The 56,255-nt window shown below is 62.2% G+C and carries 50 protein-coding genes, 1 tRNA gene and 1 pseudogene (1 of these 52 running past the window's edge); 24 read left to right on the top strand and 28 right to left on the bottom strand.

The features are described from left to right. Window positions 1–54: the 3' portion of a TerD family protein gene (locus ACP7B7_RS17530; protein ID WP_426077478.1), read on the top strand. Its footprint begins 1,194 nt before the window's first position; only the last 54 of its 1,248 coding nucleotides appear in the window; its start codon lies beyond the left edge, outside the window; the stop codon is at window positions 52–54. Window positions 55–65: 11 nt separating this feature from the next. Beyond that, window positions 66–1,412 (top strand): VWA domain-containing protein, encoded by a 1,347-nt coding sequence (locus ACP7B7_RS17525; protein WP_426077477.1) that lies wholly within the window; start codon window positions 66–68, stop codon window positions 1,410–1,412. Between the two features lie 174 nt (window positions 1,413–1,586). On the opposite strand, the gene ACP7B7_RS17520 is transcribed toward ACP7B7_RS17525, so the two are convergent. From ACP7B7_RS17520 to ACP7B7_RS17510, 3 genes are read right to left on the bottom strand one after another with little or no spacing between them, the layout of a single operon-like run. Next, on the bottom strand, window positions 1,587–1,910 hold the full coding sequence (locus ACP7B7_RS17520; RefSeq protein ID WP_426077476.1) for an RES family NAD+ phosphorylase: 324 nt from the start codon (window positions 1,908–1,910) through the stop codon (window positions 1,587–1,589). After that, window positions 1,910–2,224: an RES family NAD+ phosphorylase gene (locus ACP7B7_RS17515; RefSeq protein ID WP_426077475.1), complete on the bottom strand. Its 315-nt coding sequence runs from the start codon at window positions 2,222–2,224 to the stop codon at window positions 1,910–1,912. The genes ACP7B7_RS17520 and ACP7B7_RS17515 overlap by 1 nt, the downstream gene beginning before the upstream one ends. Then, on the bottom strand, window positions 2,217–2,897 hold the full coding sequence (locus tag ACP7B7_RS17510; protein WP_426077474.1) for a hypothetical protein: 681 nt from the start codon (window positions 2,895–2,897) through the stop codon (window positions 2,217–2,219). Before ACP7B7_RS17510 ends, ACP7B7_RS17515 begins: the two co-directional genes overlap by 8 nt. A 255-nt stretch (window positions 2,898–3,152) precedes the next feature. On the opposite strand from ACP7B7_RS17510, the gene ACP7B7_RS17505 reads away from it, so the two are divergent. Next, a complete protein-coding gene (locus ACP7B7_RS17505) occupies window positions 3,153–5,501 on the top strand; it encodes a TonB-dependent receptor domain-containing protein (protein WP_426077473.1) in 2,349 nt (782 codons plus the stop codon). Here ACP7B7_RS17505 and ACP7B7_RS17500 read toward each other — a convergent pair. Beyond that, window positions 5,498–6,538 carry an SMI1/KNR4 family protein gene (locus ACP7B7_RS17500; RefSeq protein ID WP_426077472.1) on the bottom strand — a complete coding sequence of 347 codons (1,041 nt, stop codon included), beginning with the start codon at window positions 6,536–6,538 and terminating at the stop codon, window positions 5,498–5,500. The genes ACP7B7_RS17505 and ACP7B7_RS17500 overlap by 4 nt on opposite strands. A gap of 151 nt (window positions 6,539–6,689) precedes the next feature. Here ACP7B7_RS17500 and ACP7B7_RS17495 point away from each other — a divergent pair, with 151 nt between their 5' ends. Continuing rightward, window positions 6,690–7,667 (top strand): ankyrin repeat domain-containing protein, encoded by a 978-nt coding sequence (locus ACP7B7_RS17495; RefSeq protein ID WP_426077471.1) that lies wholly within the window; start codon window positions 6,690–6,692, stop codon window positions 7,665–7,667. 36 nt (window positions 7,668–7,703) lie between these two features. Here the strand turns inward: ACP7B7_RS17495 and ACP7B7_RS17490 are convergent, their stop codons facing one another. Further along, window positions 7,704–8,675 (bottom strand): thymidylate synthase, encoded by a 972-nt coding sequence (locus tag ACP7B7_RS17490; RefSeq protein WP_426077470.1) that lies wholly within the window; start codon window positions 8,673–8,675, stop codon window positions 7,704–7,706. A gap of 156 nt (window positions 8,676–8,831) precedes the next feature. Between ACP7B7_RS17490 and ACP7B7_RS17485 the strand changes: the two genes are divergently transcribed. The 3 genes from ACP7B7_RS17485 to ACP7B7_RS17475 all read left to right on the top strand — a co-directional run bounded on the left by ACP7B7_RS17485 (window position 8,832) and on the right by ACP7B7_RS17475 (window position 13,651). Next, window positions 8,832–11,570 carry a bifunctional diguanylate cyclase/phosphodiesterase gene (locus ACP7B7_RS17485; protein WP_426077469.1) on the top strand — a complete coding sequence of 913 codons (2,739 nt, stop codon included), beginning with the start codon at window positions 8,832–8,834 and terminating at the stop codon, window positions 11,568–11,570. A gap of 116 nt (window positions 11,571–11,686) precedes the next feature. After that, complete coding sequence (locus ACP7B7_RS17480) at window positions 11,687–13,120, top strand: OmpP1/FadL family transporter (RefSeq protein ID WP_426077468.1); 1,434 nt, start codon at window positions 11,687–11,689, stop codon at window positions 13,118–13,120. 213 nt (window positions 13,121–13,333) lie between these two features. Next, entirely contained in the window at window positions 13,334–13,651 is a 318-nt protein-coding gene (locus tag ACP7B7_RS17475; protein ID WP_426077467.1) for a phage tail protein, read from the top strand. Between the two features lie 97 nt (window positions 13,652–13,748). On the opposite strand, the gene ACP7B7_RS17470 is transcribed toward ACP7B7_RS17475, so the two are convergent. The 9 genes from ACP7B7_RS17470 to wrbA are packed head-to-tail and all read right to left on the bottom strand — an operon-like array spanning window position 13,749 to window position 23,935. Beyond that, window positions 13,749–14,843, bottom strand: a complete 1,095-nt coding sequence (locus ACP7B7_RS17470) for a threonine aldolase family protein (RefSeq protein WP_426077466.1) — start codon at window positions 14,841–14,843, stop codon at window positions 13,749–13,751. A 15-nt stretch (window positions 14,844–14,858) separates the two neighbouring features. Continuing rightward, window positions 14,859–15,527 carry a leucine efflux protein LeuE gene (leuE, locus tag ACP7B7_RS17465; protein ID WP_426077465.1) on the bottom strand — a complete coding sequence of 223 codons (669 nt, stop codon included), beginning with the start codon at window positions 15,525–15,527 and terminating at the stop codon, window positions 14,859–14,861. An 8-nt stretch (window positions 15,528–15,535) separates the two neighbouring features. Continuing rightward, window positions 15,536–17,383, bottom strand: coding sequence for an ABC transporter transmembrane domain-containing protein (locus tag ACP7B7_RS17460; RefSeq protein ID WP_426077464.1), 1,848 nt, complete (start codon window positions 17,381–17,383; stop codon window positions 15,536–15,538). Between the two features lie 38 nt (window positions 17,384–17,421). Further along, a complete protein-coding gene (locus ACP7B7_RS17455) occupies window positions 17,422–18,498 on the bottom strand; it encodes a carotenoid 1,2-hydratase (protein ID WP_308921558.1) in 1,077 nt (358 codons plus the stop codon). Beyond that, window positions 18,498–21,101: an FtsX-like permease family protein gene (locus ACP7B7_RS17450; protein WP_308921557.1), complete on the bottom strand. Its 2,604-nt coding sequence runs from the start codon at window positions 21,099–21,101 to the stop codon at window positions 18,498–18,500. The genes ACP7B7_RS17455 and ACP7B7_RS17450 overlap by 1 nt, the downstream gene beginning before the upstream one ends. Continuing rightward, a complete protein-coding gene (locus tag ACP7B7_RS17445; protein ID WP_426077463.1) occupies window positions 21,089–21,508 on the bottom strand; it encodes a DUF4124 domain-containing protein in 420 nt (139 codons plus the stop codon). The genes ACP7B7_RS17450 and ACP7B7_RS17445 overlap by 13 nt, the downstream gene beginning before the upstream one ends. Then, window positions 21,505–22,920, bottom strand: coding sequence for an FAD-binding oxidoreductase (locus tag ACP7B7_RS17440; protein WP_426077462.1), 1,416 nt, complete (start codon window positions 22,918–22,920; stop codon window positions 21,505–21,507). Before ACP7B7_RS17440 ends, ACP7B7_RS17445 begins: the two co-directional genes overlap by 4 nt. Then, window positions 22,917–23,327 (bottom strand): DUF2069 domain-containing protein, encoded by a 411-nt coding sequence (locus ACP7B7_RS17435; RefSeq protein WP_426077461.1) that lies wholly within the window; start codon window positions 23,325–23,327, stop codon window positions 22,917–22,919. Before ACP7B7_RS17435 ends, ACP7B7_RS17440 begins: the two co-directional genes overlap by 4 nt. After that, window positions 23,327–23,935 (bottom strand): NAD(P)H:quinone oxidoreductase, encoded by a 609-nt coding sequence (gene wrbA, locus ACP7B7_RS17430; RefSeq protein WP_308925777.1) that lies wholly within the window; start codon window positions 23,933–23,935, stop codon window positions 23,327–23,329. The genes ACP7B7_RS17435 and wrbA overlap by 1 nt, the downstream gene beginning before the upstream one ends. Before the next feature lie 68 nt (window positions 23,936–24,003). Between wrbA and ACP7B7_RS17425 the strand changes: the two genes are divergently transcribed. Further along, complete coding sequence (locus ACP7B7_RS17425; protein WP_426077460.1) at window positions 24,004–25,380, top strand: YihY family inner membrane protein; 1,377 nt, start codon at window positions 24,004–24,006, stop codon at window positions 25,378–25,380. A 1-nt stretch (window position 25,381) separates the two neighbouring features. On the opposite strand, the gene ACP7B7_RS17420 is transcribed toward ACP7B7_RS17425, so the two are convergent. The 3 genes from ACP7B7_RS17420 to ACP7B7_RS17410 are packed head-to-tail and all read right to left on the bottom strand — an operon-like array spanning window position 25,382 to window position 29,506. Beyond that, window positions 25,382–27,367, bottom strand: coding sequence for a DUF6630 family protein (locus tag ACP7B7_RS17420; RefSeq protein ID WP_426077459.1), 1,986 nt, complete (start codon window positions 27,365–27,367; stop codon window positions 25,382–25,384). Then, on the bottom strand, window positions 27,364–28,194 hold the full coding sequence (locus tag ACP7B7_RS17415) for an alpha/beta fold hydrolase (RefSeq protein WP_426077458.1): 831 nt from the start codon (window positions 28,192–28,194) through the stop codon (window positions 27,364–27,366). The genes ACP7B7_RS17420 and ACP7B7_RS17415 overlap by 4 nt, the downstream gene beginning before the upstream one ends. Window position 28,195: 1 nt before the next feature. Continuing rightward, on the bottom strand, window positions 28,196–29,506 hold the full coding sequence (locus tag ACP7B7_RS17410) for an O-acetylhomoserine aminocarboxypropyltransferase (protein ID WP_426077457.1): 1,311 nt from the start codon (window positions 29,504–29,506) through the stop codon (window positions 28,196–28,198). 243 nt (window positions 29,507–29,749) lie between these two features. On the opposite strand from ACP7B7_RS17410, the gene ACP7B7_RS17405 reads away from it, so the two are divergent. Next, complete coding sequence (locus ACP7B7_RS17405) at window positions 29,750–30,358, top strand: 2OG-Fe(II) oxygenase (protein ID WP_308921549.1); 609 nt, start codon at window positions 29,750–29,752, stop codon at window positions 30,356–30,358. 144 nt (window positions 30,359–30,502) lie between these two features. Next, window positions 30,503–30,949: a CBS domain-containing protein gene (locus ACP7B7_RS17400; RefSeq protein ID WP_065309015.1), complete on the top strand. Its 447-nt coding sequence runs from the start codon at window positions 30,503–30,505 to the stop codon at window positions 30,947–30,949. A gap of 65 nt (window positions 30,950–31,014) precedes the next feature. On the opposite strand, the gene ACP7B7_RS17395 is transcribed toward ACP7B7_RS17400, so the two are convergent. Next, window positions 31,015–33,276 (bottom strand): putative bifunctional diguanylate cyclase/phosphodiesterase, encoded by a 2,262-nt coding sequence (locus tag ACP7B7_RS17395; protein ID WP_426077456.1) that lies wholly within the window; start codon window positions 33,274–33,276, stop codon window positions 31,015–31,017. Between the two features lie 285 nt (window positions 33,277–33,561). On the opposite strand from ACP7B7_RS17395, the gene aroC reads away from it, so the two are divergent. Continuing rightward, window positions 33,562–34,656 carry a chorismate synthase gene (aroC, locus tag ACP7B7_RS17390; RefSeq protein WP_308921547.1) on the top strand — a complete coding sequence of 365 codons (1,095 nt, stop codon included), beginning with the start codon at window positions 33,562–33,564 and terminating at the stop codon, window positions 34,654–34,656. 199 nt (window positions 34,657–34,855) lie between these two features. Here aroC and ACP7B7_RS17385 read toward each other — a convergent pair whose 3' ends face one another. Both ACP7B7_RS17385 and ACP7B7_RS17380 read right to left on the bottom strand, forming a co-directional pair. Then, complete coding sequence (locus ACP7B7_RS17385) at window positions 34,856–36,352, bottom strand: HDOD domain-containing protein (RefSeq protein ID WP_308921546.1); 1,497 nt, start codon at window positions 36,350–36,352, stop codon at window positions 34,856–34,858. Continuing rightward, the gene (locus ACP7B7_RS17380; RefSeq protein WP_426077455.1) at window positions 36,349–38,088 is read right to left on the bottom strand and encodes a putative bifunctional diguanylate cyclase/phosphodiesterase; all 1,740 of its coding nucleotides are present in this window, start codon (window positions 38,086–38,088) and stop codon (window positions 36,349–36,351) included. The genes ACP7B7_RS17385 and ACP7B7_RS17380 overlap by 4 nt, the downstream gene beginning before the upstream one ends. Window positions 38,089–38,471: 383 nt before the next feature. On the opposite strand from ACP7B7_RS17380, the gene ACP7B7_RS17375 reads away from it, so the two are divergent. The 4 genes from ACP7B7_RS17375 (at window position 38,472) to ACP7B7_RS17360 (ending at window position 41,865) form a co-directional block, all read left to right on the top strand. After that, window positions 38,472–40,172, top strand: a complete 1,701-nt coding sequence (locus ACP7B7_RS17375; protein WP_426077454.1) for an isovaleryl-CoA dehydrogenase — start codon at window positions 38,472–38,474, stop codon at window positions 40,170–40,172. Between the two features lie 144 nt (window positions 40,173–40,316). Then, entirely contained in the window at window positions 40,317–40,967 is a 651-nt protein-coding gene (upp, locus tag ACP7B7_RS17370; RefSeq protein WP_308921543.1) for a uracil phosphoribosyltransferase, read from the top strand. A gap of 22 nt (window positions 40,968–40,989) precedes the next feature. Continuing rightward, window positions 40,990–41,352, top strand: coding sequence for an Hpt domain-containing protein (locus ACP7B7_RS17365; protein WP_308921542.1), 363 nt, complete (start codon window positions 40,990–40,992; stop codon window positions 41,350–41,352). A 309-nt stretch (window positions 41,353–41,661) separates the two neighbouring features. Then, entirely contained in the window at window positions 41,662–41,865 is a 204-nt protein-coding gene (locus ACP7B7_RS17360; RefSeq protein WP_010398811.1) for a cold-shock protein, read from the top strand. Window positions 41,866–42,047: 182 nt separating this feature from the next. Here the strand turns inward: ACP7B7_RS17360 and ACP7B7_RS17355 are convergent. Further along, window positions 42,048–42,950, bottom strand: a pseudogene (locus ACP7B7_RS17355) (LysR family transcriptional regulator); the annotation flags it as partial. 172 nt (window positions 42,951–43,122) lie between these two features. On the opposite strand from ACP7B7_RS17355, the gene aceB reads away from it, so the two are divergent. Continuing rightward, complete coding sequence (aceB, locus tag ACP7B7_RS17350) at window positions 43,123–44,721, top strand: malate synthase A (protein ID WP_426077453.1); 1,599 nt, start codon at window positions 43,123–43,125, stop codon at window positions 44,719–44,721. A gap of 71 nt (window positions 44,722–44,792) precedes the next feature. Here aceB and gloB read toward each other — a convergent pair whose 3' ends face one another. Next, the gene (gloB, locus tag ACP7B7_RS17345; RefSeq protein ID WP_308921539.1) at window positions 44,793–45,602 is read right to left on the bottom strand and encodes a hydroxyacylglutathione hydrolase; all 810 of its coding nucleotides are present in this window, start codon (window positions 45,600–45,602) and stop codon (window positions 44,793–44,795) included. Window positions 45,603–45,621: 19 nt separating this feature from the next. Between gloB and ACP7B7_RS17340 the strand changes: the two genes are divergently transcribed. The 5 genes from ACP7B7_RS17340 (at window position 45,622) to ACP7B7_RS17320 (ending at window position 48,320) form a co-directional block, all read left to right on the top strand. After that, on the top strand, window positions 45,622–46,398 hold the full coding sequence (locus ACP7B7_RS17340; protein ID WP_308921538.1) for a class I SAM-dependent methyltransferase: 777 nt from the start codon (window positions 45,622–45,624) through the stop codon (window positions 46,396–46,398). Beyond that, the gene (rnhA, locus tag ACP7B7_RS17335; RefSeq protein ID WP_308921537.1) at window positions 46,391–46,828 is read left to right on the top strand and encodes a ribonuclease HI; all 438 of its coding nucleotides are present in this window, start codon (window positions 46,391–46,393) and stop codon (window positions 46,826–46,828) included. Before ACP7B7_RS17340 ends, rnhA begins: the two co-directional genes overlap by 8 nt. 101 nt (window positions 46,829–46,929) lie before the next feature. Continuing rightward, window positions 46,930–47,643 (top strand): DNA polymerase III subunit epsilon, encoded by a 714-nt coding sequence (dnaQ, locus tag ACP7B7_RS17330; protein ID WP_308921536.1) that lies wholly within the window; start codon window positions 46,930–46,932, stop codon window positions 47,641–47,643. Between the two features lie 83 nt (window positions 47,644–47,726). Next, window positions 47,727–47,801 (top strand) — tRNA-Val (locus ACP7B7_RS17325). Window positions 47,802–48,029: 228 nt separating this feature from the next. After that, window positions 48,030–48,320, top strand: a complete 291-nt coding sequence (locus ACP7B7_RS17320) for a hypothetical protein (RefSeq protein WP_426077452.1) — start codon at window positions 48,030–48,032, stop codon at window positions 48,318–48,320. A gap of 495 nt (window positions 48,321–48,815) precedes the next feature. Here the strand turns inward: ACP7B7_RS17320 and ACP7B7_RS17315 are convergent, their stop codons facing one another. Both ACP7B7_RS17315 and ACP7B7_RS17310 read right to left on the bottom strand, forming a co-directional pair. Further along, entirely contained in the window at window positions 48,816–50,051 is a 1,236-nt protein-coding gene (locus tag ACP7B7_RS17315) for an Arm DNA-binding domain-containing protein (protein WP_426077451.1), read from the bottom strand. Next, window positions 50,021–50,227, bottom strand: coding sequence for a hypothetical protein (locus tag ACP7B7_RS17310; protein WP_426077450.1), 207 nt, complete (start codon window positions 50,225–50,227; stop codon window positions 50,021–50,023). The genes ACP7B7_RS17315 and ACP7B7_RS17310 overlap by 31 nt, the downstream gene beginning before the upstream one ends. A gap of 318 nt (window positions 50,228–50,545) precedes the next feature. Between ACP7B7_RS17310 and kleE the strand changes: the two genes are divergently transcribed. Together kleE and ACP7B7_RS17300 are read left to right on the top strand one after the other, a co-directional pair. Then, the gene (gene kleE / locus ACP7B7_RS17305) at window positions 50,546–50,851 is read left to right on the top strand and encodes a KleE stable inheritance protein (RefSeq protein WP_426077449.1); all 306 of its coding nucleotides are present in this window, start codon (window positions 50,546–50,548) and stop codon (window positions 50,849–50,851) included. Then, complete coding sequence (locus ACP7B7_RS17300; protein ID WP_426077448.1) at window positions 50,848–51,759, top strand: ParB/RepB/Spo0J family partition protein; 912 nt, start codon at window positions 50,848–50,850, stop codon at window positions 51,757–51,759. Before kleE ends, ACP7B7_RS17300 begins: the two co-directional genes overlap by 4 nt. A 68-nt stretch (window positions 51,760–51,827) precedes the next feature. Here ACP7B7_RS17300 and ACP7B7_RS17295 read toward each other — a convergent pair whose 3' ends face one another. Both ACP7B7_RS17295 and ACP7B7_RS17290 read right to left on the bottom strand, forming a co-directional pair. Further along, on the bottom strand, window positions 51,828–52,628 hold the full coding sequence (locus ACP7B7_RS17295; protein ID WP_426077447.1) for a DUF6036 family nucleotidyltransferase: 801 nt from the start codon (window positions 52,626–52,628) through the stop codon (window positions 51,828–51,830). Beyond that, the gene (locus ACP7B7_RS17290) at window positions 52,625–53,236 is read right to left on the bottom strand and encodes a hypothetical protein (protein ID WP_426077446.1); all 612 of its coding nucleotides are present in this window, start codon (window positions 53,234–53,236) and stop codon (window positions 52,625–52,627) included. Before ACP7B7_RS17290 ends, ACP7B7_RS17295 begins: the two co-directional genes overlap by 4 nt. 3 nt (window positions 53,237–53,239) lie before the next feature. Between ACP7B7_RS17290 and ACP7B7_RS17285 the strand changes: the two genes are divergently transcribed. Beyond that, complete coding sequence (locus ACP7B7_RS17285; RefSeq protein ID WP_426077445.1) at window positions 53,240–53,704, top strand: hypothetical protein; 465 nt, start codon at window positions 53,240–53,242, stop codon at window positions 53,702–53,704. Between the two features lie 110 nt (window positions 53,705–53,814). On the opposite strand, the gene ACP7B7_RS17280 is transcribed toward ACP7B7_RS17285, so the two are convergent. Together ACP7B7_RS17280 and ACP7B7_RS17275 are read right to left on the bottom strand one after the other, a co-directional pair. Beyond that, window positions 53,815–55,821: a DUF262 domain-containing protein gene (locus tag ACP7B7_RS17280; protein ID WP_426077444.1), complete on the bottom strand. Its 2,007-nt coding sequence runs from the start codon at window positions 55,819–55,821 to the stop codon at window positions 53,815–53,817. Further along, window positions 55,814–56,255: hypothetical protein (locus ACP7B7_RS17275; RefSeq protein WP_426077443.1), on the bottom strand; the 442-nt coding region annotated here is incomplete at its 5' end. The genes ACP7B7_RS17275 and ACP7B7_RS17280, both read right to left, overlap by 8 nt.

Genomic DNA, 56,255 nt, shown 5'->3' with positions numbered 1-56,255 from the left:
AAGGAAGACGAGGATGATTTCAATGCGGACAATCCGCGCCGCTATATCGTGTGAAGGAGAATGGAATGGAAGCTTTGTCCAAGGGCCAGCGCTTGCCGCTGGCGCAATCGGCGCCGGATGGCGTGCTGGAAATCGGTGCCTCCGCCCAAGGCTTGACGCTCGACTTTGCCTGCTTTGGCCTCGACGCGGCCGGCAAGCTGTCGGACGACCGCTACATGACCTTTTTCAACCAGCCGCGCACGCCGTGCGGCGCGGTGGAAGCGAAAAGCGGCACGCAAGGCGATGGCGCCGCGTTTGCCTTCCAGCTGGCGCGCCTGCCCGCGAGTATAGATCGGCTCGTGCTGACGGCCAGCATCGATGGCGGCGGCGTGATGTCGCAGATGCAAGCGGGTTATCTGCGCCTGCTGGCCGCCGGCCGCGAATTTGCCCGCTTTGCGTTTGCGGGCAAAGACTTTGCGCAGGAAAAAGCCGTCATGCTGGGCGAGCTGTACCGCAAGGATGGCCAGTGGCGCTTCATGGCCGTGGGCCAGGGTTTCAATGGCGGCCTCGATGCGCTGGTGCGCCATTTCGGTGGCGAGGTCGACCAATCGGCGCCCGCCGCTCCCTCTGCCGCGCCCGCCGCCGCCTCCGCCGTGGCGCAAGCCAAGATCAACCTGGAAAAGCGTGTCGAGCGCGAAGCGCCGCAGCTGGTCAACCTGGTCAAGCAGGCCGGCGTCTCGCTGCAAAAAGTGGGGCTGCTTGACCACCGCGCCAAGGTGTGTTTATGCCTCGATATTTCCGGTTCCATGGGCCGTTTGTACCGCGATGGCCTGGTGCAGCAGTTCGCCGAGCGCATCCTGGCGCTGGGCTGCAAGTTCGATGACGATGGCGAGATCGACGTTTTCCTGTTCGGCAAGAACGTCCACCAGCCCGATCCGATGGACCTGCGCAACTGCACCACCTATGTCAGCCGCGCCATCGACCATCATCCGCTGGAAGGCGACACGCGCTATGGCCGGGCGATGGAAGCGATCCGCGCCTTTTACTTCCCCGACGCGCGCGGCGGCGAGCGCAGCCGTCCCCTGCGCGCCGAGCTGCCCGTCTATGTCATGTTCGTGACCGACGGCGGCACCAGCGACCAGGCGACAACGGAAAAGCAATTGCGCTGGTCCAGCAACGAGCCGATCTTCTGGCAGTTCATGGGCATTGGCAAGGGCCGCAAATCGAAAAGCAAATTCCTCGCCGCCTTTGCCGATTCCGATTTCCCCTTCCTGGAAAAGCTCGATGAACTGCAGGGCCGCCTGGTCGACAACGCCAACTACTTTTCCGTCAGCTCGCCCGACGAGCACAGCGACGGCGAGCTGTATGACCTCTTGATGACCGAGTATCCGGGCTGGCTGAAGCTGGCGCGGCAGCATGGGCTGCTGGCGTAAGCTGTTTGCAGGCTTAGAGCCTATCCCAGTAGTGAGCGTCTTCTGCTTGCAGCTCATCAGGAGCGCGGACAAGGCGCGAGGAGGCCGCATGGCGAGCCATGCAACGACGAGCAACGCAGTCCCCGCTTCTGAGGGGCGCCAGCAGGGGGCGTATTCATCTACTGGGATAGGCTCTTAGATGCCGGGAACGATTTCGACACCGATGCGCTCGGCCAGGGTCAAGACATTCTCATAAACAGTCGTGTCATTGACCAGGTCCCTTGGTTCTATCGTTTGCTGCAAGGTGCCGGGCGCGATCCGGTTGCCGAACAGTACCACTGACTTGGCGCTGTCATCCTGGCGCGAGGTCCACAGCAGCCCTTGCGCATCGGGCCGCTGGCTATGGATGGCGACAGCCACCTCGCGCGTCGATGGATACTGGTCTTTTTCCGTGTCGATCAGATGCTTGCGCTCGATGCCGAGTTTGCGCAGTGCGGTGGTGCGCAGATCGACCAGCATCAGTTCGGCGTGGTGTTGATCTCGGAATATGCCTGATCCTTGAGCTTGCTTTTTGCCAGACTTTTGAATCCTGGTGCGAAGGGCACGTCGTGGAAGATGGACTCCATCGCGGCGCAATCAAAGGTTTCTCCCGCATACATGGTTGGGATAGCTATGCCGTCAGGGGTGGCGATGGGAGAGAAACGGGCGTTGCCCTTGGTGCCAGGATTAAACTCCGTGCCACCGTAACAGCTCTGATGTATGCGGTGCAAAAACGTCCCTGCTGGCAACTTATATATTGTCAGGTGCAAGAATGTTTTTGCGATATCAGGCATGCACAATGCCTTCCAGTTCATCCTGCGCTGCGGCAAAGACTTGCTCCGGCGCGGTTTTCAACAGTTCCAGCGGACGCTTGCCGCCCAAGAAGCTGTTGTTGGAGGCAAACCAGTACGCCAGCCCCCAGCCTTCCTTGTGCCCCTTGAACAGGTCAACGATCTTTTTCAGCGATTTCAAGGGGCGATAGCCGTGATCGCGGTCGAGTCCATAGCCCGGGAAATACTCGGTGCCATCCAGGCGCACCGTGAAGATGTTGCTTTCGCGCCGCCATTTGCTGGGCTGGGCGCTCAGGTTCGAGTCGCTGAAACCGGCCAGGGTAGCGACCTGCGCTGCGGTCAGCCAATCGGAAGCGGCAAACACGGCTTTTTGCGCACGCGCCATCATTTCCGCTTCTTTCAGCATGACCGGCGTCGGCGGCTCTTTCGGCGCGAAGGCCCTGGCAAGCAAGGACATCTGTTCGGCCAGTTGCTCGGACGTGGTTTGCTTGAACAGCCTGGCGGCGCCCAGCAGCATGTTTTCCAGGGCATCATTTTCGCGCTGAGAAATATCCTCTATTGCAATGGCTACTACACGTCCATTTTTCAGGCCCTGCAGTTGCTCGCTGACTTCGGACGGCTGTCCGGCAAAGGAAACGACATTGTCTATTGTTGCTTCAACTTCAATATCCATCATGATATGGCTCTCTGCTGGTTCGATTGCTTCGATTAGTTTGATTAGTCAGATGTGAGTATAGTCCAAATAATTTCAATTGCCAGCATGTCTTTCAATTCCGACCTTTCGGCCGGTTCATGCGGCCAGCGTTTGCCGGTCCGCGATCAGCAAATGAGGCAGGATTACCACAACACTGTTTTAAACGTTAAACTGAGTAAATACCAATTGTTCTCATTTGGCTGGCCCCCTAAAATCGTGCCATTGATTCATCCTGGCATGACAGCCGCCCGCGGCGCCATCGCCGCCATCACCTCCATAAAGTCCATGCAAAAAATAGTTTTCTGCTGTATCGCCGGCGGCAGCCTCTTGTACGCCAATACTGCCGTCCAGGCGCAGACCCAATCGCCTGCGGCCGACGCCGTCGTCACCAACGCGTCACCCGCGAAAACCGTTCCGGTCGCCAAGGAAGCTGCCGCCGACACCACGCCCTCCGTCAGCGTCACGGCCGAACGCCCCACCGGCCGCATCGACCGCCAGGTCTACGACGTCAAGTCCGATGTCGGCAGCACCAATGGCACGGCGGCCGATGCGCTGAACAACGTGCCGTCGGTGGCGGTCGATCCCGATGGCACGGTGTCGTTGCGCGGCAGCAGCAATGTGCAGATACTGATCGACGGCAAGCCGTCGGCCATGCTGCAGGGCGATTCGCGCGGCGCGACCCTGAACGCGATGGCGGCCGACGATATCGAATCGGTGGAAGTGATCAACAATCCGGGCGCGCAATTCGGCAACGAAGCCGGTGGCGGCCCGATCCTGAACCTGGTGATGCGGCGCAACCGCAAACCGGGCGGCTTTGCCACCGTCAACGCCAACGCCGGCATTGCCGGGCGCTACAACACGTCCACCTCGGGCACCTACAACGAAGGCCCGTGGGGCTTCCAGGGCGGCATCAATTTCCGCCATGACGGGCGCAATTCCACAGGCGAGACCAGCCGCGAGCGGCTCGACCGCCAGACCGGCGCGTTCGCTCCCAGCAGCCAGAGCTCCGTCAGCAATGGCCTGAACGATTCCCTGGGCGTAAACGGCACCGTCAACTATAACCTGGACGCCAACGACACTCTGGCCGCCAGCGTGTCGTATAACGGCCGCAGCAACGATGCGCGCTCGACCGACCGCTATATCAACGGCGACAGCAGCGGCAACACCATCGGCGACTATGTACGCAGCACCTTGCGCAATGGCGACAGCCGCAACTACAGCTGGGGCGCGCGCTACGATCACAAGGGGGAACTGCCGGGCGAAACGCTGAAGATCGACCTGCGCGTGTCCTCGTCCGATAATGACAACAACAGCGACTACGCCAACGTCTACGTAATCGCCACGGGCAACGCCTTTGACACCCGTGCGCGCCAGCACAGCGACACGGGCAACCGCATCGTCGACTTCAGCGGCGACTACGAGCGGCCGCTGGCCGGCGGCACGGCCAAGCTGGGCTACAAGGTGGCCGACAACAAGAGCAGTTTCGACACGCTCTACACCGACATCAATCCGGTGACGCTCGGTGAAACCGTCAACGCTCTGCGCAGCAACCGTTACGAGCTCGACGAGCGCACCATCGCGCTGTATGGTTCCTACCAGATGCGCCTGTCCGAGCGCTGGGGCGCGCTGGCCGGCCTGCGCGCCGAATACACCGACCTCGACATCCGCCAGATCACGGGTGGCATCGAGGCCGGCAACAGCTATGTGAACTATATTCCCAGCCTGTTCGCCACCTACAAGGTCAATGATGAAAGCAACTTGCGCTTCAGCTATGCGCGCCGCATCCGCCGGCCCAATGCGGGCGACCTGAACCCCTATGTGGTGTACCGCGACGAATTCAATGTGTCGTCCGGCAACCCGCAACTGAAACCGACGCAGACCGATTCCTTCGAAGTCGGCTATGAAACGAAGTTGTTCGGCCTGGAAAGCAGCCTGCGCGGCTATCACCGCCGCGACAAGGACGCCATCGTCGACTACCGCTATTTCATCAGCGACAATGTGCTGTTGACCACGCGTGAAAACGGCGCCGGCAGCCATTCGAGCGGCCTGGAATTCAGCCTGTCGGGCAAGCTGACGCCGTCGCTGACCCTCAATACCAGCGGCAACCTGGCGCGCAGCCAGCAGACCTCGCAGGACGACCTGGGCAACCGCAGCACGCGCACCGCCAATTCCCTGAGCGGCCGGGCGCGCCTGAACTACCAGCTCAATCCCGCCAACCAGGTGCAGCTGGCCTTGCAGATGCAGGGCAAGACCTTGTCGGGCCAGGGCTACCGCTCACCGAACAACACGCTCAACATGAGCTGGCGCCATGTGCTCACGCCGCAGCTGAACCTGGTGATGAATGTGACGGACGTGCTCAGCACCAACAAGATGGAAACCGTCATCAACAGCGCCTCGCTGCGCGAGACGAGCACGCGCCGCTTCGATGGCCGCATGATCTATGTCGGGCTGTCGTACCGGATAGGCGGCGCCACTTCGGCGGCGAAAGAGGGCGAGCGCGAGCCGCGCTTCGGCCCGCCGGGTGGACGCGGCCCGGGAGGGCCAGGTGGCCCTGGGCCGGGAGGACCGGGGGGCGAGCCGGGCTAACCAGCTTTGGCGATTTCCTTGAGGAAGTCGACAAAGCTGTCCGCATGGCGCTCAAAACGCCATGCGCCGGCGCCGTGCTCGGCAGTGTAAATCGGCGCATCGCCGTCGGCAATGGCGGACAGATCCAGGCAATACGGATCGGCGCCCGCATCGGCAATCACCACGTAGTGGACGGGCCAGCCGGCGATAATCTCCTGGTCGACGGGATTGTATGCGTAGCCGTGCTGCTTTTTGATCAGCTCGGCCGCGCCATACAGATTCAGGCCCTGGAAGTAGCGCTTGCTGTCGATATACACGCGCAGCGGCGAATAGCGGGCCAGGAAGCGCCGGTATTGTTCCGGCAAGGTCCAGCGTTCGTCGATGGCGGCCAGGTCGGCCTCGCTGGCGATCACCAGCCAGTTGGACGGACGCGCCAGGTCCTGGTCCTTCTTGCGCTCGGCCGCCAGTTTCTTTTCCAGTTTGGCGGCGGCTTTTTCCAGTGGCGTGCGGGGATCGTCCAGCGACGCGTGCGTGGCCGGCGGTGCAAAGCCCGCGCCATCCGGGTAGCCGGCGCGCTGCCAGGCCAGCACATCAGCTAGCCTCAGACTCTCCGGCTTCCAGTGGCCGGGGTCCTGCGACAGGCCGGCATCAAATGGCTGGCGGCTCACTACAGCCAGGCTTTTCACGGCCTTGGCCCTGACTTGTTGTGGCTGGGAGTCCGACATGGCCAGCGCCACCACGGTGTCGTAAGCGTCTTTTCCCCTGCTTTTCAGCAAGCCGTCGATGCCCCAGTAGGCCAGCTCCGGCATGGTCACGGCCCAGCTGAAAAATTCCTGCAGCTCTTGTGGCTGCATCAGCTGCACCATGGAGTTCACCAGCGAGCTGCGCCAGTGCAGCAGCTGGCCGTCGCGCGCATAGGCGCTCAGGATGTCGAGTACGGCCAATCGGTCGGTCTCGCCGTGCTTTCTTATCAGTCTGTCCTTGAGCGTGGCAAACTTGCTGCCATCGGTCTCGTCGAACAATTTGCGGTGCAGTGCTGCCAGTGGTGTGATCGCCATCGTACTCCTGATTATTTTGTCTGCTGATTTCGCTTAAATGGCTCCTGCCCCGGACGTCAGCCAGCAGAAATTGTAGGGTATGCGGGGCAGGTGAAATAATATTTTTATTGTAATATGTTGCCTGTTTCCATGATGTCAGGCCCGGTAAATAATGAAATCATATTTCAAGATCAGCGTGTTTTTATGCTGTTTGCTGTCTGTCATCTATCTGTTTTTGATGCGCAAGACGTTTCCCATGGCCAGTGATGGAAACGGGCCCAATGGCGATGCCTTAATTGCCTTTTTTATATTCATCATCGCCTGCATATTGCATGTCCATACTTTTATACTGGCGATTTTTCTGTATGGAAATAACAAGAGCGGCACCAGGATCGCATTGGGCATTCTGCTTGCAAGTGCGCTTTTATTGTTCTCGCCTGAAATAAGATCAATCAGCAAAAAGCAGCTATCCGATTATCGATACAACGCCAGTGCGACCACCAAAACTTTCAAGGCGATCAGCTCAGGCACGCCTGCCGAGTTTTTCGGCTATTTCGATCAGATCCCTGACAGGGAAAAAACATGGGCTTATGCGCGTGAGCTGATGGCAGACCTGGCCAAGGCAGGCAGAGTCGATCTGCTGGAACAATTGGAAACAAGAGGTTTTCCTGTCGCAGAGGCTGGTCACGAAAAAGAATGGACTGACGTGGTGTTCGCCCCTGTTTACAGCGAGGCACTGTCACCGGAACAACGCCTGAAGGTGCTGGAATGGCTGTTTGCCAGGGGAGAACCTTTTCAATTTTCCCTGAAGCAGTCCGGACATGCGTTTTTTTCGATTGAAAAGTTTTCCAATGCGTTCAAGGATATCAACAACCCGAGCACCAGGAAAACCTTTGATCTGCTGGTACGCCATGGCGCCGACTTCAAGGCAAGCAAGCCGGAATATATGCTCTGGTATTCGGCCCGTTTCGGCAAGCTTGAGCACGTCAGGTTTCTGCTTGCCCAAAACGTCGATCCCGATTACATCGATGAAAACGGGCATACGACCGCCCTGGACGAAGCCATCGACAACAAGAATCAAGCGATCATTAATGAACTGTTAAAGGCCGGCGCAAGGAAATCGAGCGCGTTGCAAAGCGCGGTGCAATAACAGGAGCTGCCCCGCGCCTTGTGCCAGCTACCGCACTCAGACGGCCATCGCCGCCTTGATCGGCGCGTGGTGTTCATAGCCTTCCAGCGAAAAATCGGACGGTTCGATTTTTTCCAGCCACTCCGGCTCGTACTGGCCGGTTTTGGCATAGTCGGGCACGCGGTCGGAAATGACGAAGCGCGGCGCGGCGAATGGCGCGCGTTTCAATTGCTCCTGAACCATGTCGAGGTGGTTTTCATAGATATGGGCGTCGCCGATAAAATACGTGAACCAGCGCGGCGTATAGCCCGTCAAACGTGCCACCAGGTGCAGCAGGGCCGCGCCTTCGGCGATATTGAAGGGCGTGCCCAGGCCGATGTCGTTGCTGCGCACATACAGGCACAGCGAGATTTCACGCGTATTGGCGTTCGGGATGAACTGGTACAGCAAATGGCAGGCGGGCAGGGCGACGGCGTCGAGCACGGCCGGGTTCCAGCCGTGGAACAGGATGCGGCGGCTGCCCGGGTTGTGCATGATGGTGTCCAGGCACTCGCGCAACTGGTCGACCGCCTTGTACAACAGCACTTTCTGTACGCCATCCTCATTGACGGGCGCGACCAGCGTAAACCCGTTGGCCTGGGCATCGGCGATCTGGGCTGGCGCGCTGGCATCCAGCAATTTGTAGGCCGGCCACTGGCGCCATTGCACGCCGTACACCGGACCCAAGTCGTCCTCGCCTTCGCGGTAGGGGTTGGCCAGCCACTGCGCGTTTTCGTTGGCGTTCTGGTCCCATACCTTGCAACCGAGCGCGCGGAACTCGCCAGCATTGCGCGAAGCACGCAGGAAGGCGCACAATTCGCCGATCACGGATTTGAACGCCAGCTTCTTGGTGGTGACGGCAGGAAAACCGGCGGCCAGGTCGAAACGCATCATGGCGCCCGGCACGCTCAGGGTGCGGATGCCGGTACGGTTGTCTTGCCAACTGCCAGTGTCGAGGACGGTCTTGATCAAATCTTGATATTGCTGCATGGTACGCTCCAACGGTAAGGATGGTGATTGTAACGCAGCGGCCTGTTTCGCTTGGCATCGTGCCTGCAATACTATCTTGAATGCGCGGTAAGCATGACTCTGTGGTAACTTATATGTCCATAAAGAAATAATATAGAAACGGCAGACCCCAGCACCATGTTCCTGCGACAATATTTCAATCGCCATCACACCGCCATGGTGCAAATGGGCAAGGCCGACTTCCTGAAGGCCAACCTGCGCCTGATCCTGGCCTGGCCCTTGCTGGGCCTGGCCCTGTGCGCCGTGCTGTGGGCTGCCACCATGCTGCAGCTGGAAGCGGAAAAGAAGGTGGCGCAGCAGCAGGCGCTCGACAATGTGGCCTCGCTCTCAAAAGCCTACAGCCAGTACCTGCTGCGCACGGTCGAGCAGATGGACCAGCTGACCTTGCAGCTCAAGTATGAATGGGAGCATGCCGACGGCAAGCTGCGCCTGGAGCAGCTGAAAACGCGCGGCATGTACGCCGTGCCGCAGTTCGCGATTGTCGCCATTTTTGACCGCAAGGGGCATGCCGTGACGACCACGGCGCCGGTGCGGCGTTTGCGTACCAGCGAACGCAGCGATTTTTTGCTGCGTCACTGGCGCAGCAATTCCAGCGCCTTGCGCATCGCGCTGGGCAAGATGGGCGAGGGCGAGGCCGGCTCCCTGGTGCATTTCACGCGGCGCCTGGAAGACGCCGATGGCAATTTCGACGGCGTGCTGCTGATCTCCATCCATTCCGCGTATTTTTCCGAGTTCTATGACAGCGTCAATTTTGGCAAGCTGGGCATGTCGGCCATGGTGGGCGAGGAGGGCGAACTGCTGAGCGTGCGCCTGGGCGCCACCGTGCTCGCGCCACAGGGCGCGGCCTTTCTCGACACCAGTTTTCTCGACGGCGACAGCGGCGCCATGCAGTCTCCCGGGCGCACCGCGTTTGCCGATGCGCAAAGCCGCTATGTGGGCTGGCAAGCCCTGAAAGCCTATCCGTTTACCGCCGTGGTCGCGCTGGCCGACACGCAGGTACTGCAGCCCTACCAGGAAACGCGCACGATCTACCTCGGTATCGCGTCGGCCGTCAGCCTGCTGCTGCTGGCGTTTACCTGCATCGCCACCGGGCTGTCGCTGCGCCTGGCCTGGCGCCACCACCAGTCCGAAGGCGTGCGCAACGCCTACCGCATGGCGACCGAAGGCACCAGCGACGGCTTCTACATTATCGCCGCGCTGCGCGACGCCGAGGGCGTGATCATCGATTTCGAGCTGGTCGACTGCAACGAGCCGGGCGCCGACTTTTTCGGCGTGCGCCGTGAGCAACTGCTGGGCATGCGCCTGCAGTCGCGCGCGCACGAGCCATATTTCCGCGACCTGATGCACAACTACCGGGCCGCCATGGTGTCCGGCTTTTCGGAGGAAGAGATCGAACTGGCCGAGGGCAACCCGTTCAAGCTGCGCTGGATACGCCGGCGCCTGGTGCGCAGCGGCGATCGCCTGGCCGTCACCTTGCAGGATATCAGCGCGGCCAAGCTGCACGAGCAGGACCTGCGGCGCCTGGCCAACGAGGACGGCCTGACGGGCCTGCCCAACCGCTACTGGTTGCAGCAATTCCTGCCCGATGCGCTGGACAGGGCGGCGCGCGAGGGCCATATGCTGGCGCTGTTGTTCATCGATTTCGACGGCTTCAAGGATATCAACGACACCCAGGGCCATGCGGAAGGCGACAAGGTGCTGCGCGCTGCCTCGCTGCGCCTGAACGCCGTGCTGCGTCCGGGAGACCATGTGGTGCGCCTGGGCGGCGACGAATTCGTGGTGCTGCTCGATCCGGTCGAGGACGACAGCCGCGCCGAGCAGGTGGCGCAGCGCATCGCGACCGCCTTCGACGAACCGTTTTACCTGGGGCCGGAACGCCACAAGATGGGCGCCTCGATCGGCATCAGCATGTATCCGCGCGACGGCGCCGAGACCGACGTGCTGATGAAGAACGCCGATATCGCCATGTATGCGGTCAAGACGGCCGGCAAGGGCCATCACCGCTTTTTCCAGCCGGCCCTGTTCGAAACCATCCGCCACCGTCGCGAACTGGAACAAAGCCTGGTGACGGCGCTGGAGCAGGATGAATTCCTGGTGGTCTACCAGCCGCGCGTCGACACCATGAGCGGGCAGCTGTGCAGCATGGAGGCGCTGGTGCGCTGGCAGCATCCGCAGCACGGCATGGTGCCGCCGCTGGAATTCATTCCGGTGGCCGAGAGCAGCGGCCTGATTTCGCAGCTGGGCGAAGTGGTGATCGAAAAAGTCTGCCAGCAGCTGGCGCGCTGGAAGACCTATGGCCTGGAGCTGGTACCGGTATCGATCAACGTCTCGGCGCGCCAGTTCGGCCGCGGCGACGTGCACCAGGTGCTGGCGTCCGCGCTGTCGCGCCACGGCATCGACGCGCGCCTGATCGAGGTCGAGATCACCGAGTCGGCCATGATGGATGAACAGAACCGGGCGGTGGAGCAACTGGCGGCGATCCGCGCGCTGGGCGTGCGCCTGCTGGTCGACGACTTCGGCACCGGTTACTCCTCGCTGTCGCAGCTGCAGAAGTTCGCCATGGACGGCCTGAAGATCGACCGCGCCTTCACCATGGAACTGGGCCGTTCGGAGCAGGGCGAAGTGTTCGTGCGGGCGATCGTCTCGATGGCCCACGCGCTGGGCATGAGCGTGGTGGCCGAAGGGGTGGAAACGCGCGAGCAGCTCGACATGCTGCACGCGCTGCAGTGCAACGAGGTGCAGGGCTATTTCATCTCGCGCCCGGTACTCGCCGAACAGATGCTCGAACTGATGCTCAAGCGCTTCCTGATCGACCATCCGGCGCGTGCGCGCACCCCTTACGCTCTTGTTTTGTAAAAAAGAGCGATCGTTCGCTTTTTTTTCAAAACTCGGATATGCTTTGCGCATGTTGACCGTGACCCGCGTCACGGTCAACATGCCCGAGACATGACTAAAAATAAAGAGAGACCCACTTGAAACCATCGTATCTGCCATTGATCATCGCCGCCGCATTGGCCGCCCTGTCCACCACCGCCCAGGCATCGGGCTACCGCTTCGGCTCGCAAAGCGTGTCCGGCCAGGGTAGCGCCGACGCCAATGGCGCCGAAGCGTCCGACGCTTCGACCATTTTCTACAACCCGGCCGGCCTGTCGCGCCTGGAAGGCACGCAGCTGCTGGGCGGCGGCACCCTGGTGCTGCCGCATTCGACGTTCCAGGACACCGGTTCGCGCACCTTCACCAACCGCGTGCCGGGCGGCAGCACCAAGGATTACGCGCCGGACGCCGTGTTCGCGCCGGCCCTGTACGCCAGCAAGAAGATCAACGACCAGTGGACCATCGGCGCCGGCCTGTTCGTGCCGTATGGCGCCAAGCTCGATTACGGCAACGAGTGGAGCGGCCGCTACGCGATCAGCAATATCAAGCTCGAAGCGATCGCGCTGAACCCGTCCGCCTCGTTCAAGCTCAATGAGCACCACTCGTTCGGCTTTGGCGTCACCGCCGAATTCATGAAGGCCGAACTGGGCCAGGCGGTCGACGTGCCCGGCTCCGTGGCCTTCCTGGCGCAGCACGCGCCGGCCGCCTCGACGGCCTTCCTGGCCAATATCGCCCGCACCCAGGGCCTGGCCGCGGCACAGGCGGCCGGTGCGGCACTGCAGGGCGCCAAGGATGGCCACGCCGAGATGGATGGCAAGGACTGGGGCTTCGGCTTCAACCTGGGCTATCTGTACCAGCTGAACGAAGGCACGCGCGTCGGGATTGCCTACCGCTCGTCGATTTCGCACAAGCTCAAGGGCAATACCGTGTGGGACTTCTCGCAAGTGTCGAACAATGCGGCCGTCAACGCCTTTATCGCCGCCGCTTCGCGCAAGGTCAATTCGGGCGCGCTGGTCGAACTGCGCACGCCGGAAACCCTGTCGGTCAACGGCTTTCACCAGCTGGACGACAAATGGGCGCTGATGGGCGACGTCACCTGGACCCGCACCTCGCGCCTGCAAAACCTGGACATCCAGTTCCCGCCGACGGCCGAAGGCGACGAGCGCATCCGCCAGCAGTGGAAAGATACTTATCGTGTCTCGCTGGGCACCAACTACAAGCTCAGCGACAGCGTACTGCTGCGCGCCGGTATCGCCCACGACCAGGCGCCCGTGCGCAGCGCCGAGCTGCGCCATCCGGCGCTGCCGGACAGCGACCGCATGCAATACTCGATCGGCGCCAACTGGAAGCTGAACGCCAATGCCTCGCTGGACCTCGCCTACAGCTTCATCGACTTCAAGGACGCCGCCGTCAACTACACGAATCTGTGCTCGCCAGTGACGACCGGTTGCACCGGCAATGGTGAAACCACCAAAGGCCTGTTCAAAACCCGCATGCAATTGCTGGGTGTCGCTTATAACTACAAGTTTTAAGCGGCTGGCGGCGGCCGACATGGCCGCCGTGATGTGAGAAAGGCGCCCGAGGGCGCCTTTTTTCGTGCCGTACGGCGATGAGCTTGCATTTCGAAAAATGTTGATCCATTATTCTGTCGCATCCGGAAGCATCCCGCGACGGACATGACAAGGAGGAAGGCTGGCTATGCGTATGGACATCGAGGATAGTGGACGCAGCAGGGAGATACTGCCATGAGCGCCATTTTGCCGCAGCCGTTTTTCCCCAGCCCCGCCCGTAACGACACACCTGTCGGCGCGGTAATTGCCTATGCCGGCGGTACCGACGTCACCGTCGAAGCCCTGGGCTGGATGCTGTGTGACGGCCGTACGCTGGAGCCGGCACTTTATCCGGAGTTGTTCGCTGTGCTTGGGTATCGGTATGGCGGTTCGGCTGAACACTTCCAGTTGCCCGATTACCGGAGCGGGAGTGCGCTGGCGCCGGGGGCGGACGCCAAGCCCATCGGCGCCAGTTACCTGATCAAATATACCTGTGGTCCGAGGCCGGTGTAGGTCGGATTGGCGGCGGAACGCCGCGTAATCCGACAACATTGTTGGCGCTGGTGGTGGTGTCGGATTACGCCCTGCGGGCTAATCCGACCTACGCGACCTACGCGACCTGCATTGTAAATCCCGCAACCAGCAAATCGAGCGCCTGACGCACCGTGTCGTCCGCCATCTCCAGCAACTGATCCCCCACATACCACTCCACCACGCTGTGATTCGGCAGCGCCGCGTGGCTGGCGCGGCCGAACAGCCAGATGCCGTGTTCCCCGGCCACCTGGTTGCGGATGGCAATCGCCCGCTCGCGCGACACCGGCAGATGCAGGTGCAGCATATTGGCCTGCGGGCGGGCCGGATTGACGGCGATCGCCGGATAGTCCTTCAGCAGCTGATACAGCCACTCGGTGCGCGCAAAGTAGTGCGGCATGGCGGCGATGCGCGCGTCGAACTGCATCGCGGCGGCCACCACGTAAGGCGTGCGGTGGACGATATTGCCGCCCTGGCGGTGGAACCAGGCGCGCGCCCTGGCGACAAACGCCGGGCTGCCGGCCAGCACGGCGCCGCCCAGGCCCGCAATGCCCTTGTACAGCGACACATAGACGGAATCGAAGCCGTCGCAGATCGACATCAAAGGCTGGCCGAAACCGGCTTGCGCTTCCCACAAGCGCGCGCCATCCATATGCAGATGGATATCGTGCTCGCGGCAGTGGCGCTTGATGGCGTTCAGTTCATCCCATGAAGGGCATTGGCCGCCGATTTCGCGCATCGGCAATTCCACCTGCGCGGCCCCCAGGGCGTCGGGCACGGCGCGCAAATCGTCCACCGTCCAGGGCCGGTGCGCATCGCCGATGAACAGCGCCTTGAAATGATCGAGCAGTTCATGGTTGCCTCGTTCGTGGCGCAGGATATGCGAGGTCGGGTGCAGGGCCACCAGGCGCGAGCCGCGGTCCTGGCAGGCCAGGCGCAGGGCGGTCACCTGCGTCATGGTGCCGGTGATGCAGAACACGGCTGCTTCAAAGCCCAGCAGCGCGGCGATCTTCTGTTCGAACGCTTCGATCAGCGCGCCTTCGCCATAGGTATCGTGCGCAACATCATTCGCCTCGCACCAGGCGGCCATGGCGGCAAAGGTGGCCGCTGGCGTGGGCTGGCGCTGGCCCGGCAGGATGGTATGGCAGCGCTGGCGCAGTTCAAGATCGCTCATGCAAAACTCCGTGACTTACAAGGTGGCGGTGGCCAGTTTCGCGCCAAAGCCGATAAACATGGCGCCCACCCCGCCGCCCATGCCGGCCGACAGGCGGCGACGGCGGCGGAAGGTCTCGGCCAGGCGCGCGCCGAGGAAGATGATGGCGGTCAGGTAGGTAAAGCTGATCACCTGGCAGATCAGGCCCAGGCCGACAAACGACAGCGCCGGCGCGGAGAACTTCGGATCGACAAACTGGATAAAGAAGGAGATAAAGAACAGGATCGCTTTCGGGTTCATCAGGCTGATGATCAGCGCCTTGCGAAACGGATTGCTTTCCTTGAGCGCGACCGGCGCTGCAGCCGTCTGCGCCGATTCCTTCGCGCGCAGCTTGCGCCAGCAGCCCAGCAGCATCTGCACGCCGATCCAGGCCAGGTAGGCCGCACCGATATATTTGACGACATAAAACAGGGCCGGGCTGGCTTTCAGCAGCGAGGCCACGCCGCAGGCCGACAGTACCATCAAAATCAGGTCGCCGAGGAAGATGCCGCCCGCGCCCTGGTAGGCCGGCCGCACGCCGCGCTGCGCCGCCACCGACAGCACATACATCGAGTTGGGACCGGGCAGGATGACGATAAAGATCGTGCCCAGCAAAAAAGTCCAGAAGTCGGTAATGCCAAGGCTGGCGTGGAAAAAAGCGTTCATGTCAAGACTCAGTTGATTTGTACATGGTGGAACTGCAGCGCGGCCAGGTTGGCGTAGATGCCTCCCAACGCCACCAGCGAGGCATGCGTGCCCATCTCGACGATCTTGCCGTCTTCCATCACGATAATGCGGTCGGCGCGCTGCACGGTGGCCAGGCGGTGGGCGATGATGACGGTGGTGCGACCGACCATGGCCGCTTCCAGCGCTTTTTGCACCAGGCGTTCCGATTCCGCGTCCAGCGCGCTGGTTGCCTCGTCGAGCAGCAGCAGCGGCGGATTTTTCAGCAGGGCGCGCGCAATCGCGATGCGCTGGCGCTGGCCGCCGGACAGGCGCACGCCGCGCTCGCCGAGGAACGATTTGTAGCCGTTCGGCAGGCGCTCGATAAATTCGTGGGCGGCCGCCATTTTCGCCGCCGCGATCACCTCCTCGTCGCTGGCGTTGGCGCGGCCATAGCGGATGTTTTCCATCGCATCGTTTGAAAAGATCACGGTATCCTGCGGCACGATGCCGATCGCGTCGCGCAGGGTGTGCAGGTCGAGCTGCTTGATGTCGACGCCATCGAGACGGATGCTGCCGCTTTGCGGATCGTAGAAACGTAAAAACAGCTGGAACAGGGTGGTCTTGCCGGCACCTGACGGGCCCACCACGGCCACCGTCTCGCCGGCGCGGATATCGAGGCTGACATGGTCCAGCGCGGCCGTGTCCGGGCGCGACGGATACGAAAACATCACATCGTCCAGGCTCAGGGCGGCGCCATTCGCGGCGCGCGCGGGCAGGGTTAGTGGCGTGACCGGCGATTCGATTTCCGACTTGACCGCCATCAGTTCCAGCAGGCGTTCGGTGGCGCCGGCCGCGCGCTGGGCTTCGCCCATCACTTCGGACAGGGCACCGATGGCGCCGGCCACGATGGACGCGTACAGGATGAACTGGCCCAGGTCGCCGCCCGTCATCGAGCCGTCGAGCACGGCGCGCGCGCCCAGCCACAGCACGAAGACGATGGCGCCGAACACCAGCAGGATCGCGATCATGGTCAAGAGGGCGCGCGCGCGGATGCGGCGCATGGCCGTCATGAAGGCGCCTTCGACCGAATCGCCGAAGCGCTTCGATTCGATGTTTTCATGCGTAAAAGCCTGCACGGTCGGCATGGCGTTGAGGATTTCGCCCGCCATGGCCGAGGCGTCGGCGATGCGGTCCTGCGAGTCGCGCGACAATTTGCGCACCTTGCGGCCGAACACGATGATGGGCACCACCACCAGCACCAGCAGGCCGATAATGATGCCGGCCAGCTTGGCGCTGGTGACGAACAGCATCACCAGGCCGCCGAGGAACAGCAGCACATTGCGCAGCGCCATCGAGATGCTGGTGCCGACCACGGCCTGGATCAGGGTGGTGTCGGTGGTGATGCGCGACAGCACTTCGCCGGTCTGCGTGGTTTCAAAGAACTCGGGGCTTTGCGTCACCACATGGCGGTAGACGGCGCTGCGGATATCGGCCGTCACGCGCTCGCCGAGCCACGAGACGGTATAGAAACGCGCGGCCGTGGCCAGCGCCAGGATGGAGGCCACGCCGAACAGGGCCAGGAATACCAGGTCGACGTGCTGGATGCTGCTCGATCCGGCCGCGCCGCCGAAACCTAGGTCGATCATCTGCTTGAAGGCGGCCGGTATGGCCAGGGTGGAGGCGGCCGCCACCACCAGCGCGATGCCGGCCAGGACGAATTGCTTGCGGTAGGGCGTCAGGAAGGGCATCAGGCCCTTGAAGGCGGCCAGGCTGCCTTTTTTCAGTTCGCGGCTGCTGCCGGTGTCGGCGGGTGCTGTGCTGATGGTGGTCTTCGTTGCTTCGGTGCTGGTTGTCATTGGTTTTCGCTTTGATTTACTTATCCGGTATTACAGTTTTACAGCTTCATCGGCGCCACATACCCCGTCATTTCCAGGTAGGCGTGGCCGGCGCTCTGGCCATCGCGCTTCACCGTCACCGCGCCTTCCCAGTAGACGGCGCCGGTCGATCTGCGCGAATCGAGTTCCTGGTCCGGCTGCAGCGGCGTCACCTGCCAGCGCGTCGTACCCGTGCGTATCTCGGTGGCGACCGGGTATTCGGCCCTGGTGCGGGGCGAGCGCCACAGCTGCGTGGGCGTGAAATCGACGTCGCCTGGCGCGAACTGCGTCACCTTGCCCGATGCATCGCGCCAGCTGGCGTGGGCCCATAGTTTAGCACCTGTCTTGCTGCGGATCTGGAAGGCCATCAGCGCGCCGCCGTCGTCGAGGTTGGCGCCGATCCAGTTCCAGCCGCTGGCGTTATCGTCCAGCACCTGGCTCGACCACTCATGGTCCAGCCAGGTGGTGCCGGTGACCGCTTCGGCCTTGCCGCCGGCGCGGGCGATGGTGCCGCTGGTGGCGAGCTGCGGCACGCTGTAGTAATAGCTGGCCTGGCTAGCGCGCGGGCCCTTGCGTGAAAAGCCGTTTTCACCCTGCAGCAGCGCGGGCTGGGTCGGCGCCAGGCGCAGCTGCAAGTTGAAGTCGCGCGCCGCCAGTGTCACTTTGTAGCTGCCGTCGGGCTGGCGTTGCATGCGCCAGTCGTCGAGTTTGACGTCGGTGTCGCCCACCTTGGCGTAGGCCAGGCCGAAGCCCTCGCGCGCGCTTTTTTCATCGTGCAGCAGCTTGCCCACTTTCGGGTCGGACAGCGCCGCGTGGCCGATGATCAGCTGCTTCGGCGCAAACGCGCTGGGGTTGTCGGCGTCAAAGGCGGTCGCGCTGCGAAAGAAGGTTACCTGGTAGCCCAGCTGCTCGCCGCCAGCGGTTTTCACCCAGCCGGTGGCGTACCACCATTCCGTCTTGTAGGCGGGGTGGGCGCCGAAGTCGTGCGGCAGTTTCAATGACTGGCCGGCAGGCAGCGGCGTGACGGGAGCGTATGCCGGCGGCGCGGCCAGGGCGGGCAGGGCCAGGGCGATCAACAATACAAACAGATGGCGCATTACCAGTCCTCCCTGACGGCGCGGATGGGGCCACCGGACAGCGCCTGGCGGCCGGAGACCAGCGCCGTGGTGGCGGCGGCCACCAGCAGCGCGCCGGCGACGGTGGCGATCAAGGGCCAGGGCAGGTGCAGCTGCATGGTCCAGTGGAACGATTGCGGGTTGACGATAAACACCAGCACAAAGCTGATCAGGAGGCCCAGCACAAAGCCAGTGGCGATGCCCAGCGCCGTCAGGGCGCCGCCCTCGAACGCCAGGATGCCGAGGATCTGCCCGCGCGTGACGCCCACATGGCGCAGCATGCCGAACTCGCGCGCCCGCGCCAGGGTCTGCGCGGAAAAGGTGGCGGCCACGCCGAACAGGCCGATCACGATGGCGATCGCCTCGAGCAGATAGGTGACGGCAAAGCTGCGGTCAAAGATCTGCAGGCTGAGCGCCCGGATCGCCGACGGTTCCGACACTTCCAGGCTGTCGCCAAACGGCAGGGTTTTCAGGTTTTCCTTCAGCTTCGCAGCGGAGACGCCCTTGTCCAGCCAGATGGCGGCGTCGCTGACGTCCATGTCGCGGGTGATGGCGCGGTAGGTGTCGAGCGGCATCTGGACCGAACCGCTGGAACGCGCATAGTCGCGCCACACGCCGGCGATAAAGAAGCGATGCAGGCCGCCGGCCAGCGGCAGGTCGATCTGCTGGCCGGCCTTGCGGTTGTACAGGTCTGCCGCCGCTTCCGACAGCCATACCGGCCTGGCGCCAGCGGGAATCGGCAGGGTGTCGCCGACCAGCACCAGGCTCTTGCCCGGGTCCTGCAGGTTGACCGGGCGCGCGATCAGCACCACATCGGGCCGGTCGGCGGCCAGCGACATGCTGCGCAGGCGCTGGAAGTCCACCTTGGCCACGCCGGGCAGGGCGGCGATCAGGCTTTGCTCGCGCGGATTGATGCCTGACGTGCTGCCGCTGGCAGCCGCGCGCGCATACACATCGGCCGGCAGGATCTGCAGCAGCCAGTCGTCGACCGAGACGCGGAAACTCGACACCATGATGGCCATCGCCACCATCAGGCTGAAACTCGACAGCACGCCGCCCAGGGCGATGCCGGCCTGGCCCGAGGCGTTGGCCAGCCGCGCCAGGGTCAGGCTGAGCACCGGTGAACGGCCGCTGGCGGCGGTGCGCAGCCAGGCGCGGTTCAGGAAGCGAAATACCAGCGCCGCCAGCTGCGGCATCAGCGCAATCGCGCCGATCAGCAGCAGCGCGATCGACAGGTAACCGAACAGGGGCAGCTCAAAAACCGGCGGCAGCTGGCTCAATATGCCGGCCAGCAGCAGGCAGGCCAGCGCCGGCCAGCTCTTGGCCAGGCGCGTGGTCACCGCTTCTTCGCTGCCCGACTTCAAGGCGATGGCGGGCGCGGCGCGCGCCGCCTCCAGCGCCGGGGCCGCGCAGCCGAGCAAGGCCACGCCCAGGCCCAGAGCGAAATACACGAACGCGGCGACGGGCGTGAATTGCACCTGCGGCTGCACGCCCGCAAAATAGCCGGCGCCCAGGTCGCCGCCGAAAAAGCGCAGCGCCACGGCCGCTAGGGCGTAGCCGGCCGCGATGCCCAGCGCCGCGCCCACCACGCCCAGGCTGGTGCCTTCCAGCAGCACCTGGCGCAGCAGGCTGGCGCGTTCCATGCCCAGCACGCGCAGCAGCGCAAACTGGCTGCGGCGGCGGATCACGGACAGGGCCTGGGTGGAAAACACCAGGAACGCACCGGTAAACAGCGCCACCAGGGCCAGCACCGTCAGGTTGACCCGGTAGGCGCGGCTGAGGTTGTTGTTGCGGCTGTTCTGGTTATCGTCGTTGGGCTGGCCGACGCGAAAGCGCCCCGGATACTGCGCCTCCAGGTCACGCGCCAGCGCCACCTGGAAGGCGTCGCGGTTGACGCCATTGCGCAGTTTCAGATCGATGCGCGACAGCTGCCCCAGCTTGTTGAAGCGCCACTGGGCCGCGCCGATATCCATTACGGCGATGCGCTGGCCGGCGCGCGCCCTTTGCAGGGAGCCCGCCACGCGCAATGGCACGCTGCCGGTGCCGGCGCGCAGGGCCAGCTTGCCGCCTTCGGCGAGATGGAGCCAGCGCAGCGCGGCCGGCGACAGGAAGATGGCGTCGTCGGCCAGGGTGTCGAAGGGCTGGCCGTCGCCAGCCGCGCCGATCAGGTCGGGCGAAATAAAGCCGACGCGGAACACGTCCAGCGCCAGTATCTGCAGCGGGGCGCCGTTGGTGTCGGGTCCATCGACCACGCCCGCATGCAGTTCCAGCACCGGCGAGGCGACGGCCACGCCATCGCGCTGCGCCAGCCATGGATAGATGCTTTCATCGAACAGCGCTTCGCGCCCGGCCACCTGCACGTCGGCCTGGCCGGACAGGCTTTTGACGGCCGTGGAAAACTCGTTGAAGGCGGCCGCGTTAATCAGGTGGATGGCAAAGCCCAGCGACACGCCGATGGCAATCGCCAGGATGGCGACCAGCGCGCGCACCGGATGCGCGCGCCATTCGCCGAACAGCAGCCAGCGCGACAGCAAGCGTTGTGAAGCAGAAGCCGCGCCGCTGGCGGGGGCGCTCAATGGAGGCATTCGATGGCGAGTTTTTCGCCGGCGCGCCGCACTTTCAGCTGCGCCGCTTCACGCGTCCTGTCGCCGGCGCCGACGGCGTCCTGGGCCGCCCATTTCTGTTCCAGGCGCAGCTGGGCGCAGCGTTTTTCAAGCACCTCGGCCTGCTGCGCGCCGCGCGCCCGCGCCTGGTCCTCGCGTGCCTCGCGCTGCTTGCGCACCGATTCGAGCTGGCTGGCGACGCGCTGCTGGCGCGTGGCAGCACCCTTGTCGACCGCGGGCGGCGGTGGCGGCACTTCGATGATCTGCAGCTGGCCGGCCGCACACGGCGTTTCGCTGTAGCTGGTCTGGCCGTTCTGCACGCATTTGTAGGCGGTTTGCGCGCTGGCACAGCTACTTGCTGCGAACAGCAAAAAGACAAGCGCTCTCACAATATCTTCCCCGGATTCATGATGTTCTGAGGGTCCAGCGCCTGCTTGATGGCGCGCATCAGCTGCAGTTCCAGCGGCGACTTGTAGTGGGCCAGGTCCGCCTTTTTCAGCGCGCCGATGCCGTGTTCGGCCGAAATGGAGCCGCCAAACTCTGCTACCCGATCATGCACGATGCGGTTGATGGCGTCCTGGTTGGCCAGAAAATCGCTGTCCGTCATGCCGGCTGGCGGCGCCACGTTGTAATGCAGGTTGCCGTCGCCCAGGTGGCCGAAACACACCAGCTGGCAGCCGGGGAAGGCCGTTTCCAAGGCCACGTCGGTGATGGCGATAAAGTCGGCGATGACGGAGATCGGCAGCGAGATATCGTGCTTGATGTTCTTGCCCGCCTGCGCCTGGGCCAGCGGAATATGCTCGCGCAACTGCCACAGGCCTTCGCTTTGCGCCACTGAACTGGCGACCACGGCGTCGGCGATCAAGTCCTCTTCCAGCGCCGCGCCTATGCTCGCTTCCAGCAATTCGATGGCATGCGCTTCGGACTGGCTGCTGGACAGTTCCAGCAGCACATATTGGCCATGCGCTTCGGCAAACGGACGCGGCAGTTGCGGGAACTGCTCGGCCACCAGCTGCAAACAATAGCGCGACATCAGCTCGAAACCGGTCAGGCTGGCGCCGCAATGGTCCTGCATCAGGCTTAACAGCCGCAGCGCGTGGGCGGGCGACTCCATCGCGGCCAGCGCCGTGATGCAGGCTTTCGGCTGCGGGTACAGTTTCATCACGGCGCCCGTGATCACGCCCAGCGTGCCTTCTGCGCCGATATACAGGTCGCGCAGGTCATAGCCGGTATTGTCCTTGCGCAGGCCGCGCAAGCCGGACCAGACTTCGCCTTGCGGCGTGACCACTTCCAGGCCCAGGCACAGCTCGCGTGTATTGCCATAGCGCAGCACGGCCGTGCCGCCCGCATTGGTGGCCAGGTTGCCGCCGATGGTGCAACTGCCTTCGGCCGCCAGCGACAGCGGAAACAGGCAGCCCGCGTTGGTGGCCGCTTCCTGGATGGTCTGCAGGATGCAGCCGGCGTCGACAGTGATGGTGCGGTTGACGGCATCGAGCTGGCGGATGGTGTTCAGCCGCGCCAGCGACAGCACCACGGCCGTGCCGGACGCATCCGGAATGCTGCCCAATACCAGGCCCGTATTGCCGCCCTGCGGCACCACCGGAATCGACCACTGGCTGCAGGCGCGCAGCACGCCGGCCACCTGTTCCACCGAGGCGGGGCGCAGCACGGCCAGCGCGACGCCGGTAAAACGGTCGCGCCAGTCGGTCAGGAAGGGTGCCATGTCAGGCGCATCGGTCAGCACATGGCCAGCGCCCAGCAGTTCGCGGCAGGCATCAAGGAAATCGGTTCGGTCGCTCATTTTCTGGTACTCACCTTGTTTACTTTTTCCAGCAATTCCCTGGCCATGCGCTTGGCGGCTTTTTTATACGGGCGCAGATACAGCACGGCGCAGAAGAAATACACGCAGACGATGATCGCTTCGCCCCAGGCCATGAAGGCCGACGTCGGATTGGTGTCGCTGTAGCCGCGTACCACGCCTTCGGTGAAGTACAGCAGGATCACCATCGACGACCATTGCAGCGTGTACACGTCGCGCTTGATCACGCCATATAGCGGAATCAGGAGCGGCACGGCTTTCAGGGCCAGCCAGGAGCCGCCCGGTTTCAGGGGTGCGAGCACGGTTTCCCACAGCACGCACCAGACGATCAAGGTGGCCAGGCTGGCGATCGCGCCCCAATGGAAATACTTGTGCAGCACGCCGTTCATCAGGCGCCCGCCAGCTTGACGGCGTTTTCGGCCAGGCGGCGACCCAGCGCCAGCGCCAGCCGCTTTTCATCCTCGCTGATGGCCTTGTCGCCATCGATGCCGGACCAGTGCGTGGCGCCATACGGCGAGCCGCCGGTGGAGGTCGTCATCAGTTCCGGGTGGGTATAGGGCAGGCCCATGACCAGCATGCCATGGTGGAAAAGCGGGATCATCATCGACAGCAGGGTCGATTCCTGGCCGCCGTGCAGGCTGCCGGTGGAGGTGAACACGCAGGCGGGCTTGCCGGCCAGGCTGCCGGCCAGCCAGTCGCTGGCCGTGCCGTCCCAGAAATACTTCATGGCGGCGGCCATATTGCCGAAGCGCGTGGGCGACCCCAGCGCCAGGCCCGCGCATTCCTGCAGGTCATCCAGTTCCACGTAGGGCGCGCCATGCGCGGGCACGTCCGGCGCGGTGGCTTCGGCCACCGTGGAGACGGCCGGCACGGTGCGCAGCCGGGCATCGCAGCCGGGCACGCTTTCCACGCCTTGCGCGATCAGTTCGGCCAATAGGCGCGTGGCGCCATGGCGGGAGTAGAACAATACGAGAATAATCAGATTGGTAGGCTTCATCATTGGTATTATAGGGCGCTTTGCAGCCCGATACGAAGCCGACATGGCGCCGTTCTGATTTCGATTACATGTTTTTAAAAACCATACAGTCCTTCTTCCTCTACCTGTCGCAGACCGTGCGCTTCGGCATCGCCGTCATGCGCGGCATGAAGTGGCCCGAAGTGCGCGACCTGCTGCTGTTTGCCGGCCGCCGCGTGCGCGAGGAAAGCTTGCCGCAAGTGGCAGGCAGCCTGACGTTCGCCACCGTGTTCGCGCTGGTGCCGCTCCTGACGCTGGCATTGGCGATCTTTACCACTTTTCCGCTGTTCAATACCTTCCGCCACGCGCTGGAAGATTATTTTGTGCAAAGCGTGATGCCCAAGGGTATCTCGAACACCATCCTCGGCTACCTGACCACGTTTGCCTCGAAAGCGACGCGGCTGTCGGCGATCGGCGCCGGCGCGCTGATCTTTACCTCGGTGGCGATGATGAATCTGATCGAGCGCGTGTTCAACCGCATCTGGCGCGTGCGCCAGGAACGGCGCTGGACCAGGCGGCTGCTGGTGTACTGGGCGATCGTGACGCTGGGCCCGCTGCTGGTCGGCGTGTCGCTGACGGTCACCACGCGGGTCTTCATGGCCACCAGCGGCCTGGTCGGCGACGTGCCTTTCCTCGGCGCGCTGTTCTACACCCTGGTGTCGATCGGCCTGACCATGCTGGCCTTCACCTTGCTGTACATGACCGTGCCGAACCGCGACGTCGACTGGCGCGACGCGGCCTGGGGCGGCCTGCTGGCGGCGCTGGCGTTCGAGGTGGCCAAGCGCGGTTTCGGCGAATTCATCCAGGACTTCCCCACCTATTCACGCATCTACGGCGCACTGGCCGCGCTGCCGCTGTTCCTGGTGTGGATTTACCTGAGCTGGATGATCACCCTGGTGGGCGCCCTGCTGGTGGCCGCCTTGCCGGTCGTCAAATACGAGCGCTGGTGGTACCAGGCGGCGCCTGGTAGCGAATTCGTCGACGCCGTGGCGATCCTGAAAGTGCTGCACCAGGCCTGCCACTGCGCCGACTCGGCGCTGGTCGGCGCGGCCGAGATCCGCAGCAGCACAAGGCTGGGCTTCGATGAAATGGAAAAGCTGCTCGACAAGATGGTCGAGCAGGGCTGGGTGGGCAGGGTCAACGTGGAAGCGGCCGTGCGCGTGCAATGGGGCAAGCGGGTGGCCGACAGTTCCGACCACTGGGTCTTGCTGGGCAATGTCAACCGCATCACCCTGGCCGACGTCTACCGCCTGTTCGTGTTCGGCGGCATGCGGGTGAACTCCGGCTACCCGGCCGGTTCCACCAACGAGCGCGACATCGAGGCGGCCGAAGAAGCGGCACGCCTGGCGGCCCAGGTCGAAGGCGCGGTGGAAGAAGGCCTGGGCATGAGCCTGGCCCAGCACTTTGGCGAAGTGCGCTGCAAGTGACTCAATAAAAGACGGGTTCGATGGCCGACTGCCGCGCAATCGCCTCAAAGGCCTTCCTGTCCTGGTCGCGCAGCACGGCCAGCCAATAGGTGTCCTCGCCACCCTGCATGTTCACCAGCTGCAAGCCGTGCGGCGCCAGGTGGCGCGCGATGGCCTCGAAACCATCGGTGATGCTGGCGCCATCCTCCTCGCCGTCCCACGCGAAGTCCCGCAGGGCCGGCACGGCGATATGCTGGCCGATCATGGCAATTTCATCGACCGATTTCCAGTCCAGCGTGGTGCCATGGCCCAGCGCGTCGGCAGCGGTCGACCATAGCAGGAACAGGCAGGCCGCTTCCGGCGTGTCGCCTTCATATTCTTCTTCCGGGTCGTCTTCCTTCAGTTCTTCCAATGCAAGGTCCACGCAGCGCCGGGCCAGTGCCTCGTCACCTTGCAGCAGCAGGGCGGCGATGGCGCGCAGCTGGTCGTGGTCGGCCAGTTCCAGCAGCTGTGCCGGCGTATAGCTGTTGCGCTCCACGGGTGCTTGCTTGTTCAAGCCCAGGGCCTGGTTCAGCTGCGCCGAGATATCGGCCCGGAAGCCGTCGAGCGTGTCGACCTGCACCAGCAGCCCGCCCGCAAAATCCATGCGCCACACCATGCCGTCCTTGAGCACGAACAGGAAGTCGCTTTGCGCGGTGACGCCGTGCAGATGGTGCGCGGGAGCATATTGCGGCTTGAAGGCCTGCTTGCCGTCCAGGGTCAGCATGCAGACCAGGCCCTGCGCGTCGATGGCGTAGACCAGGTTCTTGCGCAGCTTCGGCGGCGACGAGGTGGTGGCGCTGTCGATGAAGGTGTACTGGCACGGCGCCAGCGGTTCGCCCTTGCTGTTGACGAGCCCGAACAGAAAGCGCTCGCCGATACGCTGGCTGACGATGGCGATTTTTTTTCGCGTGCCGAAGTCCTGCACCGAGCTGTATTGGGGCGGCACCACAAGCATGCCTGTCGCATCGATCACCCCGCACACATTGCGCTCATCGTTATCCTGCATATCGCGCTCGAAGTCGAATAGCTGATCCTCGCGTTGGCCGATCTGGCACACCTTATCCATCAGCAATCTGCCGTCGGGCAGGTGCAGCAGGCTGCTGGTGCCGTCTGGCGCGATCTGCTGCGCCAGATGGGGGCTGATCACATACAGCGCGCCAGGTGCGGGCGGCAGCACGATGGTGCCGTTCAGATCCAGCAGACCCTGACAGCCGGGCTGCGTGGCCGGCGCATAGGTGATCCAGCCTTCCTCGGCATAGTGACTGCCCAGGTCGACCGCCTGCATTTCCAGCGGCACGATCCAGCGGCCATACGGCGTGACCAGTCCGTGCACGGCAGGATCGGCGATGGCAGTCACTTCGTAGCACTGCGCTTCCTCCACCCATGCGAGCACGTTCAGCCGCTGCATGAACGGCAGTTCTTCGACCGCGCGTTCTTCGATATTGGCCAGGTGCGCGCTGGCAGAGGAACACCAGTAGCCGATGGCGTCCATATTGGCGGCCAGCAGCGGCGCGAGTACTTCCCGGTCGCCGCACAGCAACGCCGCCTGCAGCGCTGCCGCTTCGGCGGCGATCGCCTGCAGCTGCTGTGCAAACTCGGGCGTGCCGATATCGTGGCCTATCAACTGCACGCCATCGAGCACCAGCCACTGTTCGCCGTTGGCCAGCAAGCTGGCGATGGCGCTGCGCGCAACGATGGCGGCCGCGTCGCGCGGCTTGTCCATCAGCGCGGCCAGCGCCTGCCAGCTGGCGCGCGCCTGGGCCATCGGTGCGGCCAGCACGCAAACATGTTCCTCGCCATCGTCGTAGAGGGGCCAGGTAATGGCCTGCGCAGAGCTGCCCAGCAGCAGCTTGAACAGCATCGGCGTGGCTTGCCGCCATTCGGCCAGGCCAGAGATGGCGTCGATGTCAAAATCCGGATGGTCGGGAAGGTGGTGGGTGCTGAACAGGACGGCGGTGGAAATCATGAAGTTTTCGTTAAAAAAGCGGGTTTGGTGGCGGCAAACGCATACAGGGCGTCGAGCACGGCGTCGGGCTGCTCGGCCATCAGTTCATGGCCGGCATCGACCTGCACCACCTTGCCATGCGCGATGGCGCAGACCAGCAGCTTGGTCGATTTTGGCGGCGTCATCATGTCGCGCGCGCCGAAAAGGAACAGGGTCGGGCAGTGGATGGACGCTGCCGCGGCTTCGCCATTGGCGTAGGCATTGCAGGCATAAAAATCGGTATGGAATACGTGCGCCGGATTGATGGCAGCGATGCGCTGCTTGAGCCGGCGCGCGCCGCCCATGGCGTAGAAACCGGGGCCGGGAAACGACGGCTTTTGCGCGATCGAGGAATGCGACCAGAGATTGACCATGTCGATCGCCGCCTGCTCGTCGTTTTTCGACGTTTCCAGCAGCGCCGGCGACACTTTCATTGGATAGGTCGAACCCAGCATGGCCAGCTGGCTGACGCGCCCGGGCGCCTGGTACGCCGCTTCCAGCGCGATCAGGGAACCCATGCTGTGGCCGACCAGCATGGCCTGCGGCACGCCGGCCGCGTCGAGCACCGCCAGTATCCAGCGCGCCAGCGCTTCCACCGTGGTTCTGGCGTCGCCGCCGCTGCGCCCATGGCCGGGCAGGTCGACCGCCAGCACGTTCCAGCCGTGGTGGGCAAAGTAGCGCGACTGCAGCGCCCATACGGAGTGGTCGTTCTGCGCGCCGTGGATAAACACGGCGGTCGGTTGGCTGGCGTTGAATGGCTTGCCGCCGGTGTAGCAGTAGGCGGCCTTGTCATCGACTGTGAAAATCATCTCAGGCGCCTTTCTGCGACAGTTTCAGGCCACGCGCCAGATCAAGGATCAGGTCGTCCGCGTCTTCCAGCCCCACCGACAGGCGCATCGTGCCTTGCGTGATGCCGGCCTGTTCGAGCTGTTCGTTGGGCACGCGGAAGTGGGTGGTGGAGGCGGGGTGGATCACCAGCGACTTGGCGTCGCCCACATTGGCCAGGTGAGAAAAGATGGCCAGGCTGTCGACGAAGCGCTGGCCGGCCGCGCGGTCGCCGCGCAGGTTGAAGGTGAACACGGCGCCGGCGCCCTTCGGCAGCAGGGTCTTGGCCAGCTCGTAGTCGGGGTGGGTCGGCAGCTCGGGATAGGACACCGATTCCACGGCCGGATTGGACAATAGAAAATCGATGACCTTGCGGGTATTGGCAACATGGCGGTCCATGCGCAGGCCCAGGGTTTCGATGCCCTGCAGCACGGCAAACGCGTTGTGCGGGCTCATCACCGCGCCGAAGTCGCGCAAGCCTTCGCGGCGCGCGCGCAGGGCGAACGGCGCCACGGTCGATTCTTCGGCAAACACCATGCCGTGAAAGCCGTCATACGGTTCGCACAGTTCGGCAAAGCGGCCGGTCCGGTCGTAGGCGGCTTGCCAGTCGAAGGTGCCGCCGTCGACCAGCAGGCCGCCGATGGCCGTGCCGTGGCCGCACAGGAACTTGGTGGCCGAGTGGAACACCAGGTCGGCGCCGTGGTCAAAAGGCTTCAGCAGATACGGCGTGGTAAAGGTCGAGTCCAGCATCAGCGGCAGGTGGTGTTCGTGCGCCAGCGCGGCCACCTGGGGAATGTTGAGTACATCGAGGCCGGGATTGCCCAGTGTTTCTGCGAACAGCACCTTGGTGTCGGGCCGGATCGCGGCGCGCCAGGCGTCGAGATCGCGCGGGTCGACAAAGGTGGTGGCGATGCCGAAGCGTTTCAGGGTATAGGCCAGCAGGTTGTGCGAGCCGCCGTACAGCGCGCGCGAGGCCACCACGTGCGAACCGGCGCCGGCGATCGTGCACAAGCCCAGGTGCATGGCGGCCTGGCCGCTGGCCGTGGCGATGCCCGCCACGCCGCCTTCGAGGGCGGCGATGCGCTCTTCGAGCACGGCGTTGGTGGGGTTCGAAATGCGCGAGTACACATGGCCGGCGCGCTCCATATTGAACAGCGAGGCGGCGTGGTCCGAGCTCTTGAAGGCGAACGAGGACGTGAAGTGGATCGGCGTGGCGCGCGCGCCCGTGGCCGGATCGGGCGCGGCGCCCGCGTGCAGGGAAAGAGTGTCGAAACCCAGGTATTTCGGACCGCTCATGATGTCTCCACCTATTGTTTTAATCGCCAGATCGTACCCCGATTCCGGAAGGAACAAAAGAGCGGCCGTGCGGGGCGCATGGGCTGCGGCTTTGCGCGCCGCTGAAAACATGCCACGCGCCGGAGCGCGTAGTGTACGATGGCGCGTCAGCGATCTTTGGCGTATGCGTTTCACGGAAATCCTGGGCTTAGACTGCGCGCGCAACGGCACGTGCAGGTGCACGTCCACCAGGAAAGATTCGCCATGATGCTGACTTCGCCCACCGCATGCGAGCTGTCGTTCGATGATTTGCACCGCCATGGCTGGTCGCAGCACGATGGCTTTCTTTCCCCGCAACTGAGCCGCCAGCTGGCCGCGCAATGCGTGCAGGCGCGCGGCGATGGCCGCATGAAGGCGGCCGGCACCGGCAGCGGCCGCACGCCTGGCGTGGACAGCACCGTCCGCGGCGACAGCATCGCCTGGCTGGAAGCGGGCCAGTCCGACGCCTGCGACCAGTACCTGGCCTTGATGGACGCCTTGCGCCGGCAGCTGAACCGTGAACTGTTCCTCGGCCTGGACGAATATGAAAGCCATTTCGCCCTTTATGCGCCGGGCGCCTTTTACCGCGCCCACCTGGACCGTTTTCGCGACGACGATCAGCGCACGGTGTCGGTGGTGATTTACCTCAATGACGACTGGCTGCCCGGCCAGGGCGGCGCGCTGCGCCTGCATCCCGAAGGGCAGGCCAGCCGCGATATCCTGCCCGAAGCGGGCCGCATGGTGATGTTCCTGTCGGCCGAGATGCTGCACGAGGTGCTGCCGACGGCCCGCGAGCGCCTGTCGCTGGCCGGCTGGCTACGCCGGCGCGCGTAGATGAGGGTGACAAGGGTGGCTTGGAAGCTTTCCTGTGGGATTTGATTGACCGCAAGGCTGGATTTTTTGGCAGGCATAGGCTACAGTCCCAATCAGGGCTCAGAACAACTACAATACCACTCTCACGCGGACAGGACGGCCAATATGAAAGTATCTGAAATTCTCCAAGTCAAGGGCAACATCCTCTACACGGTGACGCCCGACCAGCCTTTGCTGGATGCGGCCAATACCATGGCGGAAAAAGACATCGGTTCGCTGGTGGTCATGGAATTTGGCGACCTGGTCGGCATGCTGACCTTCCGCGAGGTGCTCAATGCGCTGCACGAAAACGCGGGCCAGATCGGCGGCGGCACCGTGCGCAAGCACATGGATGACCACCCGATCACCGTCACGCCGGATACCGAGGTCAATGAAGTGCGCCGCATCATGCTGGAAAAGCATGCGCGCTACCTGCCGGTGATGAACGCCAAGACCCTGCTGGGCGTGATCTCCTTCTATGACGTGGCGCGCGCCGTGCTCGAAGCGCAAAGCTTTGAAAACCAGATGCTCAAGGCCTATATCCGCGACTGGCCGGCCGAAACGCCGGACTGACCACGGGTCGCGGCAGCATGAAAAACGCCGGCATTGCCGGCGTTGTCGTTTGGAAAGTAATCTCGTCAGGCCGCGCCCTGCATCGCTTCATCGCTGAGCCAGCTGGCCAGCGCATCGGCCGTCATCGGCCGGGCGAACAAAAAGCCCTGCGCGATCGGGCAGCCGAGCGACTGCAGAATCTGCGCCTGGCGCTCGTCTTCCACGCCTTCGGCGATCACCGCCAGGCCCAGGTTGCGGCCCAGCTGTATCACCATCTCGGCGATGCTGCTGCCGCGTGCCGAGCCGGTGATTTCCGTGACGAACGCGCGGTCGATCTTCAGCCGGTCCACCTGCAGCCGCTGCAGGTAGGAGAGGGAGGAAAAACCGGTGCCGAAGTCATCGATGGCGATGCTCACGCCGGTCTGCTTGATCTGCCACAGCATCTTGATCAACAGGTCCGGTTCTTCCATGGCCATCGATTCGGTGATTTCCAGTTCGACGAATTCGGGCGGCGCCTGCGTGTCTTCCAGTGCCTGGCGCAGCATCTCGAGGAACAGCGGATGGCGGAACTGCACCTGCGACACATTGACCGACATGACGAAATTGCGGTGGCCCAGTTCGCGCAGCCGCACCAGTTCGCGGCAGGCCGTGCGCAGCACCCATTCGCCGAGGTCGATGATGATGCCCGAATATTCGGCGATCGGGATGAAGCGGTCGGGCGAGATGAACTTGCCGTCCGGCGTCTGCCAGCGCAGCAGCGCTTCGGCGCCCACCGGGCGGCGCGTCGACAGGTCGATCTGCGGCTGGTAGACGACAAACAGCTGGCCTTGCGCAAAGCCGGTGCGCAGCGCATGCATCATGCGCACGCGCTCGCGGATCTCGATGCCCATGCTGCGCGAAAAATAGAAGTGGCCGGCGCGCTGCTGGGTCTTGGCGCGTTTCAGTGCGATGTCGGCGTCCTTCAGCGCGTCGGCGCCGGTGCCCGCATGCTCGCCCAGGCGCACCAGGCCCAGGGTGGCCGACAATTGCACGTCCTGGCCGTCGATGCTGAACGGCGTCTGGAACAGGGCCAGGATCTGGGCCGGATTGACTTGTGACGCGTCACCGAGCACGCAAAAGATATCGCCGCCCAGGCGCGCCACCGTCAGTTGCGAGCCCAGCTGGGTTTGCAGCCGGCCCGCCACGGCGAGCAGCAGCAGGTCGCCGAACTTGTGGCCCAGCGCATCATTGGTTTCGGCGAAATGGTCGAGGTCGACCAGGCACAGCGTGGCGTCGTCGCGGGCCGGGCCGGCCAGCGCCGCGTCGAGGATTTCCACCAGGCGCGTGCGGTTCGGCAACTTCGACAACTGGTCATAAAACGCCGCATTATGCAGGTGGCTGACCAGCTCCACATTGTCCAGGCCGACGGCGACATTGCTGCAAAATACTTCGAGCAGGCCTTCCTCGATGGCGGTCAAGGGGCGCGGCAGCAGCAGGTAGGCGGCCGAATCGCGGCTGGACTTGCCGGCGAAATACAAGGTGGCGTAATCGTGCGCATACACATTGCGCCGCTGCGCCAGCGCGTGTTCGATGGCGGCGGCGATGCGCGGATTGTCCACGCTGCACAGGGCGCCGTGCGCCACGCCCGAAAAGCAGCCGGCATGGGCGCACACCAGCAGGCTGCGCTTGCCCTTGTCGTTGACTTCCTGGGTGCACAGCACGCCGTCGGCGCGGATATGCAGCAGGTCGGCCACCTGTGCCAGCACGCCGGCCGAGAAATTCTGCACGCCGTGCAGCGCCATCAGCTGGGTGCTGGCGTGGACGATGCGGTCCAGGCCGCGCCGGCTGTTGCTGATGGAGCGGATCTGCTCGTATGAGCGGATGGCCGCCGTGACGGTGGTAAACAACTTGATGCGGGTCAGCTCGGACTTGGTCTTGTAGTCGTTGATGTCGAAATCGCGGATGGCGTCGATTTCCGGCGCATAGCCGGGCTGGCCGGTGCGCAGGATGATGCGCACATCGCTCATCTTCAGCGTTTCGCGGATATAGCGCACCAGGTGCAGGCCGGCGTCGTCCTGTTCCATCACCACGTCGAGCAGGATGACGGCGATATCGCTTTCATGCTTGAGCAATTCGCGCGCCTGGCCGGCCGAATAGGCGTGCACGAACTCGAGCGGACGGTGCTGCATCTCCAGGTTGCCGAGGGCAAAGGTGGTGGTGGAATGGACGTCTTCATCGTCGTCGATGATCATCACCCGCCACACGCTGCGCGCACTGGTACTGGCCGGCGCGGCAGGCTGCTCATCAAGGAATACCAGGTCGTCGTGATCGTCCTTGTCGGCATCAAGGGGAGTGATCGGTGCGGGCATGTAGTTAACTTCTCCAGAGCTCAGTAAGGTAGGCATATCGGCAAACACAGGGCACGACATCGAAGGCCGACCATTTTTCCAACTGTCTTGATCCAAGTATATAGCGATTTAACAAGGCAAAAGTTTTTTTTAGGATTATTCATTGCAGCAATATTTGCAGCTTTGCATGATTGTAACTGTTGCTCCACATTTTCTGCCGAAACTTTGTGGCGGCCAACCGCAGGAGGGGTAGGGCGGGGCATGGGCTGGTAGAATGGCGTTTTCCAGTCTTTCATATTCCCTACTATGTCCGGCAACTCTTTTGGCAAGCTGTTTACTGTTACCACTTTCGGCGAATCGCATGGTCCGGCCATCGGCTGCGTGATCGATGGCTGTCCGCCCGGGCTGGTGTTGTCCGAAGCCGATATCCAGCCCGAGCTGGACCGCCGCAAGCCTGGCACCTCGCGCCACGTGACGCAGCGCCAGGAATCGGATACGGTGGAAATTTTATCGGGCGTCTACCAGGGCGTGACCACCGGCACGCCGATCGCTTTGCTGATCCGCAATGAAGACCAGCGCAGCAAGGACTACGGCAATATCGCCGAGAGTTTCCGCCCCGGCCACGCCGACTATACCTACTGGCACAAATACGGCGTACGCGACCCGCGCGGTGGCGGCCGTTCGTCGGCGCGCCTGACGGCGCCGGTGGTGGGCGCGGCGGCGATCGCCAAGAAATGGCTGCTGCAGCAGTACGGCACCACGTTCAAGGGCTGCATGAGCCAGCTGGGCGACATTCCCGTGCCGTTCCGGTCCTGGGAACACGTGCACGGCAATCCCTTCTTTGCCGCCAGCGACGACGCCGCGCTGATCGCCAGCATGGAAGAGGCGATGGACCAGCTGCGCCGCGACGGCGACTCCATCGGCGCCCGCATCGACGTGATCGCGCAGAACGTGCCGGTGGGCCTGGGCCAGCCGATCTACGACAAGCTCGATGCCGACATCGCCTACGCGATGATGGGCATCAATGCGGTCAAGGGCGTGGAAATCGGCGCCGGTTTCGATTCGGTGGCGCAAAAGGGCTCGGAGCATGGCGACGAACTGACGCCGGAAGGCTTTGTCGGCAATAACGCCGGCGGCGTGCTGGGGGGGATTTCGACCGGGCAGGATATCAGTGTCTCGATCGCCATCAAGCCAACCTCGTCTATCCGCACCCCGCGCCGCTCGATCGATAAAGAGGGCAACCCGGTGATGGTGGAAACCTTTGGCCGCCACGACCCCTGCGTGGGCATCCGCGCCACGCCGATCGCCGAAGCGATGCTGGCGCTGGTGCTGATCGATCATGCGCTGATGCATCGGGCGCAGTGCGGTGATGTGGCTGTTTCGACGCCGAAATTGAAGTAAACGGGCCTGAGAAAATGCCGATGGCGGCGTTGCAGCTCCTTGTCGTACATGCGTACTGCCTGCGTCGCTGCGCCTTGCCCTCGACATTTTTCAGGCCCGCTTGGCCCGGTGCGCCTTTGCGGACGTATGGGCTTTAATACGTCTTGCCGCTGTGCTTGTGGCGCATGGCCCCGGCATTTCGCCGTCGGGGGGTAAAATCTTACGCTACTTTATTCGTCACCAATTCCAGCTGGTGCCGCATCTCCACCGACTGCACCAGCAACGCCCGGATATCGTTGATCAGGTTGAATTCCGTCTGGTTCAGCTGGATCGGCGGGAAGCTGTCGTCCCAGTCGCCGTATAAAAATCCCGTCGGGTGGCCGTTTGCCGACAGTGGCAGCACCACGAAGCTGCGCGCGTCCGACAGGGTCGACTTCCACCATTGCGGCAGCTTGGCGGCGAATTTCGGGTCGCGCGCGTTGTCGATGAAGATCACGCGGTCGCTATTGAGCGCCGCATGGAACACGTTCGGCTCGTAGGCGTCGCCGAACACCATCAGGTCCTGCAGCGCGGCCGCGCCTTCGCCCATGCAAATGCGTGCCGAGTACAGATGTTCCTTGTGGTTGCGCACAAAGGCCACCGAGCGCGAAAAATCAAAGCCCTGGTGCAGGGTTTCCAGCGCCATCGAGACCATCTGGCCCGGATTGGCGGTGCCGATGGCGCCACGCAGGTCCAGCAGGCCGCTGGTCAGGATGCGGTTGCCTTCGGCGCGCAAGCGGGTCGACGCCAGCTGGCGCGCGCGCCGCTCCATCGGTTTCGACAGCGGCGCGATGGTGAGATCGGCAGCCGCCATGACCTTGGCTTTTTCCACAGCTTCCACCACCGCTTCAGGCTGCATGCCCAGCATGCCGGCGTAGTTGCCGATCAGCGCATGGACTTCGGCCGCGCCGTTGGCGTCGTCGTGCCACAGCGAATCGGCGCAGCGCGCCGCCATGGTCGACAGGCCGGCCATCCAGTCGGCACCGCTGACGACCTCATCGGGCTGCATCGGCGCCAGCGGGCGCATGCCGTCGATCAGGTGCTGCGGCAGGCCCCAGTGGGCGGCCGTGGCATAACCCACTTCGGGCAGGCTCAGGCCGAGGATTTCCGGCGCCGCCGCCGCTTCGTTGCCGGGTCCGCCATGCGCCTGCAGCCGCGCCCAATAGTCGGTCATGTAGAAGGTGATCATCATGCGGCCCAGCGTATGCAGCATCGAACACACCACGGCCTGTTCGGCCTGCAGGCTGCCGGCGCTGGTGGCCACTTGCTGGGCCACCATGCCGGCCAGGACCGCTTTTTCCATCTCGACGTGGGCGCTGACCGAATCCGGCGTCGCCTGCGACAATTCCTCGATCAGTTTCAGGCCCAGCGCCAGGTGGCCGATGGCGTCCAGGCCCAGCACCAGCACCGCTTTCGACACCGTGTTGACGCGCTGGCCGAAGGCCGAGTACATGCCGCTGTTGGCCAGGCGCAGCACCTTGTGCGTCAGGACCGGGTCCGACAGCACGGTTTGCGTCATGTCGAAGGCGTGATCGTCCTCGCCGCGCATGGCGCCCAGTATGGCGCTGATGGCCTTGGCAAAGCCGGGCATGTCGCCCTGCTGGCGCGTGCGCGACCACAGCAGTTCCAGGGTGTTCCTGCCGAGCTGGGTCGGCGCCGTATAGTGGCCAGGATTCATTGCACACCTCCGCGCGGTTGATTGGCAGGCGGCGCAGTCACCAGCGCCGCATAGGTTTTTTCGCTCAAGGCCGAGAGCGCCGCGTGGGCGGGCATGGGTTTGCCGGTCAGGTAGCCCTGCACATATCGGCAGCCGCGTGATTCGATGAAATGCATTTGTTCTTCAGTTTCCACGCCTTCCGCCACCACCGACAGGTTCAGGTGCTTGGCCAGGTCGAGAATGGTGTTGCAGATGGCGGCGTCCTTGCTCGATTCGGGCAAGTCCTTGATGAAAGTACGGTCTATCTTCAGCACCGAGATGGGAAAGCGCTTCAGGTAGGCCAGCGAGGAGTAGCCGGTGCCGAAGTCGTCGATGGCGATGCGCGCGCGGCGCTCCGTCATCTTGACCAGGATGGCTTCGGCGTGCACCGGGTCGATCATCAGCGTGCCTTCGGTAATTTCCAGCACCAGGTTTTCGCCGGACAGGCCGGAAAACGCCAGCGCATCGTCGAGCACGTCGAGGAATTTATCGTTGCGGAACTGGCGCGGGCTGATATTGACCGAGATATACAGGTGGCGCTGCGCCACCTCCTGGAACTGGCGCAGCTGCACGCAGGCCGCTTTCAGCGCCCAGGCGCCCAGCAGGTTGATCAGGCCATTGGCCTCGGCGATCGGGATAAAGCGCACCGGCGGCACCAGGCCCAGGGTCGGGTGCTTCCAGCGCATCAGCGTTTCGAATCCCTGGATCTGGCGCGTGCGCGCGTCGACGATGGGCTGGTAATACAGCAGAAATTCGCCTTCGCGCACGGCCTGGAACATCGCCGCCTCGAGCGAGATATCGTGTTCGGAGGGGCCGTTCAGGCGCGGGCTGTAGATCAGGCAGCGCGCCTTGCCGGTTTCCTTGGCGCGCGACATGGCCGCGTCGGCCAGCGCCACCAGCCGCACTTCGTCTTCCGCATGCAGCGGATAAATCGACACGCCGATCGAGGCGCCCACGTAGATCTTGTGGCCATCGACTTCGAACGGCGCCTGCAGGGTGGCCAGCAAGCGGCCCGTGACCAGCTTGATCTGCGCATCGGTGGCGCTGCCGGGCAGCACGGCGACGAATTCATCGCCGCCGGCGCGCGCCAGGGTATCGCTGTCGCGCAAGGTCTTGCGCAGGCGGGCGGCGGCCAGGCGCAGCACGGCGTCGCCGACCGGGTGGCCCAGGCCGTCATTGACTTTCTTGAAGCCGTCGAGGCCGATGGTGGCCACCGAAAAGCCCTGGCCCGAGCGTGCCGCCTGGGCGATCACCATGCGGATGCGGTCCGACAGCAGCAGCCGGTTCGGCAGCCCCGTCAGGGCATCGTGGGTGGCCATATGGCGCAGCCGCTCTTCCGTATTGTGCTGGGCCGAGGTGTCGCGCCCGACTACCAGCAACTCGGCCACGCCGGCCTGGTTGGCGTAGGAAGACAAGCGCAGCTCGAACCAGATTTCCTGTTCCGGCGTTTGCAGCCGTACTTCCAGACGGCCCGGTACTTCGAGCGCATCCTGCAGCGCCGCCTGCAGCGCGGCGCGCGAGGCTTCGGCCGCCAGCGGCAGCAGCAAATGGCCGACCAGGCCGGCAGGTGCGCCGAACAGGGTGGCGGCGCGCTTGCTGGCAAACAGGATCACGCCGTCCGCATCGAGCCGGAACACGATATCGCCGGCCTCTTCCATGAGGTTGTCCAGCTCGTGGCGTGTCTCGCGGTGGGCGGCGGATGGGGTACTGGAAAACATCGTGCTGGCTTTACCTTTATCAGTGCTGCCGCCCAACTATGCGCATGGCGGCGAGCAAAATCATTGCGCATGGCGCGCCGCCTCATGGGCAACACGCCTGGTAAAGGGAATCAGCTTGACAGGACGGCAATAAATCGCCTGACCTTCTCGCTGGAACCCGATTTATAGGGAATGTATCATTGAAAACCAGGCAAAAACATGAAATTGAGCAACATTCCTTCAAGTAATAGAAAGAGTGTTGTTCATCCTGAATCGCAGGGACGTACCGGCGTCACGCTTGCCGGGGCCCTGCCTTTGCGCTAGTCTCGCAGGTAGGCTGGCACTATTGCGTGCCGCCTGCCAGACCAGTCCGCCATGATAGCAAACCGCGATGGGGAACCGCCATGAATGCTTGTCATCTGCCAGAAAATACGCATGAAGTGTTCAACCAGGCCACGCCTTTCGAGGGCATCAACCTGTTTGCCTGCGATCCGGCGCTGCAGGAAGCGGTGCGGCGCGAAGGCGGCGAGGCGGCATCTGGCGGGCTCGATATGCTGGGCGAGCGGCTGGGCAGTGCCGAGCTGATCGCGCTGGCGCGGCTGGCCAATGCGCATGGGCCGCAACTGCGTCAGTTCGACCGCGGCGGGCGGCGCATCGACGAAGTGGAATTCCACCCGGCCTGGCATGACCTGATGGAAGTGCTGGTCAGCGCGGGACTGCACGCGGCGCCGTGGTCGGGCGCCGGGACCGGGACCGGGACCCATGTGGCGCGCGCCGCCGCCTATATATTAGTAGGGCAGCTGGAAAACGGTGCGCAATGCCCGGTCACGATGACGTTTGCGTCGGTGCCGGCGCTGCGCCAGGCAACGGGCTTGCCGCAGATCATGGCGCGCTGGCTGCCGAAAATCCTTTCCCGCGACTACGATCCCCGTTCCCTGCCGGTCGAGCGGAAACGCGGCGCGCTGATCGGCATGGGCATGACGGAAAAGCAGGGCGGCTCCGACGTGCGCAGCAATACCACGCGCGCCGAGGCGCTGCCCTTGGCCGAGGCGCAAGCGCTGTTCGGCGACGAGGCGCCCAACGCTTGCCGCATCGTCGGCCATAAATGGTTTTTCTCGGCGCCGCAAAGCGATGCCCATCTGATCCTGGCGCAGGAGGGCGCTGCGGGCCTGTCGTGCTTTTTCCTGCCGCGCTACTTGCCTGACGGCAGCCGCAACGCGATCCGCGTGCAGCGCCTGAAAGACAAGCTGGGCAACCGTTCAAACGCCTCGGCCGAAGTGGAGTTTGCCGGCGCCTATGGCTGGCGGGTGGGCGAGGCGGGCAGGGGCATACCGACCATCATCGAGATGGCCAGTCATACGCGGCTCGATTGCGTGCTGGGCACGACCGGCATCATGCGCGCCGCCATGAGCCAGGCGCTGCACCACGCGCGCCAGCGCATGGCCTTCGGCAAGGTGCTGGCCGAACAACCGTTGATGCAGAACGTGCTGGCCGACCTGGCGCTGGAATCGGAAGCGGCCACCGTGTTCGCCATGCGCCTGGCGCGCTGTTTCGATGAAAAAGAAGACGAGGGGCAGGCCGCGCTGGCGCGCGTGCTGACGCCGGCCGGCAAATACTGGATCTGCAAGCGCGGGCCCGGCTTTGGCGCGGAGGCGATGGAAGTGCTGGGCGGCACCGGCTATGTGGAGGAAACGCCGCTGGCGCGCCTGTACCGCGAATTGCCCGTCAACTCGATCTGGGAAGGATCGGGCAATGTGATGTGCCTGGACGTGCTGCGCGCGCTGGCTCGCTCGCCGGCCGCGCGCACGGCGCTGGCGGCGGAACTGGCGCTGGCCGGCGATGCGGATGCGGTCTTCGTTGCCTATCGTGCGCAATTGCTGCAGGCGCTGGAACAGGGAGATACCGATGAGTTCGGCGCACGGGGGCTGGCCGAGCGCATCGTGCTGGCGGTGCAGGCGGCCTTGCTGCTGCGCCACGCGCCCGGCTTTGTGGCCACGGCGTTTGTTGCCTCGCGGCTGGCCCACGCGCCGGGCGGCGCCTATGGACGCTTGCCCGCCGGCACCGATTGCACGGCCATCCTGGCGCGCGCCTTGCGCGAATCGTGAATATTACTTGTTGTAATTATTTCGTAAATTCCAGCCACAGCAACGCTTGAGGCTGGGATAATGCGGTCATACACCACCAATCGATAGCTATGCGCAGGCCAGGCCCCTTGCCGCCGCGCCGCGCTTGACGAAAGACACAAGCACATGAAACAAGATCCACGCTTTCCCAATCTGTTCATCACCGATCACCCGCTGATCCAGCACAAGCTGAGCCATATGCGCGAGCACGACACGTCGACGCGCACCTTCCGCGAATTGCTCAAGGAAATCACCTTGCTGATGGGCTATGAAATCACGCGCGACCTGCCGCTGACCACGCGCGAAATCACGACGCCGCTGGTGACGATCGCCGCGCCCGTGATCGCCGGCAAGAAACTGGCCATCGTGCCCATCCTGCGCGCCGGCATCGGCATGAGCGACGGCTTGCTGAACCTGGTGCCATCGGCGCGGGTCGGCCATATCGGCGTGTACCGCGATCCGGCCACCCACATGCCGGTGGAATACCTGGTGCGCCTGCCGGACCCGAGCGAGCGTACCTTCATCCTGTGCGACCCGATGGTTGCCACCGGCAACTCGGCCGTGTACGCCGTCGACGTGCTGAAGAAGCGTGGCGTCTCCGACGAGCAGATCATCTTCCTGGCGCTGGTGGCCGCACCGGAAGGCGTGACCGTGTTCCAGAACGCCCATCCGAACGTCAAGATGTTTGCCGCCGCGCTCGATTCGCACCTGAACGAGCATGCCTATATCGTGCCGGGCCTGGGCGACGCCGGTGACCGTATCTTCGGCACCAAATAATTCACTCACGGGTATCACCAACATGGCAACCTTGATCGACCCCGATTTCCGCGCCCGCTTGCGCGCCCTGAATGACAAATATGCGGCCAGCGTGCCGGCGCTGATGCAGGCGATCGCCGCCGCCCAGGCGCGCTGCGACAGCGAAGGGCCGCGCCTGGAGCCGCTGACCGCCTTGCACCATGCCTTGCACGCGGTGGCCGGTTCGGCTGCCACCTTCGGCTTTGCCACCCTGGGCCAGGAATGCCGGCGCCTGGAACAGCTGGCGCGCCAGTTGTTGAACGAGCCGGGCAATGTGCTGGCGGAGTGGCCATTGCTGAGCACGCAGGTCGGCGCCTTGCTGCGCTGGGCCGCGAGGGACCCGGCCGCCACGCATTTCACGGCCTGAATGACAATGTTCGAGAAGCGTGGTTCAAATGATATATTTGATACAACGCAAAGCGTATGCGGCTCGGATTAGGATATAGTGTCTCCATACCGCTGCTTCAGCGGTGCCGCAAGACCGGGATTTTGGCTGTTTTGACTATGAAAGTAGGCCTCGCAAGTTTATTTTGCGAAAAAATGGTTTTTCCCGGTTTTGTTGGTATAATTGGGCATCGTTGGATTCGAGGTAGTAGTGCAGTTTGTCTGTCATTTCTTTCTTGCTTCAAACGATATAACGGGCGCAAGCCCAACTTAACTGAAATAGGAAATTGTAATGGCAACTGGCATCGTAAAATGGTTCAATGATTCGAAGGGTTTCGGCTTTATTACCCCTGACGAAGGCGGCGAAGATCTGTTCGCTCACTTCTCGGCTATCCAGTCGAACGGCTTCAAGTCCCTGCAAGAGAACCAACGCGTTTCTTTTGAAGTGACCGCTGGCCCTAAAGGCAAGCAAGCTTCGAACATTCAGCCAATCTAATACGCTGGATCAAACGAAATAAAGAAATCCTCGGTCTCCGAGGATTTTTTTTCGCCTGAATTTCCGTGAAGTACGATTTTTGCGAGTGTCGTGGGCTGCGCCGCACTTTCGGCGCGTTTATGCTTCACTGCAGGCCGCCTATGCCGACGCGCAGCAGGTTTGGTCCGACGTCCGCAGATAGCCCGTTCGCGCCAGTATTCGGGCTGCGAATAGCTATGCCGCAAAAAATCCACAAACGCCCGTATGCGCAAGGGCAGATGGCGCCGCTGCGCAAACACCGCATAAATATCGTTGCCGGGCGCGGCAAACTGGTCGAGCATGGTCACCAGTTGCCCCGATTCTATCTCCGCCCCCACTTCCCACATCGAGCGCCAGGCCAGCCCCTTGCCGGCCAGCGCCCAGTCGTGCAGCACTTCGCCGTCGTTGCATACCATATTGCCGGCCACTTTCAAGGTCACGTTCTTGCCGTTTTCACGAAAAGTCCAGCCGCGCTGGCTGCCTTCGCCGCTGATCGCCAGGCAATTGTGTTTGATCAGGTCGCTCGGCACCCGTGGCGTGCCGGACCGCTTGAGGTAAGAGGGCGCGCCCACCACCACGCGGTGATTGTCGGCCAGCTTGGTGCTGACCAGGGAAGAATCGGACAGGCTGGCGATGCGGATCGCCACGTCGATGCCTTCGCCGATCAGGTCGACCAGGCGGTCGTTCAGGTTGAGCGCCACCGTCACGTCGCGGTGCTCGGCGACAAACGAAGGGATCAGCGGCGCCACATGCTGGCGGCCAAAGCCGGCCGGCGCGGAAATCAAGAGGTGGCCGCTGGCCTTCACGCTGCGCTCGGCCACCGCCAGTTCCGCCTCTTCCAGCTCGGCCAGAATCCGCTGGCAGTCTTCCAGAAAGGCCGCGCCTTCATTGGTCAGGGCCAGCTTGCGCGTGGTGCGCTGCAGCAGCTTGACGCCCAGGCGCTGTTCAAGCGCATCGAGCCGGCGTCCTATCATGGCCGGCGCAATGCCCTCGGCACGCGCGGCGGCCGACAGGCTGCCCTTGGCGACCACTTCCACAAAAGTGGAGATTTGCCTGAACTGTCCCATGATGCCCTTTCACTTGTGACAAAAACGCATGGATGAAGTGATTTTTAATCTCGTTTCCATGCCTAATAGTGAATATACTATACAACAACAGCACGCGAAACGACCGTGCCGCAACATCGCTACCGCTTATACTTTGCCTGCCAGATTACCCTTACTTATAACGGAGAACATCATGACGCAATCCCCCATCGCTTTGCCGGAAGGCATGCAAATCACGGGCGAGATCCAGCTTGGTTACGAACAGATCCTGACGCCCGCGGCGCTGGCGCTGGTGGCCAAGCTGACACGCGCATTCGAGCCGCGCCGCCAGGAATTGCTGGCCGTGCGTGTCGAGCGCGCCAGGCGCCTCGATGCGGGCGAGCGTCCTGATTTCCTGCCAGAAACCGCGCATATCCGCGACGGCGACTGGAAAATTGCACCGATTCCGAAGGCGCTGGAATGCCGCCGCGTGGAAATCACCGGTCCGGTCGAGCGCAAGATGGTGATCAACGCCTTCAATTCGGGCGCCGACAGCTACATGACCGACTTCGAAGACTCGAACACGCCGAACTGGGACAACCAGCTGACGGGCCAGATCAATATGTTCGACGCCGTGCGCAAGACCATCTCGCTGGAGCAGAACGGCAAGTCGTACAAGCTCAACGACAAGATCGCCACCCTGGTGGTGCGTCCGCGCGGCTGGCACCTCGATGAGAAACACGTGCTGGTCGACGGCAAGCGCATTTCGGGCGGTATTTTCGATTTCGCCCTGTTCATGTTCCATAACGCCAAGGAACAGCTGGCGCGCGGCGCCGGCCCGTATTTCTATCTGCCGAAAATGGAATCGCACCTGGAAGCACGCCTGTGGAACGATATTTTCGTCATGACGCAAAATGAGCTGGGCCTGCCGCAAGGCACCATCAAGGCCACCGTGCTGATCGAAACCATCCTGGCCGCCTTCGAGATGGATGAAATCCTGTATGAACTGAAAGAACACAGCTCGGGCCTGAACGCGGGCCGCTGGGATTACATCTTCTCGTGCATCAAGAAATTCAAGCTCGACAAGGACTTCTGCCTGGCCGACCGCGCCAAGGTCACCATGACGGCGCCCTTCATGCGCGCCTACGCCTTGCTGCTGCTGAAAACCTGCCACAAACGGGGTGCGCCGGCGATCGGCGGCATGGCAGCCTTGATCCCGATCAAGAACGATCCGGAAAAGAACGATGTCGCCATGGGCGGCGTGCGCAACGACAAGGCGCGTGACGCCACCGATGGCTATGACGGCGGCTGGGTCGCCCATCCGGGCCTGGTGGAACTGGCCATGGGCGAGTTCACGAAAGTGCTGGGCGACAAGCCGAACCAGATCGACAAGCAGCGCCCCGACATCGACGTCAAGGCGGCCGACCTGCTGAACTTCCAGCCGGAAGCGCCGATCACGGAAGCGGGCTTGCGCTACAACATCAATGTCGGCATCCACTACCTGGGCAGCTGGCTGGCCGGCAACGGCTGCGTGCCGATCCACAACCTGATGGAAGACGCGGCCACCGCCGAGATCAGCCGCTCGCAAGTGTGGCAGTGGATCCGTTCCAGCAAGGGTGTGCTGGAAGACGGCCGCAAGGTCACCGCCGAGATGGTGCGCGCCATGATCCCGGAAGAGCTGGCCAAGGTGCAGCGCGATGCGCCGGGCGGCGACGGCCCGACCTATGTCCGCGCCGGCCAGATTTTCGAGGAAATGTCGACCTCGGAATCGTTTGCCGAATTTCTGACCTTGCCGCTGTACGAAGAAATCTGATTTTTACCGTACTGCGCATGAAAAAATCCCGGCATGCCGGGATTTTTTACGTGCGCAGATGTCGCGGCAACTTAAAAATTGTTTTTCCACATGCGCAGCGCCGCAAACGCTTCCACCGGCGACGCGTCATTGCCCAGCTTGCCGGCCACTTTCAGGCTGCTCAGGATGGCCGGCTCGCGATAGCGCAAAAAGGGATTGGTGGCTTTTTCCAGGCCCACGGTCGACGGCACGGTCGGCAAGCCCTGCTGGCGCTTTTCCGTATCGATGGCCACCCGTTCCTGCAGCGCCAGGTTGCCAGGCTCGACCGCGCTGGCAAAGCGCAGATTGGACAGGGTATACTCGTGGGCACAATACACCAGCGTATCGTCGGGCAGGGCGGCCAGCTTGCCCAGGGAGTCGGCCATCTGGCCCGGCGTGCCTTCGAACAGGCGGCCGCAACCGCCGGCAAACAGGGTGTCGCCGGAGAACAGCCACGGTGCGCCATTGGCCTCGCCGCGCTGGCGCACATAGGCGATATGGCCCTTGGTATGGCCGGGCACGTCGATCACGGTCAGCTGCAGGCCCAATGCGGCGACAAGGGCGACATCGTTTTCGGCCAGCGGTTCCGTGATGGCTGTGATAGCCTCGTTGCGCGGACCGAAGACGGGAACGGCGAAATGCTGTAACAATTCAGGCACGCCACCGGTGTGGTCGGCATGGTGATGCGTCAGTAGAATGGCGCACAGCGTCAGCCCATGCGCGGCGAGCGCGGCTAGGACGGGTTTGGCGTCGCCGGGGTCGACCACGGCGGCTTGCTTGCCGTCATGGATCAGCCACAGGTAATTGTCGTTAAAGGCGGGCACGGCAAGTACCGATAAAGCGTGTTCAGGGGAATTGGTCATGTGTAAGAGAGAAAACTGAATGGACAGTGCGGCATCCGAAAAATCCATTATAGCGCTTGACGGCTGGTTGCAGACGCCGGCCGGCCTGTATGTGCGTCAATGGGAACAGCAATGCCTGGACAGCCTGACGGTCGATATCTTCGGCTTTAACGCCGTGCAGCTGGGCCTGCCCCAGTTCGACGCGCTGGCCGCCAGCCGCATGCCCAACAAATGGCAGATCGATGCGCGCCTGCCGGCCAGCCAGCCGCAGGGCAGCGCGCTCAAGCTGGTCTCCGCGTTTGACGAATTGCCCTTCGATTCGCACAGCCTGGACCTGGTGGTGTTGCCGCATGTGCTCGAATTCGCCGCCGAGCCGCACCAGGTGCTGCGCGAAGTCGAGCGGGTGCTGATCCCTGAAGGCCAGCTGATCATTTGCGGCTTCAATCCGGCCAGCCTGTGGGGCGCGCGCCAGGGGTTGGCCCGCATCACCGGCCGGCATTACCTGCCCAGGGCAGGCGAGCTGATCTCGATGCCGCGCATGAAGGACTGGCTGAAATTGCTGAACATGGGCGTCAGTCGCAGCCATTTCGGCTGCTACGCGCCCGCCTGCAAGACCGATAAATGGCTGCGCCGCCACGCCTACATGGACAAGGCTGGCGCGCGCTGGTGGCCATATCTGGGCGCAGTGTATATAGTGCAGGCCATCAAGCGCGTCAAAGGGATGCGTTTGATCGGTCCGGCGTGGACCAAGAAACCGGCGACGGCGCCCGCAGGCGCACCGGTTACCAATAAAAGGCGGGAACAGGAACATGGATAAGGTAGAGATTTACGCCGATGGCGCATGCAAGGGCAACCCCGGCACGGGCGGCTGGGGCGCGCTGATGGTGGCCGATGGCGCGAAGAAGGAAATTTACGGCGGCGAGCTGAACACGACCAACAACCGCATGGAATTGCAGGCCGTGATCGAAGCCCTGACGGCGCTCAAGCGGCCCTGCCAGGTGGTACTGTACACCGACAGCCAGTACGTGCAAAAGGGCATCAGCGAGTGGATCCACGGCTGGAAGGCGCGCGGCTGGAAGACGGCGGCCAAGGCGCCGGTCAAAAATGTCGACCTGTGGCAGGCGCTCGATGCGGCCCAGGCCGTGCACCAGGTGGAATGGCGCTGGGTACGCGGCCACAACGGCCATCCGGGCAACGAGCGGGCCGACCAACTGGCCAACCTGGGCGTGGAAACCGTGCGCGCATAAGTTCGCGCCAGCGTTGTCGCCAGCCGGCTACAGGCCGTAAATGAAGGACGCAGGTTTGCTATACTGCGTCCTTCGCTTTTTTGCTTTTATGTGAGTGCCTCATGCGTCAAATTGTTCTCGATACTGAAACCACCGGCCTGAACCCGCGCACGGGCGACCGCATCCTGGAGATCGGTGCGGTCGAGCTGAACAACCGCATGCTGACCGGGAATAATTTTCACCACTACATCAATCCCGAGCGCGATTCGGAAGAGGGCGCGCTGGCCGTCCACGGCCTGACCACCGAGTTCCTTAGCGACAAGCCGAAATTTGCCGAAATCGCCGACGAGTTCCGCGCCTATATCGCCGGCGCCGAACTGATCATCCATAACGCCCCGTTCGACATCGGCTTCCTGAACGCCGAATTCAAGCGCCTGAAGCTGCCGCCCGTGCACGAACAGGTGCATGGCGTGATCGACACCCTGGTGCAAGCGAAAGAAATGCACCCCGGCAAGCGCAACTCGCTCGACGCCCTGTGCGACCGCTACGGCGTCTCGAACGCCCACCGCAAGCTGCACGGCGCGCTGCTCGACTCGGAATTGCTGGCCGACGTGTACCTGGCCATGACCCGCGGCCAGAACAGCCTCAGCATGGAAGAAGAAGTGGCCGCCCCCGTCGACGGCGCCATCCTGGAAATCGTGCCGCTGGCCGAAGTCATCTTCCAGAGCGCCAGCGCCGACGAGCTCGCCGCCCACGAAGCCACCATCGCCGGCCTCGACAAGACCGTCAAAGGCCAGTGCATCTGGACCGCCGTCAGCACCCCGGCCGCTGCCTGATCAATAAAAGCAGGGCCGGAGCAAATTTCTTGCCCCAGCCCTTGCAGATGGCGCAATACGTATGCGATAATTCGCCTCGCTTCGGGAGGTTAGCTCAGGGGTAGAGCACTGCATTCACACTGCAGGGGTCGCAAGTTCGAAACTTGCACTTCCCACCAAAATTTTCGTTTGTATTCAATGACTTAAGATTATGCATCTTGTCGCAATACAAACTTGGGGCAAACTTGGGGCAATGGGATTTTAATCCACTGTCCAGCCGCAACGATACGGCCGCTTCCTGCGGCCGTTTTTACATCAAAGTTGCTTAGCATGCGTGCCAGATCTCCATCTGGCCATATGGGCAACAAACCCATACACTAGCCCTTTCGTCCTTTGCAGACTTGCTATTGGCCGCCGCAAAAATTGGTTACGATAAAGGGATTAAAATGTTTTGGGTAATTTTTGCTGTAATTTTTATTGTCGCAATTTTAATATTTCAAGCGAACGATAGGAAGAAGAATCCCCAAAAGTGGGCTGATATAGACGAAGCGGAACTGCTTAGAAAGAAGCGCAAACAAGAGCGCGAGTATCAGGAGGCCATGAAGAGGGTAGCTCCGAGTGTATGGATGCGGATGAGCAAGCATGAAAAAGCTGACGTTTTAGCCAAGCGGGAGAAGGCCGCAAGAGAGAGGCCATAATTACCAGTAACGACTTCTCGTCGGAGCGAGGCGATCTTGTGTCTGCCCCTTGAGTAATACAGATTAGATGGGATCGAACCTACGTTGACGCTGCAGGCCAGCCAGTACTGGCTGGCGGCAAGCACGCGCGGCGAAACTTGTCTTATAGCGGCAAGTTGGGCTGCGAACTTCATTTTCTGTTGGGCCAGCGTGGACTTTCTTTAGTAGCATGGATTACGGGCACACAGGTTCGTATTTATGACTGCTTGTGTCGCTTGTAGAGTCGACCCCGCTGATAAATGGCTGCCTGGCTGGGCGCATAGGCAGCCAGGTGAACTCAGTGCCGAACGAGCCAATACAGCAAGAGCGCACAGCAACTGGTTGCGCCGTCATTGCATACCTCCTCGCTTCTGCAGCATCCCTATCCGTCATGAGGTGGTCAATTAGCAAGCGCTTTTTTCCTTTGCCCACGCACATTTCGGTTTGAGTTACGCAGCGACGTTTTGCTAGTCGCTTTTAGTCATACTTCGGGAATTCCCCCTTTCGCAGCGGGTTTGTCTGCGCATACAGGCGCAGCAGCCGTTCCCTGCGTCCATGGTCCAGTCCCGCAGCGATCCATTTGCCGTAAGTGCGCACGATCATGGTCGTATCCGCATGGCCCATTTGCGTTGCAACATATAGCGGCGGCGCACCGAGCATGAGCAAGTTGGAGGCGAAGGTGTGGCGCGTCTGGTAAGGGTTGCGAAAGCGCACGCCGCTGGCCTCGATGATGCGCTTCCAGCGGTTGTAGATGGGCTTGTCGCCCTGCCACGGTTTGCCGCTGCGCGAGTGCAGGAACACCGTGCCGGCGCCCGCGCCCGTCAACACATGCTGCGCCTGCAACGCGGCCAGTGCACCGCTGCGCAGGTCGATCGTGCGCAGGCCGTTTAGTGTCTTGGCGCGGTCCTTCAATTCGCCGTCGACGAATGCTCCGGCCACGCTGACCTGATGGCGGCCCTCGTCCACGGCTGGCCATTGCAGTGCAATATATTCGGATGGTCGCATGCCGGTGCAAAAGGCAAACAGCAGCATGTTGCGCTCGTCGTCGCGCTCGCAGGCATTCAGGATGCATTCCATCTCATCGATATTGAAGGGATCGGCCTTGAACTTGCTGACGCGCTGGTCGCGGGGCAGCAGTTTGCCCAGCTTGATGCTATCAAAGGGATTGGACTCCAGGTCGCCTTCCGTTACGCCCAGTTCGATGGCGTTGCGCATCGGGGTCAGGATCAGCTGGATGGTCTTGCTCTTGCCGTTCAAGCCCATGATCCACTTACGCAGGTCGCGTGTCGTCAGTTCGGCGGCCGGCTTGTCTGCCCATTGCGGAAACAGATGGTTCTTCGCCACCTGCTGGTAGCAGTTAAAGCTCGACAGTTCCAGGTTGCGCTCGGCGATTTGCAAATAATCGCGCAGCAAGTCGCCGACCAGTACCACCGGACGGGCGGTCGCGGCAGCCTGCGCGTCGGCTTGCTCCTGTTTCAGTCGCTTGGCGGTGAGCGAATCGGGAAAGAACTCCTCATACACAAAGGTGCCGTGTGCGATGGCGATCACCACTGTGCCCTGCAGGCGCTTGGCGTACGCGATATTGTTACGGGTATGGTCCAGCTTCAGCGGCTCGCGGCAGCGTTTGCCCTGGTACTGGAACACGATGCGTATTGTTTCCGAGCGCGCGCCCTTGCGCAGTTCTATGCCCGTACCGCTGTTCTTTGCCCCCATGTCTCCACCCATTTTTCCGCTGCGGCGAGATTGACCCACAGCATTTCATCGACCACCTTGCACTGCACGCCGTCGCACCATTTGCCAGACCGCCGCCGTGCGTGCACGGATGCCGCCGAGTCGCCGGTGAGTTCGGCGTACTTCTTGATTTTGACCCACGTCACGGGATGTTCCATTTCAGCCTCCATCGTCCGGTGTGCCGCGCCAGCGCTGCACGATCATTATTTCGAATTCCTGAGCTTAGTATCCGACGCCAGGAACGGTGATTCAACCGGATTTCCCATGCGATGCCGACTGGATCAACATGGCGCGCATGCTTTCGTGCCTCGGACCATGACAAAGCGCTCAAATTGACTTTAGCTGCTAAAAAATTACGCCAACTGCGCAACTTGAGTTTGTTTTGGATCAAAGACGCTAACAACTGACGGGGCGACGATGGAAATGTTGGCGTACCAGCTGCACAGTGCAGCAGGCCAGACGCGAAAGTGTAGAACATGGCTAAGATCATTCAGTTTCCATCCGCTCCTGGCAAGGAGAAATCGAAGCCAGTGCAGATTTTTGCACCACCGCCGCCGCCGGCACGGCCTGGTCTGCGGAAAATCCTGTGGCTCATCGTCGTGCTGTGTTGGCCGGCGCTGCGCTTCATCATGGCGTGCGACGTGTTGTTCCAGCTGCTGCGCACATTGGTGCTGTGGGATACGCCCGGTACGCGTGCCGGCTTGGCGTTGCTGCTGCACTTTGCCGTCTTTTGCTACCTGACCTGGTTCGTCGCGTATGGCGATCCGAATGCGCCACGATGAAAAAGATTGGTGCGCAGCCGAAAGAGGGTGTGGACCCCACGCCGGAAGGACGGCCGCTGGCGCTTCCGCTCGACCATATCGAAGAAGATCCCGGGCAACCGCGCTCGGCCGCGAGTCCTGGCTTTACGGCGCACAGCCTGGCCGAACTCGCTGCCTCGATTCGCCTGCGCGGCATCAAGACGCCGATCTCCGTGCGCCACCATCCCGACAGGCCCGGGCGCTACATCATCAACCATGGCGCGCGCCGCTACCGTGCCTCGCGGCTGGCGCAACTGGCGACCATTCCCGGCTTCATTGACGACGACTATAGCGCGACCGACCAGGTGGTGGAAAACCTGCAGCGCAACGATCTGACGGCGCGGGAAATCGCCAACTACATCGGCCGCGAACTGTCGAAGGGGCTCAAGCGCGGGCAGATCGCCAGCAATATCAGCAAGTCGCCTGCCTTCGTCACGCAGCACGCGGCCCTGCTGGACTTGCCCGAGCCGATCGCCCTGGCGTTTAACCAGGGCAGAGTGCGCGACGTGACCACCGTCAATGAACTGGTGACCGCCTACAAGGCGCAGCCAGGCGCGGTGGCGGCCTGGCTGGGCGAGGGCGAGCCGGAAATCACGCGCGGCGCAGTCAAGCTGCTACGTGCCTTCCTGGGCGAGAAATTTGGGCAAGGAGAGCCCCTTGCGGTGGAAGAGGGCAGTGCAGGGCCCGCGCCGCAGGAAGCCGCCACGCTGAATGCCGCTGCCGTCGAGACTGGCCACCGCCGCTGGCGCTGTGGCGGTGTCGTGGTACTGCACCAGCAGCGCGAGTGTATCCTGTTGCTCGGGCGCCGTCCCGGTGGGGAGGGCGGGCATGGATACGCCACGAGGATGGCGTCGAAGTCGAAATTGCGCTGGCCGAGGTTCAACCGCTAAGGTTGCTAGGTGCTGGCGAATGCGAGCAGCAGTTACCGCTGTGACCAGCTTGGTGCAACTCTTTTTGACTACGAAATGTCCGGCTTGCTCGAAGCTTTTGTTTCCTGTTCCTGACTGCCATGAATAACAACCTGAGCTTTTCCACCTTTATAGTTCACCGTGCACAAGTCTCCCTGGGTCGGCAGGGGCGGTGTAAGCTGCCTGACGTGGTGTAGCACGTATTCGTCACCGATCGTCAGTTGCTGTATCACTGTGTCCGATAGGCCAACAATATAGCCCGTGTATGTGCCGTTCGCTATGTTGATGCGGGTGCGTTGATCTTCAGGTACCTCCGCAAAAAGCCGTTCTATGCGCTCAATGATGCGTTTCGAGAACCCCAAATCATCGACGGGATTTGGGACCGTGGCGGCCAGCTGTATGACCCGCTGATGGTCGACCATGTCGTGTTCGATCATGGTTTTTACAAATTCAATATCTTTGTCCCGGTGCGCGGCCACTTTGGAGACAAAAAGATCCTCCGGATTCAGGCACAGTCCGGTAACCTTCTGGCCCTTGCTGCTGTGCGTTTCAATGTTGACCAGGCGCCCCATCCACCCTTTCGCCAGCACCGCTGTTTTCTTATCCACCGGGTCAACGTAAATGCCGTGGGTTTCATGGAAAGGACTCAACTCTGCAATAGCTTCCAGCTTCTCCAGCGACGCCTTCGTATTGTCTTTCGCGTAAATATCGGCTTCTACCGACCACAGAAATTCCGCCGGCGCGTGTGGGTACTTGCCAAGGATGGACTGGCTGCCAATCACAATGAATTGGTCTTCGCCGACGATTTCCGCTGACGCACGCAACAAGTGCTTGAGTTGCTCGATATTCAAATGGTCTCCACCTCTGCCTGAGTCAATAGCCCGGCATAAGGGGCGGACTGGCGCAGGCGGTTCGATTTTCCATCCAGACCCAGCATGACGGCCTGGACCTGCTGATCCGTGCCTTGGCTTAGTAGTTGGCGCCACTCGTCGAAAGCGGATACCCATACCCCTTGTCTTTTCCAGCGCTCCATGTTTTCCAGGCTGCGGCTGCGAATGACGGACATCGGAAATTGTGCATGAATGCGCTTGGCCATCATGAGTTTTCGACGGTCTTGCACGTCCTGTTTGTTGGGTGTGAATGAAGGCGCGCCTAATTGCACGGTAATGCCGTTGATCGTCACCTCGCGGCGCGTACGTCGGCCCAGGCGGCGCTGCACCTGTTCGATGCCCTGTTCAACCTCGCGCGAGATAGGGCGCATATACAAACCATATCCAGCCCGCACCACCACTTGCTCACTTTGCAGTTCGCTCAGGGCGCGACTCAACTGTCGGTAGGTACCGCCAAGTTTTGTAAAATCGTCACGTAAGAATACCTCGTGGCGCGACTTTCTGATGGTATTTTTCAGGCGCTCTTTGAGTGTGGTTTCCATCGCTATCACCGTGTCAATATGGGACATGTCATGTCCTATGTTGACACAAGCTATTTTGACAGTCAAGTTTCTACAGCGCATAGAGAACGTGCTATCTGGGGATTGGTTTTGTCACGTTTTCGCCTCCGCGAAAATTGGGATGCGCATTCCAGCCGCGCGCAGACACGCTTGGTCGCTGAGCGACTGGGCGATAGTGCCGGCCACCTTGCAGGCAACCCGCGCGTAACATCGTTTAACAAGGCTACGCTGCGCGTAACCCCTGGCCGCTCGGCTTATCCCGAAAATCTGCGCTCGCCTAAAGGCCGGCTTGAAGTGGTTGTCGTACGGCGGCGCGTGTCGGTGTGGATGGTGACAAGGGCGGTCACAGCATCCGTCAGGCCAAGATCATTGCCCGCCGTCATGCTGTCGACCAGCTCTATATATTTTTTGGACGCGAATCTGTCCGAAAAATGTAGTTTTATATCGGACAAATTCATTGGCTACATCGTTCTATAACGCTCAACTCAATATTCGCCGAAAATTCCGCGTTTTTTAAAACGTGGAATTTCCCATCAGTCAAGGTTGTGACGATGGCAAGTCGCCTCCATCACCATTCGGCATTGACTTCAGGACAGAAAAACATCCTGGACTGCGTTGTCTACGTTGCTCAAGTATTCAATGACGTCAGCTATCATATGCTGACGGTGCGTCGACGCGATAGCGTCGCTCCAGGTCAGATTTTCATAGATCAACGCTAATTTGAGGGAATCGACTCGACTGGCATTGCGTTCGTGGAAGTGGGCTCTTTTTACAAGATAGGGCTTGTTGCCGAACTCGGAATTGATGCTGCGCGAAACCAGGGCCAGGTTGCCAAAGGTGTCCAGCGTGGCCGAATCGACCTTGTTGCTATCAAATGGCTCCGGGTTCTGTGGTGACACGTGCTCCACCGAATTCTTTGCTGTCATCCGGAAGGCTTGCCAAGCTGCGCCTTTCTGCAGGCGGTACTTTTCCCACAGGATGTATTCCAGCTTGTAAAACCAATAGTGTGAGAAACCTGTCCCGTCGGAAGTTCCCAGCACCGCCGGCAGGTCAAGCAAAGGAATATCGCGCAGCCACGGTTGCTGCAGGAACTGCCGGGTGCGCCTGATCAAGGGCGCGTCGCTGCTGGAGCACAGCAGGTGGTTATCCAGGAACTTCAGGTATAGGTGGGCTTGCCCGCCGCCGTGTTTCAACAGATAGTAAATAAAAGGGGTCAGCCAATAGTGCGTGGTCAATTGCTGCGAATGGTAGAGCATGCTTTGCAGCATGGCCATCGCGGTATTCGCCTCCCCGCTGCGGACCAGGCTTTGATAACCATTGCTGGTGTTGATGTACAGGCGGCGGATCGCATGGATGGTATCTTCGTCATCTTCCACCCATTTGATGACATGTCTGTCGAACAGATAACGGCATTGCCAAAGCAGGTCGATGAACTGCTGCACCTCGGTCGCACTCTGCGCCGTATTTGCAGGGACGGCATCCAGCCAATGGGTCTGGAAAATGCTCAGCAATTCCTTGTCGAGCACCTTGCCGATATCGGGCCTGCCGCGCTGCAGCAGAAAGATCCTCAGTACGTGCTGCAAAAGCATAGGGAATGTAATGATGCTGCGCACTGGATCTGCTTCGTAGCTTTCCTCGTTGCGGTTGACAGGCGTGTCCTCAGGCAGTTCGTGGGACTGGCAGAGGATATCCATCAGTGTCAAGGCATGCCCCGTGCGTGCGCGATAGACTTCCGCCAGCGCGGTGCGGACCTGCTCCGGATCGGCGAGCGCTTCCCGGCCTTGGCTTGCCATTTCGTTGTTGAACAGAGGCGCAAGTTTCAGTCCGGTGACCGCGCGCAGATTTTTTTCCACATAGTCGTCCATGTGCGAACAGGCATCCCACAACTGGCCATGGATCTCGCGCTGGCGCTGGTCGGGTACCTGCGCCAGCAGGCGTGCCTTGAGTATCTCATGATGCTGCAGTTGCACGCCGCGATTGTTGATGATCTCAAAAAGCTTGTTGAGGTCGGTTTGCGGCGGCACCGTCGTCAGTACCAGTTGTACCTGATGGTAGATGAATTGGCTCAAGCCGCTCAGGCACACATCGCGATGTGCGTTGAAGTAGGCTTCGATTTCGCTGATCGCATGGCTCAGCGTGCTGGCCGATGGCGTGTCCGGTGTGTCCCGGCCATTGAGAAGCGCATCAAAAAAGGCGCCCACCTCGGGTCGAATGGCGAAGCGGATGCGCGGCACCAGTAGTTCGCCTGCCCGGACATGACGGTAGTTGGCCAGATGATTGATTTCATTTTTGTGGCGCCGGACCGTCAGCCGCTGCAAGGCGATACTCAGCAGCCAGAGCGTGGTGAAGCGCTGCTGTCCATCAATGAGATCATACATGCGGCCCGCGCTACCCGGGCTACCCCCTTGCTCAATGACCAGTGTGCCACCCAGGTAGAACACATCTTTGTTCCCGGCGTAGGCGGCGAGCAAGTCGTCGAGCAGGATCTTGATCTGATCTGCGCCCCAGACGTACAAGCGTTGATAGATGGGGATGTTGAACAGCAAATTTTCCTCCACCACATATTGCAAGGTGATTGGTTGGGATTTATGCATGGTTCTCTTCTTTCGTATCGCCTGCTGCGAGGATGTTGAGATGGAACGGCGTTTTTTTCGGGAGGCCAGCGACGCGGAAATACGCCTGTAGCGCCGCCAGATAGCGTCCCTGCACGCCCTTGCCGATGGTGATGTTTTTGCGGAAGTTGTCGCCGTAACCTCTGCTGCAGTCAAGCTCCGCCAGCAAAAAAGCCAGCACATCGTCTGGCCGGTAGGCACCGGCGATTACGTCGAGCAAGTTGAATTCGGCATCCTTCAAGTATTTCAGCGGCGCTTCCTTGAAGACATATTGCTTTTCCAGCCGTATTGCGCCGAGCGTCAACTCCAGCATATGGGCAAATTCCAGCAGCCGCAGGTTGCTGTGGTCTAATTTGCTCGGACACCTCGATAGGTGGAAAATACACCACCTGAGGAGTTGAACATGACAACAAGAA

It is taken from the genome of Janthinobacterium sp. PSPC3-1 (genome assembly GCF_049896105.1).
Taxonomy (GTDB): domain Bacteria; phylum Pseudomonadota; class Gammaproteobacteria; order Burkholderiales; family Burkholderiaceae_D; genus Janthinobacterium.
Note: the sequence above shows the minus strand (reverse complement) of the source record. Positions and strands in the feature narration are given on the sequence as shown.

Excerpts from the sequence above, each read along its gene's own strand:
- ACP7B7_RS17525 (WP_426077477.1), top strand. The coding sequence starts at position 66 with ATGGAAGCTTTGTCCAAGGGCCAGCGCTTGCCGCTGGCGCAATCGGCG.
- ACP7B7_RS17520 (WP_426077476.1), bottom strand. The coding sequence starts at position 1,910 with ATGCTGGTCGATCTGCGCACCACCGCACTGCGCAAACTCGGCATCGAG.
- ACP7B7_RS17515 (WP_426077475.1), bottom strand. The coding sequence starts at position 2,224 with ATGCCTGATATCGCAAAAACATTCTTGCACCTGACAATATATAAGTTG.
- ACP7B7_RS17510 (WP_426077474.1), bottom strand. The coding sequence starts at position 2,897 with ATGATGGATATTGAAGTTGAAGCAACAATAGACAATGTCGTTTCCTTT.
- ACP7B7_RS17505 (WP_426077473.1), top strand. The coding sequence starts at position 3,153 with ATGACAGCCGCCCGCGGCGCCATCGCCGCCATCACCTCCATAAAGTCC.
- ACP7B7_RS17500 (WP_426077472.1), bottom strand. The coding sequence starts at position 6,538 with ATGGCGATCACACCACTGGCAGCACTGCACCGCAAATTGTTCGACGAG.
- ACP7B7_RS17495 (WP_426077471.1), top strand. The coding sequence starts at position 6,690 with ATGAAATCATATTTCAAGATCAGCGTGTTTTTATGCTGTTTGCTGTCT.
- ACP7B7_RS17490 (WP_426077470.1), bottom strand. The coding sequence starts at position 8,675 with ATGCAGCAATATCAAGATTTGATCAAGACCGTCCTCGACACTGGCAGT.
- ACP7B7_RS17485 (WP_426077469.1), top strand. The coding sequence starts at position 8,832 with ATGTTCCTGCGACAATATTTCAATCGCCATCACACCGCCATGGTGCAA.
- ACP7B7_RS17475 (WP_426077467.1), top strand. The coding sequence starts at position 13,334 with ATGAGCGCCATTTTGCCGCAGCCGTTTTTCCCCAGCCCCGCCCGTAAC.
- ACP7B7_RS17470 (WP_426077466.1), bottom strand. The coding sequence starts at position 14,843 with ATGAGCGATCTTGAACTGCGCCAGCGCTGCCATACCATCCTGCCGGGC.
- leuE (WP_426077465.1), bottom strand. The coding sequence starts at position 15,527 with ATGAACGCTTTTTTCCACGCCAGCCTTGGCATTACCGACTTCTGGACT.
- ACP7B7_RS17460 (WP_426077464.1), bottom strand. The coding sequence starts at position 17,383 with ATGACAACCAGCACCGAAGCAACGAAGACCACCATCAGCACAGCACCC.
- ACP7B7_RS17455 (WP_308921558.1), bottom strand. The coding sequence starts at position 18,498 with ATGCGCCATCTGTTTGTATTGTTGATCGCCCTGGCCCTGCCCGCCCTG.
- ACP7B7_RS17450 (WP_308921557.1), bottom strand. The coding sequence starts at position 21,101 with ATGCCTCCATTGAGCGCCCCCGCCAGCGGCGCGGCTTCTGCTTCACAA.
- ACP7B7_RS17440 (WP_426077462.1), bottom strand. The coding sequence starts at position 22,920 with ATGAGCGACCGAACCGATTTCCTTGATGCCTGCCGCGAACTGCTGGGC.
- ACP7B7_RS17435 (WP_426077461.1), bottom strand. The coding sequence starts at position 23,327 with ATGAACGGCGTGCTGCACAAGTATTTCCATTGGGGCGCGATCGCCAGC.
- wrbA (WP_308925777.1), bottom strand. The coding sequence starts at position 23,935 with ATGAAGCCTACCAATCTGATTATTCTCGTATTGTTCTACTCCCGCCAT.
- ACP7B7_RS17425 (WP_426077460.1), top strand. The coding sequence starts at position 24,004 with ATGTTTTTAAAAACCATACAGTCCTTCTTCCTCTACCTGTCGCAGACC.
- ACP7B7_RS17420 (WP_426077459.1), bottom strand. The coding sequence starts at position 27,367 with ATGATTTCCACCGCCGTCCTGTTCAGCACCCACCACCTTCCCGACCAT.
- ACP7B7_RS17415 (WP_426077458.1), bottom strand. The coding sequence starts at position 28,194 with ATGATTTTCACAGTCGATGACAAGGCCGCCTACTGCTACACCGGCGGC.
- ACP7B7_RS17410 (WP_426077457.1), bottom strand. The coding sequence starts at position 29,506 with ATGAGCGGTCCGAAATACCTGGGTTTCGACACTCTTTCCCTGCACGCG.
- ACP7B7_RS17405 (WP_308921549.1), top strand. The coding sequence starts at position 29,750 with ATGATGCTGACTTCGCCCACCGCATGCGAGCTGTCGTTCGATGATTTG.
- ACP7B7_RS17400 (WP_065309015.1), top strand. The coding sequence starts at position 30,503 with ATGAAAGTATCTGAAATTCTCCAAGTCAAGGGCAACATCCTCTACACG.
- ACP7B7_RS17395 (WP_426077456.1), bottom strand. The coding sequence starts at position 33,276 with ATGCCCGCACCGATCACTCCCCTTGATGCCGACAAGGACGATCACGAC.
- aroC (WP_308921547.1), top strand. The coding sequence starts at position 33,562 with ATGTCCGGCAACTCTTTTGGCAAGCTGTTTACTGTTACCACTTTCGGC.
- ACP7B7_RS17385 (WP_308921546.1), bottom strand. The coding sequence starts at position 36,352 with ATGAATCCTGGCCACTATACGGCGCCGACCCAGCTCGGCAGGAACACC.
- ACP7B7_RS17380 (WP_426077455.1), bottom strand. The coding sequence starts at position 38,088 with ATGTTTTCCAGTACCCCATCCGCCGCCCACCGCGAGACACGCCACGAG.
- ACP7B7_RS17375 (WP_426077454.1), top strand. The coding sequence starts at position 38,472 with ATGAATGCTTGTCATCTGCCAGAAAATACGCATGAAGTGTTCAACCAG.
- upp (WP_308921543.1), top strand. The coding sequence starts at position 40,317 with ATGAAACAAGATCCACGCTTTCCCAATCTGTTCATCACCGATCACCCG.
- ACP7B7_RS17365 (WP_308921542.1), top strand. The coding sequence starts at position 40,990 with ATGGCAACCTTGATCGACCCCGATTTCCGCGCCCGCTTGCGCGCCCTG.
- ACP7B7_RS17360 (WP_010398811.1), top strand. The coding sequence starts at position 41,662 with ATGGCAACTGGCATCGTAAAATGGTTCAATGATTCGAAGGGTTTCGGC.
- aceB (WP_426077453.1), top strand. The coding sequence starts at position 43,123 with ATGACGCAATCCCCCATCGCTTTGCCGGAAGGCATGCAAATCACGGGC.
- gloB (WP_308921539.1), bottom strand. The coding sequence starts at position 45,602 with ATGACCAATTCCCCTGAACACGCTTTATCGGTACTTGCCGTGCCCGCC.
- ACP7B7_RS17340 (WP_308921538.1), top strand. The coding sequence starts at position 45,622 with ATGGACAGTGCGGCATCCGAAAAATCCATTATAGCGCTTGACGGCTGG.
- rnhA (WP_308921537.1), top strand. The coding sequence starts at position 46,391 with ATGGATAAGGTAGAGATTTACGCCGATGGCGCATGCAAGGGCAACCCC.
- dnaQ (WP_308921536.1), top strand. The coding sequence starts at position 46,930 with ATGCGTCAAATTGTTCTCGATACTGAAACCACCGGCCTGAACCCGCGC.
- ACP7B7_RS17315 (WP_426077451.1), bottom strand. The coding sequence starts at position 50,051 with ATGGGGGCAAAGAACAGCGGTACGGGCATAGAACTGCGCAAGGGCGCG.
- ACP7B7_RS17310 (WP_426077450.1), bottom strand. The coding sequence starts at position 50,227 with ATGGAACATCCCGTGACGTGGGTCAAAATCAAGAAGTACGCCGAACTC.
- kleE (WP_426077449.1), top strand. The coding sequence starts at position 50,546 with ATGGCTAAGATCATTCAGTTTCCATCCGCTCCTGGCAAGGAGAAATCG.
- ACP7B7_RS17300 (WP_426077448.1), top strand. The coding sequence starts at position 50,848 with ATGAAAAAGATTGGTGCGCAGCCGAAAGAGGGTGTGGACCCCACGCCG.
- ACP7B7_RS17290 (WP_426077446.1), bottom strand. The coding sequence starts at position 53,236 with ATGTCCCATATTGACACGGTGATAGCGATGGAAACCACACTCAAAGAG.
- ACP7B7_RS17285 (WP_426077445.1), top strand. The coding sequence starts at position 53,240 with ATGTCCTATGTTGACACAAGCTATTTTGACAGTCAAGTTTCTACAGCG.
- ACP7B7_RS17280 (WP_426077444.1), bottom strand. The coding sequence starts at position 55,821 with ATGCATAAATCCCAACCAATCACCTTGCAATATGTGGTGGAGGAAAAT.